Genomic DNA, 57671 nt, shown 5'->3' with positions numbered 1-57671 from the left:
GGGTGTTCCAGTAGCGGTTAAATACCTTTCGACTCATGTGGTCCATGACGCGGCCCTGCCATTTGCCGCTGGAAGTGGAGACTTCGGCATCGGTTGAGGTATAGCCAAAGCGCATGATGGTCCATTCGCCCGCCGGTACCTGCCATTCAAGTATGCCCTGCGCATTCATTTTAGCGGTCAGGTTCTGCATCTGGCCCAGCGTGGCATGTTCTTCGCCCGCCGTGGCCGGAATATCGTTCAGCAGGAACCGCGTATCAGGGGCAGAACCGCCCAGTTCAACAGTTCCCGACTTGGCGGTCAGGTCTTTGATAGCGGTTGGTTTGGTGGGTTTAGCCGGAAAGGCCAGAACGGCAATGTCGCGGTAAAACGGATCTTTGTGCAGTTTGGGTTGTGGCAGGGTCTCGCGGTAAGTCATTGGCCCTTTCACGGTCACCTCCGACCACGTCACCTGCTTGGCCGCCTCTTCGGGCGTGATGTCCGGCCCGCCGAGGTTCCATCCGCTCTGGATACTCATGCTCAGCACCAATCCCAGCCGGTTAGCTTCTTTAACGGCATGCAGGTACAGGTCGCGCCAGGCGGGACTACCAAACAACGGCCCTTCCGGTACCTGGGCGTTCCCGCGTTGTTCGGCACCACCCGCATCAAAAATACAGGCTCCGCTGAAGCCCTTGGCTTTCATCGCTTCCAGGTCGCGGGTGATAACCTCTTTGGTGACGTTGCCATTGAGCCACCACCACCAGCACCGGATGCCGTACTGGGACGATGGGCGCAGAAACTGTTGCTCAGACAAACCAGCCGGGGCGGCCATCGGGGCAGTCACCATAGTGGCAGTGTCAGCTGGCCGGTTGAGCGGGACGGGGCCTGTAAACGCGAAAAGAGAGAAAACGATGAGCGGGAGAAGGCGCATAAGGGACTATGATTCGTATGATTCCTGTGATGACTATGATTGACAGGATTGCTATGATTCCTGTGATGACTATGATTGACAGGATTGCTATGATTCCTGTGATGACTATGATTGACAGGATTGCTATGATTCCTGTGATGACTATGATTGACAGGATTGCTATGATTCCTGTGATGACTATGATTGACAGGATTGCTATGATTCCTGTGATGACTATGATTGACAGGATTGCTATGATTCCTGTGATGACTATGATTGACAGGATTGCTATGATTCCTGTGATGACTATGATTGACAGGATTGCTATGATTCCTGTGATGACTATGATTGACAGGATTGCTATGATTCCTGTGATGACTATGATTGACAGGATTGCTATGATTCCTGTGATGACTATGATTGACAGGATTGCTATGATTCCTGTGATGACTATGATTGACAGGATTGCTATGATTCCTGTGATGACTATGATTGACAGGATTGCTATGATTCCTGTGATGACTATGATTGACAGGATTGCTATGATTCCTGTGATGACTATGATTGACAGGATTGCTATGATTCCTGTGATGACTATGATTGACAGGATTACTATGATTCGATTGGTCGCTGTGATGATTATGATTGACAGGATTTCGGGATTAAACAGAAAAATGATTGACACGACACCCCTAAAGGTAATCATGCCAATCATTCTGTCGCTATATCATCGCTGAGAAATCATTTCGGAATGAGCTGCATTTCGCGGAGCGGGTAAGGCAGCGTGAGGCTGATGGTCTGGTAGGCGGTGTTGATTACGTATGACTTGGCCGCCTTTTCACGGGCAGCATGGGCGGTCATCACTTCTACCGCTTTTCCGGTTCGGAGCAGGTCGAACCAGCGGTGGTTTTCAAAGGCCAGCTCAACCTGACGCTCTTTGGCTACGGCCTGCCGGAAAGCCTCCTGACTGGCCACCTGGCCCGCTGTTTTATCGGTCAGACCAGCGCGGCGGCGTACCTGATTCAGGTAAGTAAATGCCTCGCCACCGGCCGAATAACCGATTTCATTCAGGCACTCCGCCAGCGAAAGCAGGACGTCAGCATACCGGTATACCGGAAAGTTGCTGCCCGTCTGATACCGGATCGAATGTACACTCTGGTATTTCCTGACGTAAGGTACGACCTTGTTGGTGGCTGGGTCGGTGAAGTCAAGGCCGATGGAGGCCGCTTTGCGCTGGTCGTTAGCTTCGTAGGCATCGAGCATATCCTGCGTCGGCATGTTCCAGCCCGCAGCCGCACCGCTGGCCACACCCAGGGCCGCTACCTTAGATCCTGAATTCCACGGTGCAAACGTGTAAATAAAGTTGCTGAACTCGGCGTTGGATCCTTCGATATACTGAATTTCGAAGAGTGACTCCGGTCCGTTTTCTTTCGCAATATTGAAGTTATCGGCATAACTGGCATTCAGCTGATACTTGCCCGACTGCACAATAACCTGTAGTTCTTTGGCCGCTTCGGAAAAGTTTTTCTGGGTCATGTATATCTCGGCCAGCAGCATCCGCGCGCTGCCTTTGGTCGCCCGTCCCTTGTCGGTGTTTGCCGTGTAGCTGTCCGGCAGGTTGGTGATCGCCGTCTTCGCATCATTCAGTATCGTCGGATAAATCTCGCCTGGTGCTTTAGGCTGCGCGATGGCAAAGGCTGCATCGGTTGAGGTGACTTCATCGAAGACCGCCGGTACGTTGCCATACAACCGGATCAGATTAAAATAGTAGAACGCCCGCAGAAAACTGGCCTCGCCAATGACCTGGGTTTTGGTAGCGGCATCAATCTGCGCGTTCTGGATCCGGCCCAGAATAACGTTGCAGCGGGCAATACCACTGTAACTCCGGTTGAAGAAATCGGCTACGGTTGAGTTGGTGTTGATTTCGCGGAATTCGTCCAGCTCTTCCAGCGGGAAACCAGAACGGTCACCGGTATTGTACTGGTACGATGTATTGTCGGAACGCATTTCGGCCAGGGCCCAGAACGAACCGCCGGGGCCGGCGTTTGTCCCGCTATACAGAAACTGCAACGGGGCATAGGCTCCGTTGGTCGCCTGAATAAACTGGTCTTTGGTCTGGAAAAAATTACCCGCACTCTGATACGTTTGCGGACTCACGGTCAGGAAATCGCTGTTACAACCCATCAGGGAGAGTAAGGCGGCAACAACTAAAGTATATCGTTTCATGAAAGGGTTGTCGGTTAGAATTGGAAGTTAGCGCCGAGGGTGTAGGTGACAGGTACAGGGTAGCCGGTGTAGTTGACGCCCGGAGCCAGCGAGTTATTCCCCTGGAAGTTCAGCTCCGGCCAGCCGCCTTTGTAAGGTGTAAACAGCAGCGGGTTCTGGGCGCTGGTGTAAATACGGGCCGAGAACTTCCACGGCGTTTTCAGGTTGTAGCCGAGTGTGATGTTGCGCACCGCAATAAACGAGGCATCCTTCACCCACAGCGAGTTAACCTCCCGCGACCACGACGTGCTGCCGTTGGTGGTCGGAATTTCGCCGTTACCCGGCTGTTCCGGTGACCGCCAGCGGTCTTTTACCGACGCTTCGACGTTAAACACGCCGTCGATGTTGGTCGTAAAGCGCTTATAAACATCCATGATTTTGGCACCCTGCACGCCGCTGATCAGAATTGACAGATCGAAATCGCGGTATTTCAGGCGGTTAGTCAGGCCCCAGATGAATGTCGGATACGGGCTTCCGATGATGGTCCGGTCGTTGGCGTCGACCTTGCCGTCTTTGTTGGTGTCGGCATACTTTACTGAGCCAACCACCTGTCCGCCGTATTTCGGGATGCCATCCAGCTCCGTCTGGGTATTTACAATGCCCTGAAAGACATAGCCATAGAACATACCCATCGGTTGGCCAACAACGGTAATGTTGGTGCTAACATCTCCTGAAATCAGCTGAGCTTTACCGCCGATGTCGAGTACTTTATTCCGGTTCGCCGAAATGTTAAAGTCGGTATCCCACTTCAGCCGGCCCGTCGTATTGTGGCTGTTGACCGAAAACTCAACCCCTTTGTTCTGGACATTGCCCAGGTTGGTGATGGCACTGGAGAAGCCCGATGCCACCGGAATATCCAGCGATTGCAGCATGCTTTCGGTGTGTCGCTGGTAATATTCGGCCGACACATAGATGCGGCCGGCCAGAATAGAGGCGTCAAACCCTACATCAAACTGGCGTGAACGCTCCCAGCCCAGCTGGTTGTTGGCCAGTGAGCCAAGCAGAAAACCGCTGGCCAGTGAACCGCCAAAATTGTAATTGTCGGTACTGATGCCGGGAATGTAGGTATAGTTGCCGATGGAGTTGTTGCCCGCCAGACCATAGCTGGCGCGTACTTTGATTTCATCAAGCCAGTTTACTTTCGGGAAGAAAGGCTCGCTTGTCAGACGCCAGCCCGCCGATACCGACGGGAAATTGGCAAAGCGGTTGTTGGGTCCGAAACGCGATGAACCGTCGCGGCGGATGGCCGCGCTCAGCAGGTAACGATCCGCAAAGTTGTAGTTCAGACGGGCCAGGTACGACAGCAGTCGCCACTCCTGATAATCAGCGCTGGCGGTGATCTGAGTCGCTGCGTTAACGGTTTGCACATTATCATTCGGGAACTGGCTGCCGTTGGTGGTCGTCGACTGAAATTTTTCTTTCTGAACCGTATAGCCGACCAGTACGTCTGCATGGTGTTTACCGAAATCGCGGTCGTAGGTCAGGGTATTTTCGTTCAGCCAGTTCAGCAGCCAGTTGGCTGTTGCCGAACCGGTGGCTGGTTGCGGCGGCGGGTTCCGGAAAGCACCCACCGTCGATGGCTTGAAAAAGTCGAACCGGGCGGTGGTGAAATCAATGTTGAACGTCGATTTCAGGTGCATGCCTTTTACCGGCGAAATGTCGATAAAGGTATTACCCAGTGTCCGGAAGGTTGACGATACGTTTTTGGTATCCATCAGAATGCTCAGCGGGTTGGCATTCACAAACAGATCCGTGGAGGTAATGTTCTGGTTATACGTGCCGTCGGCGTTGTATACCGGCGCTACGGGGCTGTTCAGTAGGCTTTGGGTCAGCAACGCGTCGTTGAAGTGACCTTCGGTGTTGGTCAGCTTGCGGTCGACAAACGATGGGTTGAGGTTCAGGCCGACATTGATGTTTCTGCGCGGCGAGCCTTCAACATTCAGGCGGGCCGAATAGCGTTTAAAGGAAGTATTTTTTACCGTACCCTGCTGGTCAAAGTAGCCCACTGAGAGGAGGGACCGAAGCGACTCGCTGCCTTTGGAGAACGTCAGGTTGTAGCTCTGCTGCGGGGCCGTACGGGTCAGAACATCATACCAGTTGGTGCCTGCGCCAAGGGCGGCAGGGTTCTGATAATCGGCCGGAATGGTGGCCGGGTCGAAGGTTTTGCCCTGGAATTTGGCCAGATCCTGACGGGCTTCTACCCGGAACTGTGCCCATTCCTGCGCATTCATCATGTCGATTTTCCCACGCCCTGGAATAACCTGCAGGCCGGTGTAGGCACTGAACTCCACTTTCGAGGCCCCGTTTTTAGCCCGTTTTGTCGTAATCAGAATAACGCCGTTCGAGCCCCGCGATCCGTAAATTGCCGTCGAGGCCGCATCTTTCAGGACCGAAATCGACTCAATGTCGTCGGGGTTTAACAGGCTCAGCGGATTCGATGAACGGCTGTAGGAGTTATTGACCGGAAAGCCATCAATGACATATAACGGGTCGTCGCCCGCACCGATTGAACCGGCTCCGCGCACGCGGATAACCACACCACCGCCGGGCGTCCCTGTTACCTGACTTACCTGTACCCCCGCAATCTGGCCCGCCAGTTTCTGATCGGCACTGGTCACCGGTAAATCCTTGATGGCTTCTGCCTTGATAGTGGCCACCGCACCGGTTACGTTCCGGCGTTCCTGATTCCCATACCCGATGACCACTACTTCGCTCAGGCTCCGGTTATCAGACTGTAACGTCACATCAATACTGCTGCGGCTACCTGCCGCCACTTCCTGACTGACGGAGCCGACAAAGCTGTATACCAGCACGACGTTGTCGTCCGGAATCACCAGCTTATACTGGCCGTTGGCGTCGGTGGTTGTGCCGCGTGAGGTACCTTTGACCACGACACTAACGCCCGGCAGTTTGTTGCCGGTCTCATCGGTCACCTGACCGGTAATGGTCCGGTCGGCCGGTGCCATGGCCGCAATGGCCTGCTGAAGCGGTTCGATGGAGGGAATCGCCGACGTTTGTGTGGATGTACCAGGCTTCAGTATTATCTGGCGGCCCTGAAGCCGGTAGCTTAACTGCAATGGCTTGAGCAACATATCCAGTACGTCGGATAAACGCTGATTACTGGCATTGACCGACACCGGCTGGTTAAGCTGTGACAGTCCCGAGCGGTAGGCAAACCGCACATCGGCCAGGCGTCCGAGCTGGTTCAGCAGGGTTTTGACGGGCTTGTTTTCGGCCTGAATCGTAATACGTTGCTCCATGATGCGCTGGGCTTCCACCGGTCGGGCGGTTGCCAGGCTTGTAAAGAGCGCGGCCAGCAGTAACTGGTAAAAAGTCAGTCTCATAAAACTACGCAACAGACGAAACGGTTGTCGACGTTTTTTCATACTTTTAAAGGTTTTTTGACTATTTGGGTTTGAAATGGACAAAAAATCCCCCTCCCTCACCAAAATGGGGTCCTTGCCAGGGGTAAACACAGGGTCAATGATGCCGGAATCATCATTGACCCCTTTTTATAACCGGTATTCAGGGGTTATACACAACACGGGTTACTGACAGCCTTTACTGTCAATAACAATCTGACCGTCGATGACTTCAAATGAAGCCCCGACCGTCTGGCAAATGACATCGAGCCGCTCCATGAGGTTTTCCTCCGCGAAGGAAATCGTCGCCCGACATCTCATTAAATCGTCTTCGTTAAAAACCAGATCAACGCCGTAGGTTTTTTCAAGCGCCAGCAGCATTTGCGCAATCGGCATATCGTCGAAAGTCTGTTCGCGGCTCGGAATGGTCGCCAGAATCGCCATGGGCCGCTCCACCAGGCTTTTATCGAGCCGGTCGCCCTTGATGTTGTAGGTCACCTGCTGGTTTGGCGTCAGTACAACGCCGCGCAGCTGACGGTCGCCGGTTTGCCGGGCCCGTTCGTAATCGTTCTGGGCATATACCGACACGCGTCCCGTCCGTACGCTGACCTGTACATCCGGCTCGTCTTCATACGCCCGCACGACAAAACTGGTGCCTAATACTTTGGTAATGGTGTGATTGGCATAAATCAGGAAAGGGCTCGCCGGATTCTTGACGACATCAAAAAAGGCTTCTCCCTGCAGATACACCGTCCGCGATGCCTTGTCGAAGCGGGCCGGATAACTGATGCTGCTGCGCGGGGCCAGCGACACGACACTGCCATCGCTCAGGAGTATGTTCAGCGTTTGGGCCGAGGTATTGGTCTTCTCAATAAGGGCATTACCGGCCTGCTCAACGCGGGCGGCATAGGTGCCGGAGACGGCGGTCTGCTGCGTATCGGTCCGATACTGCCAATAACCAAAAGCCGCCAGCAGAACAACACAGGCGGCGGCTGTCCAGCGCCACACGGGAGATGCATACCAAAGCGGCCGGACGGGTTCTTCTTCCTGCGCTGAACGGTCAAGGGCGCCGAGCATCAACCGGTTCACTTCCTGCTGAATACGGTCTTCGGTCGCATCATCGGCATAATAGTCAGACAGGTTACGGGCCAGCCTGCGGGCCTGCCTGACTACATCAGCACGGTCGGGATGCTGTAACTGCCAGGCCTCCCAGAAGGCTGTTGCCTGCGGGTCTGCCTGAAGCGCCCATCGCCGGAACGATTCATCAAGGATAAAGTCTTCGGCTTCGTATGTGCGGTAGTCGATCATGGTTTGTGGCTTTCTTCGGCCTTCTAACCCATAGTGACATCAATGCACCGGCAATACTCAGAAAAATGTGAAAAAATTTTAGGGGATAGTGCAAGTCTCTTACCAGCACATCTGTAACAGCAGCAACAGGAGGCTGGACGACCAGTGTTCGCGGAGTTCTTTCAGGGTGCGGTGGAGCAGGTTGGCCACACTCTGGCGTTCCATGCCCATGATCTGGGCAATTTCGTGGTTTTCCAGATTCTGGTAGAAGCGGAGGTACAATACTTCCTGCTGCCGTTTGGTCAGCGACGCCATCAGCCGCTGAAGCTGGGCCATCTGCCCGGCCATACTTTCGTCGTCGATGATCTGCTGCTCTACCGGCGATTCTGAAGGGGTGTTGGTATAGGTCAGTTCATCCGTACGGGTCGGGTATTGATTTGGTAGACGGCGTAATAGCTTGTATCGCAGGGATTTCAGGAGGTAAGTTTTGACGAAAACCGCATCGCCCACCTTGTCGCGGCGATCCCAGAGTTCAAGCCAGAGGTCCTGAATCGTGTCCCAGACAAGATCTGAATCGGTGGTTAGCCGGAGGCCGTAGTTATACAGGCTGCGGTAATGGAGTCTGGCCAGTTCACCCAGTGCCCGTTCATCGCCCGCCTTAAAGCGCAGCCATAATTCACCTGAGGGGTTACTGGTCGCCATTGCTCATGATAAGTTTAGAAAATAAGCACAAAGATGGATTATTCTAATGAAAAATGTTTCCTGTGCCGTCCTGCTACCGGTGAGAAAAATGGATAAAGGAACAGTGAAAAAAGAATAAGGTCGTCCCGCAACAGTAGCGGCGCGGGAGAACATAAGCGCGGTTACCGGCGCACGTCAATGAGGCCGGATTCAATAGCTGCTTTACCTGCATATAGCCTTTTAAGTCACTGAAAAAGTATATAGTATTGTGAAATATTCCTAAACAAAGACTGCACACATGATAGTTACCCGCACAATGCTGGGCCTTGGCTGCCTGAGCGTATGGCTGTTTAGCTGCCAGACCGAGAGTACACAGCAATCTAAATTAGACGTAACTTCTTTACCCAAAGCCTCTGCCGAACAAATGGAGGGGCTTGTCGAAAAATTCATCGAGGCGAAGGAAGGAGAAACGATTCAGATTCCGGAAGGCTATTTCGAACTGAATACCCAGCTGATTCTCGATAAGGTCAACAACGTGACTATTCAGGGGGCGGGCATGTACAAAACGGTGCTGTCGTTTAAGAACATCACAACGGGGGGCGAAGGCATGAAGGTTGCCGGTAATCAGATTGTTTTACAGGACTTTACGGTCATGGACGCTCCGGGCGACTGCATCAAAACCCAGCACTGCGAAGGGCTGACCTTCCGCCGGATCAACACGACCTGGACCAATCAGGACCTGAGCAAGAGCGGTACGTACGGGATTTATCCGGTACAGTGCAAAAATGTGCTGGTCGAAAAATGTGAGGTCTCGCACTCGCGGGATGCCGGTATTTATGTGGGACAGTCGGAGAATATCATTGTGCGGGATAATGTCGTTTTTGAAAACGTGGCAGGCATCGAAATCGAAAACTCCGATAATGCGGAGGTATACAATAATCTGACGGAGAACAACACGGGCGGGATTCTGATTTTTAACCTCCCCGGCTTGCCCAAACCGTTTGGGTCGCGGACAAAAGTCTACAAGAACACCATTAAGAACAATAACCACGAAAACTTTGCCGTCGCCAGTGCCGGTCAGAACGGCAATGCCATTACGATGGTACCACCCGGAAGCGGCATTATTGTGCTGGCTGGTAACGAAGTCGATATTTTCGATAACAAGCTGATTGACCATAAGACGATTGGTATCGCCATTGCCAGTTATCACATTACCGATTTGCCGATTCCGAAACATCCGGGCTGGTCGCCGTTTACTACCAATGTGTATGTGCACAACAACAGTTTTGAGCGTTCGATCAGTGTACCGGATCTGACCAAGGACATGGGTAAGCTGGTGGCGGCCAAGTGTTTTAAATCGCAGGATGTGGTCTACGACGGCATCATTGACGATAGCAAAGGCAAATCCATTGCGCAGAACCCGATGAACATCTGTGTGCAGGAAAAACAGGAAGACCTGCGGTTTACGCGCTTCGAAATTCCGGCAAGCGGTAAGCTATCGGAAATCAAAGCGCACAACGATGTCAATAAATTTAATAGCTGTACGGTAAACGTCCGGACAGCACCGCCGGCCCTATAAATGGGCGACCACATGGATCATATTAGATGGGCGATCACATGGATCATATTAGATGGGCGACCACATAGATCACATTAGATGGGCGACCACATGGGTTACATGTGTGCCTGCCGGTTAGATGGGCGATCACATGGATCATATTAGATGGGCGATCACATGGATCACATTAGATGGGCGACCACATGGATCACATTAGATGGGCGATCACATGGATCATATTAGATGGGCGACCACATGGGGTCGCCCGTACGGAATATCGGATATGAAAGGATGGATATGGCAAAAAAGAATGTATTATTGATAGCCGTGGTAGTATTCGCGGGTAGTGTGCTGCATGCCTGCTTCGTGGGAAATCAGGCGGGTAAACACCCGTCACTGCTTGATTTTACCACGTTTCCGCTGAAGAAGTTATCGGAATATGGTTTTTATGAAGGGGAGATGCGGCAGTTGACGCCCGCTGACAAGGTGCTGCCCTATGAACCTGTCGCTACGTTATTTACTGATTATGCGTTTAAAAAGCGGTTCGTCTGGATGCCTGAGGGTACCGCCGCCACCGTTGACGCCAGTCAGCCTGACGACCCGCTTCGGTTTCCGGACAAAACGATCCTGATCAAAAACTTTTATTACCCTGCTGATTTCTCAAAACCAACCGGCGAGCGGCGGATTCTGGAGACGCGGCTGCTCGTAAAAAATGATGGCGTCTGGAAAGCGTATCCGTATCGCTGGAACGATGCGCAGACGGATGCTGACTATAAGGTAACCGGCGATGCCATACCGGTAAGCTGGCAGGACGAGCAGGGCGCTGCGCATCAGATTACGTATGCGATGCCGAACAAGAATCAGTGCAAAAGCTGCCACAACCAGAAAGACGCCTTTGTCCCGATCGGTCCGAAAGTCAAGCAACTGAACCACAGCATCGCCTATGGCGATACAACCGAAAATCAACTGGAACGCTGGATGAAGGTCGGTTATCTGAAAGCAACACCGGAGGTAATTGCGGCCATTCAGCCACTTGTGGCCATGCACGACCCGAAGGCGTCACTTGATGCCCGCGCCCGTTCGTATCTGGATGTCAATTGCGGACATTGCCACAACCCCAAAGGCCCCGCCTCAACCTCGGGCTTATACCTGAACTACGAGCAGCGGGACCCGTTTCATTGGGGCGTGCTGAAATCGCCGGTAGCCGCCGGTATCGGGGCGGGGACGTTTAAGTTTGACATTAATCCGGGCCACGGAAAGGCGTCGATCATGACTTACCGGATGAATTCAGTCCATCCCGGCATCATGATGCCCGAAATCGGCCGCGTCAGCATCCATAAAGAAGGCGTCGCGCTGATTGAAGCATGGATTGACGGGCTGGAGAAAAAGTAATGGTCAATGGATAATGAATAATGAACAATGAGTAATGTACAATGATGAAGAGCCGATTACATTATCCATTACTCATTAACCATTATTCATTCTTAATGCGTAAACCAGCTGTCGGGAATAGCAGCGGGGGCGGAGCCGTTGACGCTGTATTTGAGCTTGAGGGTGAAGCCACCACCGCCTTCGATGAAATCGGCTTCGAACGGATGCATGCCCTTCGCCAGTGCGACCTGTCCGCTTTTTTCAATCGGGAAATGATTCCCGTCGTTATCAACCACCAGCCGGTTAGCAATCCGTAGCACACCGCCGTCGTCGCAGGTATAGAAAAAGCTGTAAACGCCGGTTTCGGGCACACGCAGATACCCCCGGAAACGAGTGCCGAAGCTCGGCGCCGTGACGGTTTTCGGTACGGTCAGGTTATTGATGAGATACGTGCTGTCGGCGGGCAAGTCCTTCATAAACGTGGTCGCCTTAAAGTATTTTTTCAGCAGGTCACAGGTTAAGCCTGCCTGTGTGCCGGCTGGAGTAACGGGTTGAGCATAAGCCTGCTGTTGGTAGCGCAGGGCATACACATCGCCACGGACACCCGAAGGGGTAAACGCCGCCACCTGAACCGTCTGCGGCTTATCAATCGTCAGGGCGGCGGGCAGTTCCGGTGAGGTTGCCGTTGGTGGTGTACCGTTGGTGGTGTACCGGAGTTTGTAGCTGGCAAGCGGTTTCCGGATGCTGAGTGCGGCCTTGTCGACAAAGACATTTTCTTCGGCAAAGCCGGTCAGGTCGGGGAGCCGGTAGTGAATGCCCATTTGTTCCATCCGCAGATAATGCTGTAACAACCGTTTCTGGTACGACGGATAATCTTTTTTCGCCGACCAGACCATCTCGGCCAGGGCTGTCATGCGGGGCATGCTCATGTAATCGACGCGGTTCTCCGTCGGAATGTACTCGGTCCAGATGTTTGCCTGAGCGCCCAGAAACCGGCGTGCCTGGCTGGCCGGAATATCCTGCGGGACCACCGGCAGCTTGTAGACGTTTTCGACGGACTGACTACCCGGCGGGCTGTCAAAATACAGGTGGCTGACCGGTGTCATCACGATGTTATTGCCGTTTTGGACCGCCTTTTGTGGCGCGTTTTTCACCCAGCTGCGCCAGTACATTACCGTTGATGAGGGCTTCAGACCGCCTTCCAGTGCGTCGTCCCACACCATGAGTTTCTTGCCCTTCGACTGCACAAACTGTTCAATACGGTGGACAAAATAGCTTTGCAGTTCTTCCACATTTTTCAGGTTTTCGCGCTTCATCAGTTCCAGACAGGCCGGTGTTTGTGCCCAGGTCGATTTTTCTACTTCGTCGGCCCCGATATGCACGTACTGACTTGGGAACAACGCGATTATCTCGCTCAACACGGTTTCCATGAAGGTGTATGTGGGCTCGTTGCAAGGGCAGACGGGCACCGAAAAGGTTTTGCCCCAGCCATCCTGACCGGTGCAGCTCAGAAACGGATAGGCTTTGATGGCGGCGCTCAGGTGCCCCGGCATGTCGATTTCCGGTACGATGTCGATGTGCCGGGCTGCGGCATAGGCGATCAGGTCCCGCATCTGTGCCTGCGTGTAGAAACCGCCGTATTGAGTCTGTCCGTCCTGTTGGCGGAGAAACTGTTTCGGCAAGTCAAAATCGGGGTTGGTAACCGCCCGCTTCAACACGACGGAGTCCTGGTTGTTAAACGTCCGCCATGCGCCAATTGTGGTCAGTTTAGGATAGGCGTTGATTTCCAGCCGCCATCCCTGATCATCGGTCAGGTGCAGGTGAAAGGTATTGAACTTATACAGCGCCAGCCGGTCGATAAAGGTTTTCAGGTAGTCGATGGAGTAAAAATGCCGCGAAACATCGAGGTGCATACCGCGCCACGCATAGGCGGGCTGATCCTGAATCGTAACGGCCGGCAGCGTCAGGGAGGCAAGGGGTTTCGCGGGCTGTTCAATACCAATCGGCAGCAGCTGACGAATGGTCTGAATGGCCCGGAACATACCCGCCGGCTGACCGGCTTTGAGGGTAATCTGTTGCGGCGTGATGCGTAAGGCGTACCCTTCAGCAGACGTAATGGAAGGGTCATGCTGTAACAGGATTTTTGAAGCCGATGCATTGGCTGTCAATTGTTTACCAAGGGCTGGTTGTAGCAGTTCCTGCAACTGCTGTCCTTCATTGGCAAACCGTTTGTCCTGAACAAGGAGTGCTGTGTTGGCCGTAATGGTAAACTGTCCGGTAGCCGGCACCAGCGACGACGGAAACGGAATAATCGGATAGCGTTGAGACGGGTCCTGCGCCCGTACGAGAATGGAGAGGGTACACAGGGAAATAAGGAAAAAAAATCGTTGCATCGGAAACACAGGGTAGAGACAAGGCACGCCTTATCTGTTTGCAGTACGTTGATTGTTGGCTGGCAAAATTAGCGGATAAATCACGATGGGGTATAAAAAAATGTAGAGACAAGGCATGCCTTGTCTCTACGGGGTATTATCAGAAAAACAGGTATTACAAATTCTGTTTCTTCATCTCCTTCACCGCATAATCGGCTGCGCGGGCGGAGAACGCCATGTAGGTCAGGGACGGGTTCTGTGTCGAGGTAGAGGTCATGCTGGCCCCGTCGGTGACGAATACGTTTTTACAGGCATGGAGCTGATGCCACTTGTTGAGCATCGACGTTTTAGGGTCTTTACCCATCCGGACGCCGCCCATTTCGTGAATATCAAGGCCCGGATTCCGGTGATCATCGCGGACACGGATGTTTTTGAAACCCGCCGCCGTAAACATCTCGGTCATCTGCTCCTGATAATCCTTCACCATCTTGTCGTCGTTTTCGTCGTAGTCGATGGAGATTTTGAGCTGCGGAATGCCGAACGGATCCTTCAAACCCTTGTCGAGCGCCACGTAGTTGCTTTCCTTCGGAATGGTTTCGCCCATCATGTGGGAGCCGACATACCAGCCGCCTAACTGTGGGTTCACCAGGTTTTCTTTCAGACTCACACCGTGGCCTTCCTGATTGGTCCGCGAACTGCGGCCGGCCGAGAAACCGGCGGCATACCCACGAAGGAACCGGGACGCCGGACCGCTCGTCTCCTGCTTAAATACGTTCCGGAAACGCGGAATATACGGGCTGTTCGGCCGGCGACCTTCCGTTGTCGAGTCAAGGAAACCGTCGTATTCGCCCGAGATACCACCGCGGTAGTTGTGGAAAGCCACGTATTTACCCAACACCCCACTGTCGTTGCCCAGACCATTCGGAAACCGGTTCGACGTAGAGTTCAGCAGGATCAGGTTGGAGTTCAGGGCCGCCGCGTTCACAAAGATGATGCGGGCGTAGAACTCGATCATCTGTTTGGTGTTGGCATCAATAACGCGGACACCCGTTGCCTTGCCTTTTTTCTCGTCGTAGATAATTGAATGCACAACCGAGTCCGGCCGCAAGGTCAGTTTCTTGGTTTTCATCGCCCACGGAATGGTTGAGGCGTTGCTGCTGAAATAGCCGCCGTACGGACAACCGCGTTCGCAGATAGTCCGGTGCTGGCACTGAGCACGGCCTTGCTGCATGTGGATCGGATTCGGTTTGGTAATGTGCGCCGCCCGTCCCATGATCACGTGGCGGTCCTTATACTTGCCGGCTATCTGCTGGCTGAAGTATTTTTCGACGCAGTTCCATTGATGGGCTGGCAGAAACTCGCCGTCGGGCAGGGTGGCCAGGCCATCCTTGTTGCCCGAAATACCGGCAAACTTTTCAACGTAGCTGTACCACGGAGCGATATCGGCATACCGGATCGGCCAGTCAACGGCAAAACCGTCGCGGGCCGGGCCGTCAAAGTCGAAGTCGCTCCAGCGCTGGGTCTGACGGGCCCACATCAGCGATTTTCCGCCTACCTGGTAGCCGCGTATCCAGTCAAAGGGCTTTTCCTGCACATAGGGGTGCTCGGCATCTTTAACAAAGAACTGGGTGGTGCCTTCGTAAAAGGCGTAACATTTACTAATGATCGGGTTCGCTTTTTTTACGTCCAGCGGTAACTGGTTCCGGTGCTCGAATTCCCACGGCTGCATCATCGTCGTTGGGTAGTCGGCAATGTGGCGGACATCGCGGCCCCGTTCCAGCACCAGTGTTCGTAATCCTTTTTCGGTTAATTCTTTGGCAGCCCATCCGCCGCTAATGCCGGATCCGATGACAATCGCGTCGTAGGTGGTTGCTGCTTTTACATCAATATTGAAATTTGCCATGATAACAGGGGCAATGAGAAGCTGATTAACTTATTTTTTCTCTGAAACGGCTTTAGACACAACCGGTACGCAGCCCAGATAACGGGCAGGAGCAAACTCATAATGGGTCAGGTTCGTCATGACGTACTCCGACGACATATAGCCACGGATGGTCAGCCCCTTTACCAGCGAATAAAAGCCTTTCTGCCCCCCGTCTGCTGACGTGGATAGCTTCGTGACCAGTTCATTCCGTTGCGTCGGCTGGCAGCTGACAAATGGCTTGCCGTAGCTGATTTGTGCCATTTCCTCCACAATGCCAACACCTTTTTTAAACGATTCCTGCGCCGCCGGTTCATAGCAGTCAGTAACCATACGTTCCACAAACTGATGAATACCCAGTGATTTTGCCCCCGGCGTTTTGGTCTCAGGGATAATTACCTCGACAAATTCGGCCAGTAATTCGTTCTGGGCGGTAGTGAGCAAAGCCCCGTTTGCGGGCATTGACCCTCTGGCCCAGCCATTGGCCCAGCCCGGCAGGCTGATGAGGCCACCCGCTGCCACAGCCAGGCTTTTTAATGCAGTACGTCTTTCCATGTAACAGGTAATTCAGCCACAAGTGTCTGAAAACAAAAAGTAGGTTAATTGTAATTGTGCGTACTATAAAGACGCATAAATGCTAAGAAAATTACAAAGGCTGGCGGGAACAGCCAAATAGTTGATGGCAGAACCGCCGTTGAGTATTGCTTTTTGTTGAAATTGTACAGAAAAGCATAGAAATTTTTACAGGACATTTAGGACAAACCATAGGACATAAAGCAGAACGCACCGGCATGCGCGGGCATACCGGTGCGTTCTGTAAAGGATTGTCCGGATCGGTCAGGCAGTGGCCTGCTGCTGTTCGGCGGTTTGTTTGTGCGAAACCGCCAGCATGCCCAGAAACGTAATAAGCCCGTTCAGAACAAGCCGCTCGAAGCTGAATTTATAGCCGTTAAACCATTCGGCTGAATGGTTATTGATATACAGGGTCAGCAACGGAGAAACAATGCAGATAAACGGAACAACCCTGTCTTTAACGCCCCGTTTGGTAAACAGGCCGAATGCGTAGAGACCCAGTAAAGGACCATAGGTATAGCCGGCCAGATCGAATACGGCCGTTACAACGTCCTGACTGTTCAGTTGGTTGAAGATAATAATTACCACGTAGAACAGCACCGAAAAACCGATATGTACCCAGTGCTTGATTTTAGCCCGTTCGGTTTCGGGGCGGCCTTCCACGTTCATAAAGTCGATGCAGAACGAGGTAGTTAAGGCGGTCAGGGCCGAATCAGAACTGGCATAGGTAGCGGCCGTAATGCCCAGCAGAAACGTAATACCAACAACCATCCCGAAGTGATTCAGGGCCAGTTCGGGATACAGGTTATCGGTTTTGGCCGGAATGCTGATGCCTTTCGATTCTGCATAAAGATACAGTAACGTACCAAGGCAAAGGAACAGGAGGTTAACGATGGTCAGCGTAATCGTAAACCAGAACATATTCTTCTGAGCCTCCCCGATGTTCTTACAGGTCAGGTTTTTCTGCATCAGATCCTGATCCAGCCCCGTCATCACAATGGCGATGAAGGCTCCTGAAATAAACTGCTTAAAGAAATTCCGCGGATCATTAACGTCCCAGAAAAAAATCTGTGAATACGAGCTGCCTTTTACCACGCTCACCATCTCGCCGAAACCAAAGTTCAGTTCGCTCGAAATCAGGATGATAGTCAGGATAACGGCTGTGACCAGAAACGTAGTTTGCAGGGTGTCTGTGATGATAATGGTTTTGACCCCACCCTTAAACGTATAGAGCCAGATGAGCAGAATGGTGATGGCCACCGACACTTCAAACGGAATGCCGAGGCTGTTAAAAATAGCCAGCTGGAGCACACCGGCCGCTACGTAAAGACGCACTGCCGAACCAACCGTACGGGCCAGCAGGAAAAAACCGGCCCCGGCTTTATACGACCAGAAACCAAACCGTTTTTCCAGATAGCCGTAAATCGAAATCAGGTTCATCCGGTAGTAGAGCGGCATCAGTACGGTTCCAATGACGTAATAACCAATGATATAACCCAACACAACCTGAAAATAGGAAAAGGCCTTGGTTCCCGGAAAACCGGCGACGGGAGCACCCACCGCACCCGGTACCGAAATAAAGGTAACGCCCGAAAGCGAGGTGCCGATCATGGCAAAAGCCACTAAGTACCAGGGTGACTGGCGGTTGGCCGTGAAAAACGTATTCGTGTCAGCTCCGCGCGACGTATAATACGAAACCGTGATGAGCATCCCGAAATAGGCAATCAGAATGACGAGGGCGATGGTAGCGTTCATTGAGTAAAAAGGCAACTTTTCCGGCCGGATCGGGGTTGTTTCTATAGCGTATCCATACCGCATTTACCGGGTTTCTCCCCGTATTTTAGGTGATAGACGGATCCTGCGCTACTGGATTTTGTGGCCGAATTTCAGTAAATTTGCTAAACAAATACAATTTTCTTTTACATGCAACCTTTCGAGGAAAACGACGTAGCGGTCCTGGACGAAGTCATTGAAACCGACGTTTATAACCTGGTAGTTTTTAATGACGACATTAATACATTTGATCATGTTATTGATACCCTGATCGATGTCTGTGGCCATACACCGGAACAAGCCGAGCAGTGTACGCTGATTATTCATTACAAAGGAAAGTGTACAGTGAAGAATGGTTCATGGGACGAGCTGGTCCCGATGCGGAATGAAATCTGTCGCCGGGGCATCAGTGCCGAAGTATTGTAATGATGTATTGACTGGCCGGGACGCCTTATATACCTGATACCGGCCTTCTGCTTACAGACTTTATTATCAAGCTGATATCCATTGGATTTTCCATCAAAACTAATCGAAGACGCGGTTAACGAGGTGTCTAAATTACCCGGTATTGGTAAAAAGACCGCCTTGCGCCTGGTGTTGCACCTCCTGAAGCGGGATGAAGAACAGACGCAGGCGCTGGCAGACACCCTCGTCGCCATGCGTAAGAAAACACAGTATTGCCGGAAGTGCCATAACCTGGCCGATGGCGAGCTTTGTACGATCTGCGCCAGCCATCGCCGTGACCAGGCCGTAATCTGTGTTGTTGAAGACACCCGCGACGTACTGGCCATTGAGAACACAGCGCAGTTTAAAGGACTATATCATGTATTGGGCGGAATTATTTCGCCGGTAGAGGGTATTGGGCCCAGTGATTTGCACATTGATTCGCTGCTCGAGCGTTTACAGGGGCCTGAAGGGCAGGAGGTGCGGGAAGTGATCCTGGCACTCAGTCCGACGATGGAGGGAGATACTACGGCATTCTACCTGCAGAAAAAACTAAAGCCGTATAAAATCAGGATTTCTACGATTGCCCGTGGGGTACCCATTGGCGGAGACCTCGAATATGCCGACGAAATAACCCTCGGCCGCAGTATCCTCAGCCGGATTGCCTACGAGTAACGGGAGGCGGCTTGATGCCGGATGTTTGAGACCAGATACTGGATAGTTAAGATGCTGGCTTTCCAGCATCCAGTATTCATCATCTAGTATCCGGCATCTAGTATACTTCCCCCTTCCGCCGCTTTTACCTCATAAATACTACGCTACATAGTTTTATGAGACAACCTGTATCTATATTACTCCGCTCTCTGTTTAGTATCGCCTGCCTGACAACTGCTCTTGCGCCGGGGGCTGCGGGAGCGGGTCGGGCCAATGATCCTGTTAAGACCGGCAGACACGCGGCTCCATCAGCTGACAAAGTATTCAGCAAAGCGTACATCAAATCGACAATGGTGAAGGTGACGCAGTGGCAGCTGAATAACCCGAAACACGCCCCAACCGACTGGACCAACGGCGCGTTTTATGCCGGTGTGGTAGCGGCGTACCAGACGACTAAATCACCGCTGATTCTCGATTCGCTCATGGCGCTGGGGCAACGTACCGGCTGGAAACCCGGCCGTCGCTACGACCATGCCGATGACATTGCCATCAGCCAGACCTATATTGACCTGTACCGCCTGAAAAAAGACAAGGCCATGATTCAGCCGACCATTGATACGGTACAGCGGATGCGGACAGTGCCGGGGCGGGAGGTCAGGAAAAACGGCATTATCTGGTGGTGGTGCGATGCGCTGTTTATGGCCCCGCCGACCCTGGTTAAACTAGGCGTTACCCTGAACGATCCTGCGTATTTTCAGACAAACGACCTGCTGTTCAGAGAAACGTACGAACGCCTGTATAACAAAACCGAACACCTCTATGCACGGGATGCCAATTACCTGGTCAACGCGCAGGGAGAAGGTAAAAAAGAGTCAAATGGTAAGCTTATTTTCTGGTCGCGGGGGAATGGCTGGGTCATGGGCGGTCTGGTCCGGCTGCTGAGTGAGCTGCCAAAAAATCATGCTACCCGTGATTTTTACCTGACGAATTATAAGGAAATGGCCGAAAGAGTGGTGTCGCTGCAACAGGCCGATGGCTTGTGGCGGGCCAGCCTGCTCGATCCGGAGGCGTATCCGGGGGGTGAAGGCAGTGGTTCCGGCTTTTTCTGCTATGCTTTGGCATGGGGGATTAATCAGGGTATTCTGGACAAAGCCACCTATCAGCCGGTTGTGCGTAAAGCATGGGAAGGGCTGAACACGCTGGTGTCGGCGGAAGGCCGCGTGGGGTGGGTGCAGCCGATCGGAGCCGACCCGCGCCGCAATTTCAGCGCCGAAAGCTGGGAGGTATACGGCACCGGAGCGTATCTGCTGGCTGGTTCGGAAGTGATAAAAATAAAGTGGTAAGCGGGTATTATCGTACCTTTGCGGTTCTAAAACCGTATTCGATTGCTTACTGCTCATCACCTGTACAAATCATTTAACGACACGTTTGCTGTCCGGAACGTATCGCTGGCGCTGGAAAGCGGTCAGATCATGGCCCTGGTCGGCGCCAGCGGTTCCGGCAAAAGTACCTTACTCAACCTGCTCGCCGGCCTGATGGATCCGGACGAAGGCGAGGTCCGGCTGAACGACGTGCATGTGGCCACGCCCAACGAAAAGCTGGTGCCTGGCCATCCGGATATCCGGCTCGTGCATCAGGAATACCAGCTGATGCCCAATATAACGGTGCGCGAAAACATTGCGTATGCCGTCCGCTATTATCAGAAGGCGTATCAGACTTACCGCGTTAATGAACTCCTCCGCCTGTGCCGGCTGGAGGCTGTGGCCGACCGGATACCGCGCCGGATTTCGGGCGGCGAAAAGCAGCGGACAGCCATTGCCCGCGCCATTGCCGAACCGTCGGCCGACGGGCGGACGGTGGTTTTGTTGCTGGATGAGCCCTTTAGTCACCTTGACCTGCCAAACCGGACGCATATCCGCGACTTGCTGCTGGATCTGGTCCGCGAGACAGAACCGGACGAACCGGCCTCGTTTGCGTGCCTGTTTGTAACCCACGATGCGACGGATGCGCTGGCCTTATCAGATACAGTGGGGGTGATGGAGAACGGGGAAATTATTCAGCTGGGTAGCCCGCAAGTGGTTTACGGACAGCCCCGGACCGCCTATGTCGCCCGAATGACGGGACCTGCAAACATCATTCCCGGCAAGTGGTTACCAACACTGCGGCTGCCCGCTACGACTGATCCTGAGCAGTTGGTCTGTATCCGTCCGGAAGCCATTGAGGTGAGTGCAGCAGGGGTGCCGGTTACGGTCAGAGCTGTGTTGTTTCGTGGAGGCTATACCGAATTACTGGCCGATGCCGGTGAAGGCCTGCCGCTTCAGCTATTTACGACCGATCCGGCGGTCAGCGTTGGTCAGCAACTGTTTATCGCCGTTAAACCGGAGCAGGTCCGCGAATTGCCCGTCTACCTACAGGCTTAACCAGGCCGAAACCTTAATCGCAAACGGCGTAACTGCCTTAATGGTTGGGTCGAGGCTTGACGTACGGTACGTTAACCGGTGAATGGCATCGACGCGGAACAGTTTGAAAATATTGTCGATCCCGTAGCCTACCTCAACATATGGCATGCGGGAGAAGGTCCGGAATCCCTGCACCAGATTTCCTTTTTCATCCACCGTAGGAGACAGGGTAGCGTTGGCCTGACTGAGGCCGCCATAATACACTTTAGCCGTAGCCAGTGTCCGCCATTTTAAGCGGCGGATGGCCGGAATGCGGTTGAACAGCAGTCCTTCAAAGTTGTGTTCGATCATGGCCGATACGTACTTGTCGCTCACAAACTCAAAGTAGTTCATCAGGTTAAACGCATTATCGACGCGGAACCAGGACTCGTTACCCAGCGGGATGAACAGCAGCGGATAGGGGAGTGTCGACGGAATGATGCCTGCCCCGATGCTGTATGTTGTGCGGCCCAAGACACCCAGACGCAGTGAGTGGCGGATATCAAGTGTAAACTTATGATACGGCTGCGGACTGTTGCAGAATAAACCGAAATTGTAGCGGAAGGTAATGATCGGTTTCCGGGTCGCGCCGAAGCTAAGCCGTTCATTATCGTTTTGCAGGATAATTTCATCCGGTGCAAACCGTGTTTCCCAAACCAGTTCTGTGGTGTTGTAAGTCCGCTGAATAGCCGGATCGGCCGGATCGTTGGACAGGCTCTTGAAGGCAAAGGCAAACTGCGGGTCAAACGACTGCTGGCGGAGGCCGATCATCTGGGTAAAGCCGCGGCCCATTTCCTTGCGGATATACGAAAACGTTTGTTCCTGCAAATATGGCCGGCGGATGGTGCCAAAACGGGAGTAGGCCAGAAAGAAGGAGCTTGGCCCGGCATTTTCGGCCGAAATCCCGAGGCGTTCCAGGTCGTATTTATGGGATAAACCAATGACTGTCCAGGGTTTCCGTTTTACAACAAACTCACCGCCAATGCCATATTTAAAGCGATCGTCGAGTGTGCCGTATGCCACGTAGCCAGTAAAGACCCAACGGCGGCTAAAACCGGTATTGGTTCGTAAGCCTACCCGGAAACGGCTGCCTTCAACGGAGTTAAAGGCATATGTGTAGAGCAGCGGCCCGAAATCAAGATTCGAACGGCCAAGCGGCTGATACCCGTTAAAGCCGAGTTTCAGCACCTCACCGGTAAACTTGATAAAGGGCACATTCCGGACTGAGTCAACTACCTGCATAGCCCGGTACTGTTCGGCAGACATAGTTTCGGGGCGTGCATTTTGCCAGAACTCAGCCGAGGTTTCCTTATAATTGTCAGCCAGCTCAATGGAAGGAGTGTAAAAAGAAGGCTCCTTTGGCTGATTGACAACAATGTTTTTGGCGGAGGCAAAGAAATGAACCAGGGCGCCCGGTGAGCGGGCTGTTACTTCGTCGGTATCAATGACCACCTGTGTCCGGACCGGCAGCAACGCTCCGGCGTCAGTCGATTCCCATTCCTGATCAATCCGTAATTCGTCAACAAAGTTGATATTGGCCCGCTTCCCGACCTTTGTTTCAATTTGTACTAAGCCAAGGCTCAGGGTGTCAATCCAGACGGTGCCTGTAAAGGCAAGGTCGGTTTCCCGTTTAGGCTCAAAATCGATTTCATATACCGTTGCATTGCCAACCATGGTGGTATCCATCATGTGGAAGGTATAGATGGTCTGCCAGCTCTGGCCTATGGGCGACGGAATGTCTTTCTGGAGAACGCGGACAAAATTCCGGTAGAAATTGTATTGCTGAAATGAGGCACCGGTAAACTGCGAAACCAGGCTGCCGTCTGTAATGCCCACCGCGCGCACCTGTGATTTCAGAATGCGCTCTTTGGTATAATCAGGCTGGTTGCGCTGGTAGAGTTCCGACACATTCTCCGAAATAAAGACAGGGACGGCCGGATTGCCGTTTTCGTCCGTTACCGAAGGCAGTTTGCCCAGCAGGCGGCCAACCGGTCCCGGCTTGCGATTGGGCTTACGCGGCTTACTGAATTCATTGACGTAGGCTTCAATTTTGGTGTAACTATCGTATTGATAGGCAGAAAGTTTGTCGGGGTTAAACTGATCGGTTCGGGCAACGGCCTGCCGTAGTACCCGATAGGCCGGATCGCCGCCTTTTCCATACACCTTTACTTCCTGAAGTTTAGTGGCTGCCGGCTGAAGCGTAATATCCAGTTGTTGATCCGCTACCTTTTTCAGCGCAACGGCCCTGGTCTGATAGCCAAGGCTCGCAACCAGCAGGGAGTCGCCTAACTGCTTAACTTTTAATGTATATTTTCCGTCAACATCCGACGTAGTGCCGCTTGTAGTGCCCTTGATGGAAACTGCGGTAAACGGAACGCCTTCGTTCGTCGATGCATCTGTAATTCGTCCTGAAATCGTGAAGGTGGTTTGCGCCGCTGCAGCCTGAGGCAAAAGCCCTGCCAGTACCAGCCAAAGTCCCGTCATCAATCGTATACCATTGCCCATATAATGCAGACATTTATCTGAATGTGTTAACGCACAGATGGTCAACTTGGTTTATCGAATTATTGTACTTTTCTGAGAATTAGTTGATATGTCAGCTATTTTATTGGAAAAACATACGGAGTAGCCAATAACGTAAAGACAGATCGTGGATAAACCGACCATTTCAGGTCAGTACGCTACTTTTCCCTGTTTCGTTTCAAACGTCCCTGCCCCATTAATTTTTCGCGGGTATGTTTCCAGCGTTTATGTGACCAGAGCCATTCGGCCGGGTGGGCATTGATGCTGCGTTCGAGCTGGTCGCGGTAGCGTTCCAGCAGCTCGCCGAAGGGCAGGGTTTCGTAAGGCGGTTCGGCGAGCGGGAAGAAGGTTGCCTCGTAGCAGCCGCGTCTGACGCGGACCATCTCGACGAAAACGACTGGCAGTTTAAGGCTGCGGGCCAGTTTTTCGGTACCGTTGTAAAAGGGGGTGTCCTGATGCAGAAAGCTGGTCCAGTAAGCATTTTCGGGAATATCCGGAACCTGATCGGCGACAAGGGCAATGAGGCGCTTTTCGTTCCTGCGTTTCACCATATCGCGCAGTAACTGATGCATCGGAATCGGGTTGGCCCCGAACGTAGAACGGATAGAGCGCATTAGTTTTTCGAAAAACGGACTGCTCAGCTGCTTATACACCGAGTCGGCCGGAAAACCATTGAGCAAAGCCGCCGGCGGTAACAGTTCCCAGTTGCATTGGTGGGAAGCCGTAATAATGACCGGACTGGTTTCCAGTAATTGCTTTACAACCTCCGGGTTGGTGTAACGGACGCGCTGTTGCAGCTCAGCGGAGGTAAAGGAAGGCAGTTTGATGGTTTCGACGATCAGATCGGCCAGGTTTTTATAAAAGCCTTTCTGATAAAGGAGACGCTGTTTCGGAGAAGCTCCGGGAAACGAACGCTCAATATTAGCCGCAACAACCGCCCGGCGATAGCCGATGAGGTAGTAGAGCAGGAAGTATAAAAAGTCGGCCAGACGGTATAAAATAAACAACGGTAGCCGGGAAAGCAATCGGAAAAAGAACATTCGCTGGTTACTCCTCTTTTATTTGCATAATTCTGCACAAAAGTATTTGACTGTATCGGTTTTTTCTGTTAATTGGGAACAATTACGTGTAGATTTATTGGAAAAGTACCAAACGCCGACTGAATTATCTGAACTATTGATCGAGTTGCATTACTGGCCCGGCCTTGACTTTTTTTCGGGACTGCTGACACACGATCAGACATGGATTGAAGCGCATGAGCATTACCAGAAGCAAAGCTACCGGAACCGGTGTTATGTACTGACTGCAAATAAGATCGATTGTTTGACTGTACCTGTACAAAGCCTTGCCCCTCATCAGCCCATCCGGGAGGTACAGATAGATAACAGCCAGCACTGGCAGGACCGTCACTGGCGCTGTTTACAGGCCGCCTACGGTAAAGCGCCTTTTTTTGACTACTACGGCCCCGATGTACAGGCCGTTTTCCGTAAGAACTGGACGTATCTGTTCGATCTGAATTGGGAAATACTGACAATTTGTCGGAAGTGGTTGCGTACTAAACTGCCTGTAAACCTGACAGAATGTTATGAAAAGGTCCCGGCTGCCGGTATTTTTGACGCACGCTCACGGCTCAATGCCCGTAAACGGACCGGAAACTATACCTTTTACCAGCCCAGCCCGTATGCGCAGAACTTTGGCCCTGATTTTGTACCAAACTTAAGTCTGCTGGACATAATGTTCTGCCAGGGGCCGGAAGCCAGGCGATATTTGATTTAGTGATTGAGCAAGTGAGCGAATTAGTGATTTTGACAAGAGATATACTATTAGTGATAAATCGGGCTGTTTAATTAGCTGTTCACTGATTCACTCAATCGCAATTCACTCATTTTTCTCTTGGTGAACAAACCCAAAATAAAATTCGTTAAGCTATTAACACCGCTTACGACAGGAGAGCCAAAGCGAATGGATGCAAAATTTTCAAACCGTGTAAAAGAAGTTATCTCGCTGAGTCGGGAAGAAGCTTTGCGGCTGGGGCACGACTATATTGGTACGGAGCACCTGCTGCTGGGTATGATTCGCGAAGGCGAGGGTGTAGCCGTAGGGCTGCTGAAAAAACTGGGCCTATCGCTGGATGAACTCCGGATCACCATCGAACAGGCTACCAAAGGAACCGCCACAAATAACGTCAAGAATCTGGCGAATATCCCGCTGACCCGTCAGTCGGAAAAAACGCTGAAGATTACTTATCTCGAAGCTAAAATTTTTAAGAGCCCGCTCATCGGAACGGAGCACTTATTGTTGTCAATTCTGCGCGATGAAGACAATGTTGCCACGCAGATTCTGAATAAGTACAACGTCAACTACGAAGTAATAAAGGAGATGCTCGAATATCAATCATCCGGAACCCGTCCGCATATGGGCCCCGAAACAGACGACGACGATAACGATCGTGGTATGTTCGGTGGCAGCGGTAGCTCTGGTTCGGGCAAGGATCCTAAAGGCACCGAAAAATCGCGGACGCCTGTGCTGGATAACTTTGGCCGTGACCTGACTAAACTCGCCGAGCTGGGCAAACTTGACCCGATTGTCGGCCGTGAAAAAGAAATTGAACGTGTGGCCCAGGTTCTGAGCCGCCGGAAGAAAAATAACCCGATCCTGATTGGTGAGCCGGGTGTCGGTAAAACAGCCATCGCTGAAGGACTGGCCCTGCGGATCGTTCAGAAAAAGGTTAGCCGCGTCTTGTTCGGCAAACGCGTTGTAACCCTTGATCTTGCCTCCCTGGTGGCCGGTACCAAATACCGTGGTCAGTTCGAAGAGCGGATGAAAGCCGTCATGAACGAACTGGAAAAATCACCTGAGGTTATTCTGTTCATCGATGAGTTACACACGATTGTAGGGGCAGGTGGCGCTTCGGGCTCACTGGATGCCTCCAACATGTTCAAGCCGGCGCTGGCTCGTGGCGATATTCAATGTATCGGAGCTACCACGCTGGACGAATACCGTCAGTATATCGAGAAAGACGGCGCCCTCGCCCGTCGTTTCCAGATGGTGATGGTCGATGCTACGTCGATCGACGAAACCATCGAAATCCTGAACAACATTAAGGATAAATACGAGGATCACCACCACGTAAACTATACGCCGGAAGCCATTGAGTCTGCGGTGAAACTGTCAGAACGCTATATTTCTGACCGCTTCCTGCCCGATAAGGCCATCGACGTTATGGACGAAGTAGGGGCCCGCGTACACATCAGTAACATTACCGTTCCGGAAGATATTCTGAAGCTCGAAGAGCAGATCGAGAATATCAAGAAGGAGAAAAACCAGGTTGTTAAGAGCCAGAAATACGAAGAAGCGGCTCAGCTGCGCGATAAGGAAAAACGCCTGATCGATCAGCTTGACCGTGCTAAGCAAGCCTGGGAAGAAGATACTAAGAAACGCCGGTATACCGTTACGGAAGATAACGTAGCCGAAGTGGTTGCGATGATGACCGGTATCCCGGTTACCAACGTATCAAACGACGAAGGCAAGAAGCTCGTGAAAATGGGCGACGAACTGAAAGGTCGGGTTATCGGTCAGAATGCCGCCATTGAAAAACTGGTGAAAGCCATTCAGCGGACGCGCGTTGGTCTGAAAGATCCGAAGAAACCAATCGGTTCATTCATCTTCCTCGGCCCGACAGGGGTAGGTAAAACGGAGCTGGCGAAAGTACTGGCAACGTATCTGTTCGATAAAGAAGATGCGCTGGTGCGGATCGATATGTCGGAATACATGGAGAAATTCAGTGTAAGCCGTCTGGTCGGAGCGCCTCCGGGCTATGTTGGTTACGAAGAAGGTGGCCAGCTGACCGAAAAAATCCGTCGGAAGCCATACAGCGTGGTGTTGCTCGATGAGATCGAAAAAGCACACCCTGATGTATTCAATATCCTCCTGCAGGTACTCGACGATGGTATCCTGACCGATGGTCTGGGACGCCGCGTTGACTTCCGGAATACTATCATCATCATGACATCGAACATCGGTGTACGTGACCTGAAAGACTTCGGTTCTGGTATTGGTTTCAGTACGAAGGCCAAAGTGGAAAGTCAGGACGAGATGATGAAAAACACGATTCAGAACGCATTACGCAAGGCTTTCTCGCCTGAGTTCCTGAACCGTCTGGACGATGTGATTGTGTTTAACTCGCTGCAACGCGAAGACCTGCACCGTATCATCGACCTGATGTTAGGCAAACTGCTGAACCGTGTCATCAACCTGGGGTATAAAGTAGAACTGACCGAAAAAGCGAAAGACTTCCTGTCGGAAAAAGGCTACGACCCGCAGTATGGTGCCCGTCCGCTGAACCGGGCGATTCAGAAGTACCTCGAAGACCCGGTCGCCGAGGAAATTCTGAAAGGTGACCTCAAAGAAGGCGATGTCCTCATGGCCGACTACGATGGTACCGGTGAAGCGCTCACAATTACCGTCAAAAAACCTGAAGAAGTAACGGAGTAATCAGGCTCAATATATCAACTCCCCGGGGATCTCAGATCCCCGGGGAGTTTTGTTTTTATTAGTATCCTCCCCGCAGGGTTGTTTCTGCAAAATGGGCCATAGCCTGTTGCATGAATGCCGCAAAGGCCGGTTGGGCAAGACCATCGTGTCGGGTAAAGCGCGGATCGTCGACATACAGCTGGCCTAAACCGGCATACGCTTCGGCCATGTTTTTGTTACGGCAGACAGCCTCACCCCAGAACTGCCGGATCAGGGCGTAATGTCTGGCAATAAGCGACTGCACGTCCGGACTAGCCGGTGCCTGTTGTTGTTTGGAAAACAGCGCCTTGCTTACGGCTTCCAGCTCAGCTTTCAGGCGGTTCAGGTCTGCTTGACTTAATTGGCGCAGGCTGGCTTCTGAGGCCTCAACTTCAGCGGTACCATAGGCACTGATAGCTTCCTGCCGGTATTTTTCCGCCTCTCCGGGCGGGAAGCCGGCATATAATTCTTCGTCTGTGAGCATAATTGATTCTCCTGTTAACGTTAGCATTGTTTTATCAATGGTGATCAGCAATGCCGATAATCGCTCCCGGCGTGCCTGAAGGGCGTGTTTATGCGCCTTCAGGGCCGCCAGCTGATCGAAGTCCGGATCATCGAGCAACTGGCGGATGTCAGCCAGCGAAAAGTCAAGCTCTCTGAAAAACAGGATTTGCTGTAGCCGGTAAAGTTCTTTCTCCCCATAGAGCCGGTACCGCGCCTCGGTACGGACAGACGGTTTTAACAGGCCAAGCCGGTCGTAGTAATGGAGTGTGCGCACACTCACACCCGCCAGTTTCGCCAGTTTATTTACAGAATACGAGCGCATACGTGTTTTGATCAGCATTGATGCCGTAAATGTAGGCTATGACGCAAGGTCAGAGTCAAGAGAAATTTTTGTTTTTTTGGTAAACCTGCCCGATACCGCCTAATTTTGACAAGCTAACTCAATCACCTATTTAGTGACTCTATTTTTTACCAGATACATGCGTTTGACGGGATTAGTGGCGGCTGTGCTTTTGGGTACGTTTAATGCGGCTTCATCACAAACTGTAATTGCGGATACTTCAGATCGCCGGACTCTGTACGAATTTTGTCAGGACTTTCAGCAGCTCTATGTAGAAATCCGGGAGCAGACGGTCAGTCCTGATTCGGCACGGATGCGGTTCAGCAGCATTATGCACGGTTTGCAGGCCCGTCTGCGTTCCGACGAAGATACCTTGAAACAGGATAGCGTTTCGGTCCTGAAAGCCGCTGTCGGGGCTATGGTGTTCCCGCTGCGTAATTATACCCCCAAAGCCATCGGAGGCACCCATGGCGAGGGGTACCGCGACAAAGGCTTCGACCTGTTCGATTATAAGGTGCGGGGTAGCCATCCGGCTCACGACATTTTTATCACCGACCGTAATCAGGATAGTGTTGACGACAAAACGGGCGAACGGGTAGATGTGGTGGCCATGACAGCCGGTATTGTACTGGGTATTGAAACCGGCTGGCAACCCGGCAGCGAATACCGCGGCGGAAACTGGATCTGGATTTATGACCCGGTGTTACACGGTCTGTTTTATTACGCCCATAACAAAGTGGTGGCCGTAACGCCCGGGCAGTGGGTGCGGGCGGGGCAGAAAATAAGTGAAGTAGGCCGTACCGGATTTAATGCCTATAATCCAAGGTCACCAACGCACCTGCACCTGATGTACCTCGCCATTCAGCCAAACGGCCTGCCCGTACCGCGCAACACGTATACGTGGCTGCTGACAGCTAATCTGGCTAATTAGAGAACCGGTAAATGACCCGGGGTTTTGTATATTGGAGAAGAAAAAACGAGGCCTGACACCGTGTGTCAGGCCTCGCTCTGGCTAGGTACGGTTGATCAGGCTCACACCGGCAATGAAGAACACCATACCGACCAGAAACGGTACGATGGCTTCGCCCAGATTTTTAACTCTCATGCCCAGTACGGCCTGTCCGTCTTTCAGGAAGGCAACCAGCGCAAATAAAATAACAAACGTGCCCAGAATGGTCAGAAAGGCACCAAAGAAGCGTCGGAAGTTTGCGTTATCCATTTTTTCAGTTTGACTAAGTTGTGTCAGGCCGACCGGTAATGGGCCGGCCAGCCGGGTTGGTATTTATGCATTTACCTATGTCAGGCACAAAATTAAGCCGAATTTGGGCAAAAACGGCTTTACCGGTTATCAGAATGCCCCAGACTCTTTTCAGGATTAACAATATCCCTGACTAATTGCTTTAGTTCTTTTATTTCGGGGAACCGGCCGGCCACCTTGCGGTTAAAAATTTCCTGTCCGTCGATACTGATCGTGAAGCGCCCGCTGACCTCCGATGGATGGAGCAGTACGCCGTGCACGTCGCCGGTAAACGTGGTCAATAATTCCTGCGCCATCCATGCTGACCGGAGGAGCCAGCCGCATTTCGGGCAATATTCGATAGTCACAGTTGGTTTCAAACGATTTTTGGGCGTGTTTATCGGTTGTACGATCAAATTTAGGCAGATTTGCCTTCTTTACAGAAACGACGATCATGAGTTTAGTAACAATACACCGAACGACGGCGGCCGATCCGGCCTTCATCGCGCTGATTGCCGGACTGGATGCCGATCTCCGGATCCGGTACCAACCCTATCAGGCCAAATACGACGGGTTCAATAAGGTAGACACCTCCGCCCGTGTGGTCATTGCGTACCTGGATAAACAACCGGTTGGGTGTGCGTGTTTCCGGCCCATGACCGAACGTGAGGCAGTGGAAATCAAACGGATGTTTGTCAAACCGGAGGCCAGAGGCAACGGCCTCGCCATGACCATGCTGAAGGCACTGGAAGAGTGGGCGGCCGAAGAACAGTTTACAGTAGCCCGGCTGGAAACCGGTAATAAACAGCCCGAAGCGGTAGGGTTATACCAAAAAGCGGGGTATATCCGTACTGCCAATTACCCGCCGTATGTTGGTTTTGAGACCAGCATCTGCATGGAAAAACCGTTATCCGTAATCGCATGAAACAACTCTTTGGCTTTCTGCTGCTCCTGACAGCAGCCTATGCGCGGGCCGATGTGTCTCTGCCCGCTATGCTGAACAGCAATATGGTGCTGCAACAACAGACCGACATTACGTTGTGGGGCTGGGCTAACCCTACGGAGCAAATTACAATTACGGCCGGCTGGGACAACAAACCTGTCAGCATCACCTGCGCCGAAAACGCAACGTGGCGCGTTACGCTGCATACGCCGGCGGCGGGTGGCCCGTATGAGATTACCATCAAAGGCTACAATAAAATCGTGCTGTCCAATATCCTGATCGGCGAGGTCTGGCTTTGCTCGGGACAGTCGAATATGGAGATGTCGGGCTATGGGGCAAGAGATGCCCGGGCCGAGTTACCCATGGCCTACAATCCGATGATCCGGTTCATGAAAGTCCCGAAAACAGCCGCCGATTATCCGCAGTCGACCGTTAGGGGCAGCTGGGCCGTCTGTGATTCCAACAGCCTGAAAAACTTCAGTGCCGTTGGCTTTTTCTTTGGCCGGAAGCTACAGCAAACCCTGAATGTGCCGATCGGGCTGATTGATGCAAGCTGGGGCGGATCCTACATGGAAAGCTGGGTACCGGAGCCATTAGTGATGTTATACCCTGATCTGAAGCAGTCGGCACAGGCCATCGGCAAGGCACCGTGGAGCCCGAATAAGGCCGGGGTGTTGTATAACGGCATGATTGCGCCACTGACGCAGTTCCCGATAGCAGGCGTTATCTGGTACCAGGGCGAATCGAACCGGCACGATCCCCGTGCTTATTACCACCTGACCCATGTGATGGTCGATAGCTGGCGGGGCTTGTGGCAGAAGGAATTCCCGTTTTACAGTGTGCAGATTGCGCCGTACACTTATAACGGAAAACATGAGACTGCTGCCGTGCGCGAGGCGCAGGTACGGGCCACAGATCTGCCGAAATCGGGCATTGTGATCACTACAGATCAGGTTGATAACATCAGGGACATTCATCCGGTATATAAAAAAGAAGTCGGGTTAAGGCTCGCCAACTACGCCCTGGCGGAGACATACGGCAAGGCGGTTGGGCCATACAAAAGCCCGCAATACCGCTCGATGCAGATTGCCGGAAATGTGGTACGGTTACTGTTCGATAACGTACCCGACGGGTTTATGGTGAAGGGGGCCGACATTACGGAGTTCGAAATTGCCGGTCAGGATAAGGTGTTTACCAAAGCACAGGCACGGGTTAAGGGGAATACGATCGAAGTGTCAGCCCCGTCGGTAGCCAATCCGGTAGCGGTTCGGTTTGCGTTCCGCGATGCACCGGAGCCTGTTCTGTTCAGTAAAGGGGGCCTGCCCGTCATACCGTTCCGTACGGACGACTGGGACTTATGACCGGATTTGTCTATTTACATGGCTGGCAGGCTTTGCCTGTCTGACTTTATAATTCCGTGTAAGAAATTATTATCATTTTTTGATGGAATTAGTGCTTCCTTCGTGATTTGATAAGTGTATACATATGGCAGAAACAAAAGAAGTCTGGTTACGGGGGGCTTTGCCCGATATGCCGGCGTTATTACAACCGGTAGCGCATGCCTTGTTACAGGCGCGTGAAGAAGTGAATGCGTTGATGGAAGGGGTGTCCGACGATCTGTTGTGGGAACGGCCGGCCGGTCTGGCATCGGCCGGTTTTCATTTACAGCATCTGACGGGCGTCCTTGACCGGTTGCATACTTATGCGCGAGGGGAAATGTTATCGCCGGTGCAGCTCGACGCATTGGCGCAGGAGGGTAAACCGCAGGCAACCGGCACCTCAGTGCAGGAACTGGTCCAGGCATTTAACCGGCAGGTTGACAAGGCGGTCGCCCAGCTCCGCCAGACCGACGAACAGACCCTGACCGATTTTCGTGGCGTAGGTCGTGCACAGGTCCCGTCGACTGTATTGGGTTTGCTGGTCCATTCGGCCGAACACACGATGCGGCATCTGGGGCAATTGCTGGTGACGGTAAAGGTGGTACAGGCGGCTCGTTAGCAACTGTTCTGCGTTTAAACGTGTTTTACAGGAAATACTAATGAACATGAAAAACGCAGTTAAAGGAATCATCGGGCTCTTTTTGATAACCGTTATCGGCTGCTCGCCCTACCGGATTGTGCAGAACAAAAATGACCGGTCGGCAACGTGGTCAGATTACCGGACCTTTGCCTTTATTGATACAAACCGGGTTGCCTCGGAGCCGGGAACCAACTATATGGCCGCCATGGAGCGTATTAAAAAAGAGGTGGCCGCACAGATGTTACGGAGAGGATATCAGCAGACGAACGATAATCCCGATCTGCTGGTGAATTTAGGCGCGGTCGTCAGAGAAAAGACCCAGACCCGTCAGACAACGATTCAGGAGGCACCGCTTTACGTTGGGCAGCGGCGTTATCACTGGCAAAGCCAGGAAGTGCCGGTGGGTAATTATCAGGAAGGGACATTGAATGTGCACATTGTTGACGCACACCGGAATGCATTGGTATGGGACGCGGCTATTTCGCGGGTAATCACCTCGCAGCCACTGGCCAATGACGAGTTGCAGCAGGCAGTCGGCAAATTATTTGAGAAAATGCCGAAGAGTTAACAGGCCCGACAGACACAGCAGCGCCGCTGCCGGATTTCCGGCAGCGGCGCTGCTGTAATCAGGCAATCTGCATCTTATCGCCGATGGCATAAATTCGTTTCAGGCATTCGGCGGTCAACACGGCATCTTCCAGCGCATTATGAAAGTCATCTTCCCGCTCAAGGCCAAAATGTGCGGCAATGGCGGTCAGGCTTAGCCGGTCCGGAACCCGCTGGTTATTCTTCTTCAGTACACGGAAGATAAAATAACTCAGCGTATGCAGGTCAACGAGGGTGCGGCTGTAGGGCCATTTCAGTTTTTCGAGCCGGTAAGCCTCTTTCAGAAAATTGATGTCGTTGATCACGCTTTGGCCGCAGATAATGACATTTTTCAGGTACGGCGTATTATCAGACGTTTGCTGCGTTTTGCGGATGCCAAGGTGTTCGATAATCCATTCTTCCATTTCGGGCAGAACGTCGTAGATCATCGGCGCATCCTCCAGTTCGGCCAGCGAGATATTGTGGATCTTCTCAGAATAAGACGAAAAGGCTTCTTCATTTTCGGGGTATACATTGGTCAGATACCGACCCTTTTCTACCCAGGCATCGTCGTATAAAACGGCACCAATCTGGATGATTTCATTCCAGTCCGGCTCGGGGCCGGTCATCTCAAGGTCAAGAACAAGAAAGGGCATTCGTGTTATTGGTTCAAGTTAGGTTTGCAAAAAGACTTAAAAGAAAGGCTTTTTATTTACGAACGAAGATAATTGGTAATAACGAGAATATTTGTGAAAAATAATCGGACTATTTTTCTGACAGGAAACAAATTGATGTGCCCCGGCGTTTTACTACTACAACTCGCACATAAGAAAAATCCCTTGCTGTTAACAGCAAGGGATTTTTTGTTTTACCCACTCTGTATTGACCAGACCGTACCGGTTTTAGCGGAAAAAATAATTTTTTTTTACGGCCCTAGTACATTGACAGAAAGTAGCTTACCCGTCAGTTGCCTGCTACACTGCCCGGAATTTGCCCCGGGTATTCCAACGCTTTCCCGGAAGGGAGGGTCTTTTTCTCAGATCCCGGGATTGATTTTACTTTAACAAACTCAATTTTTATGAAGCGTACATTCATGTATGGCCTGCTTGGCTTAGCGGCTTTAGTGTCTGCTTGTCAGCAGGATAATGATTCAGTCACCCCGGATAATGGTGTTGTGGTAAATTCTGATTTTAAGCAGAATATGGATAGCTGGACGGGTGATTTTACCGATTACAGTACTCAGCAGGATAGTATCATGGCCTTTAGCCTGACGCATGCCGCGTTACCGGCTCCGCTGGATACGACCAAAAAAGCGTTACGGATTAGTGGCAGTAACCGCAGCGACGATATGTTTATGTTTGTGAAGCGCAAGGTAACCGGCCTTACCGCCAACACTACCTATCAGCTTCGGTTTGATATTGAACTGGCGTCAACGTATGCCGATAACAGCATTGGCATCGGCGGTTCGCCGGGAGGCAGTGTTTACCTGAAAGCGGGTGCGTCGGCAACCGAACCGGTCAAAGTGAAAGAAAACGATTTCTATCACCTCAACCTTGACAAGGGTAATCAGGCAGAAGGCGGTAAAGACCTGATCCTGTTGGGCAATGTCGGGGCCGGAACCGACGTAACACAATACAAACTGATTCAGCGCGATAACGCCACCAAAACGTTTTCGGCCAAAACCAACGATAAAGGTGAGTTATGGGTCATTGTGGGTACAGACTCCGGATTCGAGGGAGTGACCACCTTGTATTATAACAAAATTAAGGTGACGGCAACGAAAGTAACTAATTAGAGCTGGGGGCTCTACAAGTCAGAAACGACTCAACTTCGGAAAGCTCATCCACAAAATGGTGCGTGTGGTGTCGGATGGCTTTTCGATAGTTGGGTCGCTTTCTTTTTTCAGGCATCCAGTAACTGAATGCGGTGTTGGTGCCGGCCACCTTCAAAGGGCGTATCCAGCCAGATCCGGACAATCTGAAGAGCCATTTCTTCGGAGACCATCCGTTCGCCGATAGAGATCACATTGGCGTCATTATGCAATCGGCCGAGCCGTGCCGACTCTTCGTTCCAGCACAGCGCACACCGGACACCCTTGATGCGGTTGGCCATCATGGCCTCCCCGTTTCCGGAGCCGCCGAGTACAATGCCCCGCGCAACGTCGCCCGCCGCAACGGCCTCAGCCACAGGACGTATAAATACCGGATAATCAACAGGAGCTTCGCTGTCGGTGCCCTTATCGACAACCTCATGGCCGAGATCAGTCAGCAGTTTCTTGATGGCTTCCTTATACCGGAAACCCGCGTGGTCGGATCCAATGGCTATTTTCATAAGAATAATTTCATGTTAAAAAGGCGATTTTTACGCAGAATATAACGTTTTTGCGGGCTTGGCTGTTACAAAGAAAACAAGCACAGTTTACCATGACTGCAACTACAAAACGACCACCCGCCTCGATTGTCTTTATTTTTGGCGGAAGTGGTGACCTCAACTACCGGAAATTAACACCTGCACTTTACAATTTATCGCTCGATGGATACCTGCCGGAGCAGTTTGCTGTGGTCGGTATCGGCCGTAGTAAATATAGCGATAGCTCATACCGTGACCGCTTGCTGGAAGGCATTAAGGCATTTTCGCGGCAGAAAGATGACCTTGATACAAACTGGGATGTCTTTTCAAAATCGGTTGCTTACCTGAACATGGATGGCGAAGATGCCGACGCCTACAAAAAGATTGCCGATTGGGTTAATGATAAGGAAAAAGAGTGGAAGACACAGGCGAATGTTATTTTTTATCTGGCTGTTGCGCCCCAGCTGGTTCCGGATATTGCGACTAATCTGGGCAAATTGCCCCTCTGCGGCGATACGTCGCGGGTACGGATTGTGGTCGAAAAACCGTTTGGCCACGATCTGGAAAGTGCCCGTTCGCTGAACAACCTGCTGGGCGGACTGTTTGCCGAAAAACAGATTTACCGGATTGATCATTACCTTGGCAAAGAAACCGTACAGAATATTCTGGCGCTCCGGTTTGCCAATGCCTTATTCGAACCGCTATGGAACCGCAATTATATTGACCATATTCAGATTACTGCCGCCGAAACCGTCGGGCTGGAAGGCCGGGGCGGATATTACGAAACGTCGGGGGCGCTACGGGATATGGTACAGAACCACCTCCTCCAGATTTTGTGTCTGATTGCGATGGAGGCACCGGTATCATTTGATGCTGACGAAATCCGGAACAAGAAAGTCGACGTGCTGAGTGCGATCCGCCATTTTACGCACGAAGCCGTGCGCGACAATGCCGTACGCGGACAATATGACGCGGGTGTGGTAAAGGGCAAAAAGGTAGTGGCCTACCGCGATGAAGAAGGCGTTAAACACGAATCAGCGACCGAGACGTTTGCCGCCGTGAAGTTTTTTGTCGACAACTGGCGCTGGTCGGGTGTACCGTTTTATGTCCGTACGGGTAAGTTTCTCCAACAGAAAAAGACCCAGATTACCATTGAGTTTAAGTCGGCCCCGCATTTTGCATTTCCGCAGGAGTCGGCCGATACATGGCGTCCTAACCGGTTAATTATCAGTATACAACCGGATATGGATATTCGCCTGCGCTTCCAGGCTAAACGGCCCGGGCAGTCGATGATGCTGAATCCGGTCGAGATGGTGTTTAACTACATGGATGCCTTCGACGGGCAGCAGCCGGAAGCTTACGAAACCCTGTTACTGGATGTGATGCAGGGTGATGCCACCTTGTTTATGCGGGCCGATCAGGTCGATCAGGCATGGCAGGTCGTTACCCCGATTCTGGACGTCTGGCAAAAACGCCAGCCGGTCGATTTTCCAAACTACCAGCCGGGTTCGTGGGGCCCCGAAGATGCAGAAGCGTTGATCGCGCAGGATGGACACCATTGGGTAAATGTAAAGGTCTAGAACAGGATGATCATTAAAACAAAAACGGACGAACTGGCCACCCGCGTGGCAGACTGGCTGATTGGCTATGCCAACGAGGTCATTCAGCGGCAGGGGCGGTTTGCCATCGCGCTGTCGGGGGGGAGTACGCCGAAAACGCTGCATATGCTGCTGGCGGCTGAGCCGTACCGCTCACAAACCGACTGGTCGAAATGGCAGGTATTCTGGGGTGACGAACGGGCCGTTCCCTTTGCCGATGAGCGGAATAACGCCCGGATGGCCTACGATACGTTGCTGAACCATGTGCCCGTGCCGGAAGAGCATATCCACGTGATGCGGACCGACCTGGAGCCGCTGGAAGCGGCCCGTGAGTATGCCTACACCCTGCATTCGCTGTTCGACGGACAGCCTGCCACCTTTGATCTGGTGTTGCTCGGCATGGGCGACGACGGCCATACGCTGTCACTCTTTCCGGGGCAGGATGTAGTCCATGAGCAGGATGCCTGGACAAGTGCGTTCTGGCTGGCGAGTCAGCGTATGTACCGGATTACACTGACCGCACCGGTCGTCAATCAGGCTGCCTGCGTGGCTTTTCTGGTGGCCGGAGCCGGCAAGGCCGAAACACTGAAAGCGGTTCTGGAAGGCCCATACCTGCCGGATCAGTACCCCTCGCAGGTCATAAAACCAACCGATGGCCAGCTGATCTGGTTTATCGACGAGGCGGCAGGGGCTTTACTCTAAGCCAGTAAATCAACCCCAATCTATAGGGATTGACCAGGAAAATTTTGAATTACCGGCCAGGATATTGCCCTGTGCTTTACCTTTGCAGCGAAATTTACGAGAGTGAACGGGCGATGGATGTGTCACAAAATCGCTCATTCACTCATTCACTCTTTCGCTCTTTAACTATACTATGGAATTTCGCATTGAAAAAGACACGATGGGCAAGGTGCAGGTACCGGCTCACGTTTATTGGGGAGCCCAGACCCAGCGGTCCATCGAAAACTTTAAAATTGCGCAGGACATCAATAAAATGCCCCGCGAAATTGTCCGTGCGTTTGCTTATCTGAAAAAGGCAGCGGCGCTGACGAACTTCGACGCGGGCGTATTGCCGAAAGAAAAATGCGATCTGATTGGTCAGGTCTGCGACGAAATTCTGGACGGTAAACTCGACGACCAGTTTCCGCTGGTGGTCTGGCAGACAGGTTCGGGTACGCAGTCGAATATGAACGTGAATGAAGTGGTTGCCTACCGCGGTCACGTTATTCAGGGCGGCGAACTGGCAGATGAGAAGAAGTTTCTGCATCCGAACGACGACGTGAATAAATCGCAGTCATCGAACGATACGTTCCCGACAGCGATGCACATTGCAGCCTACAAAATTCTGATCGAAGTAACGATTCCCGGGATTGAAAAGCTCCGGAACACGCTGCATGCCAAGGCTGTGGAGTTTAAAAACGTTGTAAAAATCGGCCGGACCCACTTCATGGACGCCACGCCGCTGACACTGGGGCAGGAGTTTTCGGGTTATGTTTCACAACTGGACCATGGTCTGCGGGCTATTAAAAACACGCTGGCTCACCTGTCGGAACTGGCTCTTGGCGGTACGGCTGTTGGTACCGGTATCAACACCCCGCCGAACTATTCAGAGAATGTCGCTAAACACATTGCTGCGCTGACCGGCCTGCCATTTGTAACGGCGGAGAATAAATTCGAAGCCCTGGCTGCCCACGACGCCATTGTGGAAGCCCATGGTGCCTTGAAAACCGTAGCGGCCAGCCTGATGAAAATCGGGAACGATATCCGGATGCTGTCGTCGGGACCACGGGCCGGCATCGGCGAAATCTTTATTCCGGACAACGAACCGGGTTCGTCAATCATGCCGGGTAAGGTGAACCCGACTCAGTGTGAGGCAATGACGATGGTAGCGGCTCAGGTAATGGGCAACGACGTGGCGATCAACTTTGGTGGAGCCATGGGTCACTTCGAACTGAACGTGTTCAAGCCGGTAATGATTTACAACTTCCTGCACTCGGCCCGCCTGATCGGCGATGTGTGCGTGTCGTTCAACGATAAGTGTGCGGAAGGCATCCGTCCGATTGAAGAAAACATTACGAAGCACGTAAACAACTCGCTGATGCTGGTTACGGCGCTGAACACAAAAATCGGCTATTACAAAGCCGCTGAAATTGCTCAGACTGCTCACCGCGACGGATCGACGCTGAAAGAAACCGCTATCAGACTGGGTTACCTGACGGCCGAAGAGTTCGATCAGTGGGTGATTCCGGGCGATATGGTGGGTGAGATTAACGTCTAGTTTCGGGACAACGGTATTTCAGAATTGGCACGAGCGGAGGGTTCCCCTCCGCTCGTGCCAATTCTTTTTTGGGCGATCCTTATCGTCTGTATACGGCAAACCGGCCATCGGTATAGGTGCGGCGGAAATCGCCGAGCTTTGTTGTTTTTTCGTCGGGTACGAAGTCTGCCCGGTCATATTTATAATCAACCAGCATAAAGCGGAGGTTTTCGGCTTTGGCCCATGCGGCGAGGCGTTCCTTGTTGCGTTCTGACTCGTTAAACTGAAACAGGAAACTTTCGTAAGCAATCAGCTTGTCATAACGCGCATAGTCGTTGAAAAAAAACGTAAGCGGGACCAGACCGTGGGCATGAGCCGGAATCTGAGTACGGAGTGAGGCGTAGGCTTCGGGGAGATACGGCTTTGAGAAATTCTTGTAAATGATCTCCACAATTCCATAAAGCCCGATGATAAAGTAAGCCGCCAGTACAACATATAACCCCCGGTTCCGGAACGGATTCAGCCGGTACAGTTCATAGAGTAGTATAAACATGAACGGCATAAACAGAAGGGTATAAAAACCGGAGTTCTTTTTGGTAATCAGCCAGAAACTAATAGTCAGAGCGAGAAAGTAAACGGAAAGCTTCGGCGGTAACGTCCGGATCAACTTCCGTTGGGTGTACCCGACAAAAAGGAGAACCAGTGAAAGCGCCAGAACCTCAAGCGGCTGGAAAAACATTTTCGGATAGGTGAAAAAAACCAGTAGCTTTGGCCAGAGACCGAACGCATTTTGGGTCGCCGGATCATGGAGGAACTGATAAAGCCAGGTAGGAAGACCGCTGTTGGCACTAAATATATCGATAAAATAACACAGGCTGACCAGACCGGTACTGATGCTGAAAAGGAAGGCTGATTTATAGTCGCGCTGATACAATAACAGGGCCAGTCCCGCAAAACTGTAAATGGTGCCGTTGAGGTGGGTCAGAAACGCCAGACCGGCGAGAATGCCGGCCAGAATAGTCCGTAAGGATTTGGTTTGGGCGCCATTCAGGCAAAGAAAGGAGCCGAAACCCAGAGCGGCCAGCATCATTTCTGGCCGGTTTTCAAAGCTCATCCGGATCAGCAGGCGGTTCGAGAAAATCAGGATCAGGATGGCGAGCAGGTAAAATGACTGCCATGACTGCTCCCGTTTATAGACATACGAACCGATCTCCGCCACCATGATCAGGAAGAAAATCAGGCCGCTTAGCTGAACGGCAACAAGGTTGTTGCCGAACAAAGACATCAGAACCGCGCCTACGCACAGAAATAATTTGTGACTGACCAGCAGTTGTGTATCCCAGCCCAGAACGCCGGTAAAAAAGTTGGACCGAACGATACCCGTCTGGTTTAGCCAGTACGATTGTTCGGCAAACCAGGCATCGTCACCCGATGGATTCCGGAACACATAAGTTGCTATAGCCAGGCAGACCAGGAGTAGCAGGCCCACTGTAAGCTTATCTGATGAGAGGTTGAATGGATTTTTCAAACAGGTAGATAATAAGATTTAACTGGCCGGAAGGCGAGAAGGTATTGTTTAGCTGGTTATGGATTTTGTCTCAAATATAATGTAAAACTTTAATGGTTGTATTAGTTACATCATAGCCTGTTTTTATTTAAACTTCTGGATGGTTATAAAAAAAACGTCCGACGAAAATGGCCGGACGTTTAAGAATAGGAATATAGAATTAGCTTACTCTTTGTCTAAAGTAACAACGCCGTTGATTACCGACATACCGTTCCGGGTGTCGATGGAGTACACACGGCTGGTTTGGCGGACATTAGCCTGCGTCGCGATGACCTCGGCCAGTTGGTAGCTGCGGCCATTGGCAACAAAAACGTAGTCTCCTTTGGTCAGGGAGCCCATCGCCTTGCGTCCGGCAGCTGTCAGGATCGGGTGATTAGCAGTTGCTTCGAGGGTAACCAGCGTATGGGCAGTATGGGCGGTTGCCAGCATGCTTTCAACAGGGCGGATAACTACCTGACTGATGGCAAATGAACCGTAATGGGTTGTAACCTTCGCCACGGTTTGTGTACCGAAACCGGCAATTTCGTCGCCGGGCAGAATAGCGTCCATCCGCTTTTCAAGGCCATTCGCGAGTGACACGTACGTATCGGCCGGGAAGCAGAACTCGTTATGGTCTTTTTCTCCGGCTTTTTCCCCCTCTGCCTTGGTGCCGCCCGAAAATTCACGCGACAAGGCAAAGGCCAGGCATACGGCGAAACCGTCAGCCTGTTTTGCACCGTCTTTCAGGTCGTCGATATACTGCCCCCAGATGGCTTTGTCGGCCAGCGTGTTCGGAATGCAAACCAGCAGTGGTTTCGGACTTTTTGACCACGTAAAAACGGCCAGTGTCCCTACCGACTTCATGTCTTCGGCGCCAAAGAGGCTGTAGAGATACACCTTACGTTCGAGCCCGTCGCTGAATTTGAAGGTATACGGCGGTTTCTCATCGTTGCGGTCGAACACCAGACCGCCCGATTTGAAATACGAATCTTTCTCAATGTTTTTAAAGGTGGCTGCTTTCGCGGCGGTAAATTCGGCGGTTGTAATACCGCGTTTTTCTTCCTGAGCCCATGCCGTGACGTGCATCAGCAGGGCGAGACTTACGTAAAGGAGTTTTTTCATGGTATTATTGTTTGCTAGCTGTCTGACTAACGCGTTTGTGTAATTGCCCGACTACCATCCGGGCAGATTCGAGTGCACCGGCCATCCATGCCGTCAGGTAGCTGACGTGTTCGCCGGCAAAGTAAATGTCGTCATCGGGCTGGGTCAGGGCTTTGTAATGGCGGTTCCGTGCTTCGGTTGACCAGTTGGCCCAGCCGCCCTGATTGTACTGTATTTTTTGCCAGGCCAGCGAAAACGATGACGCAAACTCCTGTTTGTATTGCGGGTGAATTTTGCCGCCTTGTTCCAGTGCCAGGGCTTCCCGCTCTTTCAGGGACATATTGCCGAGCTTAACGGCTTTCTCATTGAAGTTGTAATAGCCCCAGAGCACGCCGCCTTTACCCATAATATCCTGCGACGGGTAAATAATCTGGTTGATATCCATGTTGGTTTTCGACAACCCGCCATAGATGTAGTCGTCTTCTTCCCAGAAGCGGCGTTTGAACGACAGACCGATTTTACCGGTATTAACATACGGTACAAAGTCGGCTGCCCGCTGAACCGCAGGGGAGAAGTCGGACTGCATTTTGCGCAGTACCGGCAGCGGAATGGCACAAATGGCATAGTCGCCGGTCAGCTCTTTTTTGGCACCGGTTTTCTTGTCGGTATACACCACCCGGACGCCCGGCTGCGTTTTCCGGATTTCGGAAATTTCGGCCCCGTACAGGATTTTACCCGTCAGGTGTTTCTCAAAGGCTTTCGGAATTTCGTCCATACCACCCGGAGGTTGCAGCATGGGCGGTTGCTGATAGAGGGTATATTCGCCGTAATTGGAGAGCGAAGGATGGAAAATTCCCGACCGGATATAATCGAGCAGGCGATGGGCGTCGCTGAATTCTCCCGGTTTATCGCCGGCTCCCTGCGGCGTTTTAAAGCCGCGTCGCTCGGTTGTTTTATAGAGTAAATCCGGACTCAGATCCCCTTCCATGCGCAGAAAGCCGATGAGCTGTTCCACATCGTCTTTGGTCATGGCACTGTCGAGCGATTGCTGGTTGGCCACTTTGGCAAGCAGTTCGGCGGTGAAACCGCGCAGGTCATTGTGGAACTCCCGTTGCCGGATGGCCCGGTTAGCGAGCGGGCCGCTACCTTCCATGTAAAGGTAGGCCGATTCATTTACGTTCAGAAACGGAACGAGCTTAACACCCAGTTCGCGGCAATAGTGCAGGGTCAGCGCATGGGTATGCGGAATCCGGCCGGCACCGGCATTGAAAAACAAGCCCTGATCATACTGACAGGTCTGCGCCGTGCCGCCGATTTCGGTTTCGGTGGTTCCTTTCCGGACGGTCCATACGCGGCCCCCTACCCGTGGCCGGGCTTCGAGGATGGTACATTGGTAGCCCAGTTTGCCCAGCTCATACGCTGAGCACAAGCCCGCTAAACCACCACCTAAGATTAATACTTTTTTGCCGGTTACTGTCCGCTCAAGAGCAAACGCGTTGGCGGGGGCTTCCGGAATCATGCCCAGACCCATAAGGCCGAGCGAACCCAGACCGGAACGTTCAAGAAAATCACGCCTGGTTAACATACAAAATCAAATGTGTTGGAAGGTAAACAAAGGGCCAGGCGAGGCCAAACATGGAGATAAAGATAGCGAAATTCATGATTGAGTGATTGAGCGAATGAGTGAATTGCGATGTTTTATCGCTCATTCACTCATTCGCTCAATCACTCAATGGATTTAGCTTACCACTTTCTGGAAAGCTCCTGCGAAGGCTTTCATCTGGTCGAGCGTGCCGATGCTTACCCGACACCAGTGCTGGTTGTCGAATTCCCAGCGGCGGACGCTGACGCCTTCTTCCATCATCTTCGCCATGAAAGGTTGACTCTTCATGCGAAGCGGGAATAAAACAAAGTTTGTTGATGAAGGTAGCCAACTGTAGTCGGCTTGTTTTAAGAAGTCATACAAAAACTTCTTCGATTCATTTGTTTTCTGAAGTGCAAAATTCTGAAACTCGGTGTCTGCTAAGCTCGCAAGAGCTGCTGCTGCCGACGGTGTAGAGATGGAAAAACCACCTGAGCAGTATTTCCGGAGTTCTTTAATCATCGCTGGCTGAGCAATGGCGTAGCCTACGCGGAGGCCGGCAAAGGCATGCAGCTTTGACATAGTACGAAGCACGATGACGTTTTGTCCTTTACGGATGCAGTCGACCATGCTGTCGGTTTTCGGGTTAGGCGCATAGTCAATGTAGGCTTCGTCAACCAGAACCGGTGCTTTGGGCGACATGCTTTCACAGAACGAACGGAGTTGTTCGGCGGGTAACATGACACCGGTCGGGTTGTTTGGGTTACAGATATACACCAGACTTGTCTGCGACGACACGCGGGGTGCCATGGCGTTCAGGTCGTATTGGTAGTCTTTCGTTAAGGCCACTTTATCGAGCTGCATCCCGCTGCTGTCGCTTTTGTCATCGCGGCTGGAGATGTAGCAGGGGTCAGCCATCAGGATTTTTCCTTTCGGAGCAGCCATCATTACACTGGCCGACAGCAGTTCAGACGATCCGGCACCCAACAGAATGTGTTCTTCCGAAACACCGGCTTGTTGGGCAATCATCTTCCGTAGTTCCATCACAACCGGACCTGCGTAGAGAAAGGATGTATCAACCGACTTAATCAACGCTTCTTTGGCCTTAGCAGACGGGCCCCATGGGTTTTCGTTGGCCGAAAGACGTGCTTTCAGTTGCGGAGCGGCCGCCAGGGCCGCTTCAAAAGCCAGTTCGCGTTCGCGGTCAGCATATACGGTGCCGTACGGACCGGTGAGTGCCGTGGCATAGGCTTCGTTAACAAATGCAGGCAGAGCCATCGTACCGGCTGATGCTAAAAGACCGGATTTCAACCACTGACGACGAGATAAAGAATTTGACATAACTACGCTTGTGTTAGGTTGCGGTTAATGATTTGTAATTCGGATCGTTTAAAGTCAGAGATAAATCGTCTTGCCTGGTTTATCTTGAAGCATGCCTGCAATCAATTGTTGCTGCTGCGATACAAAAGTAATAAAGTTCAATTTATATGTTGCATAGAGAAGTTTAAATTTTCGGTATTTTTTTTGAAAAATGTGTTAAATGAAGAAATATTGGTTGAAAAATAGCCTGTATACTGCAAAAAATGTCAGATATTTATAAATATAGGTTTTTGTATATTTGGTCAGGATATTCTTTTTGAGAATTGTGTATACTTGTGATTTAGAATAAAAATTGGTTAAAATGTAGAAATACTTTAATAATGAACTGAATAATGGGATTTATAAAAAATATTATGCCTTAAAAGTTGATTAATGCTTTCGGATTATATAAGTTAGCTGACGTAATTAGAAAAAATACAATTTAACGTTGCTCTGAAGAATCCTTTTGGCCGCACTTGAAGGGTTTTATAAAAGCCAGCCAACGACACGAAAACGCTGTTCGTGTATATAAGCGATTGGTTAGTAATGTATTCTCAAAACAGAAGTATTGAATTACGCATCCGGCAGGATGATACGATAAGGAGAGTTACCTCTCTTGCCTGGTCACGCTTGCCCGATTGTCGCCGGGAATGGGGGACATATGCGGCCTGTTCTTCGGCCCCGTCGCAATCGGGTTAAGCGTGCTTTAACGATGAAAACAAATGACTGAGTGGTAAACTGAAAACGGGGTTCTGATTAACATACGGTAAAATCATGTATCTATCGATCGTACCATGGCGTTTAAACGATGATTATCATAGAATAATAGCTTAGAAGACAATCTGATAACAAACAGAACCCCAATAACGAAACGAGGCACGGCTCCTAAGCCATGCCTCGTTTGTATTACCGGAGTACCACAACCGGCCTTCCTGGCTGGTGGCATCCGGTATCCAGCATCTAACAGTCGTACTACCCGTATCCGGTATCAAGAAAGCATCCTCCTAATTAAAAATTTTCTCCAGGCATTTTACCGTAATCAGGTACGTAGGCTTAACGCCGATGGTGCCCAGACTGCCCGAGGCGAGCGTAGCGCCGGTGATGAGCGGGTTGTCAGACGCATAGTATGCGTACCGTACCTTAACGTTGGCCGAAATACTTTTCCGGATTTTCGCCTGTGCCTGAATCGCTTTCTGGTAGTGGGCGCCTTCCATTTCGAGTCCGATAGCCTGCCACGAAGCGTTTTTGAAATAGCTCAGGACATCCTTATTCTGCAATGAGGTACCCAGAACGGTAATCATGGCTCCTTCGAATGCATCAATGCCGTACTGCTCAAAGTCGGCTTTGGTAAAGTCATTGTCCAGCGGATAGTTGTCGGCTGTACCTTCGAAAATATGCGAAGTCGGGATCATCAGATCGCCTTTGTCGCCGGTCAGGATGCCGGCTTTGCCCATGATCGAAATCGACGCCACATTCAGGGGGAACGACTCGCCGTTTCGTTTGAACGGCTTGAGGAGTTCGTCCATTGTTTCAAAGGCCTGTTCGCCGAAGGCATAATCCATCACCAGCAGCAGTGGCTTTTCGGTGGCGATAATAGCCGGATTGTGCACAATGTCGGGCGATAGCTTCGGGATCTCGATTTGGGCAGTATCAATCAACTGAACCAGCAAACTGGTACCGGCCTGATCTTCGAGTACATGCAACCCGTGCTCGCGGGCGTAGCTGAACACCCGATGCCCCAGCGTCCGCTGCGATGGCTGGCTGAGGGTCAGGGCGAGGTCATAGATGTTGTCCCACGAAAGGCTGTCGGCCAGTGCGGCCGGTGCATACAGGCTATTGACGACACTATGCGGGTTGGCACTGATGATATGAATCGGACGGTCCTGTAAGCCCTGGGCCCAGATGTATTCCTTGATACGGGTAGCCCAGCGTTCGCCGTAGAGGTGTTGACCGATGCGTTCGCGCAGCATCAGCGTAAAGTTGATCTCACGGTCAATGCCTTCGTTTGCTTCCCGGATCGACGTGTTGCCAAGGCCGTACACAATCTGAAAAAGACCGGTGTTGGTGCCCGCCGTTTCCTCAAAGCGTTGATAAGCCTGCTGCGTTTCTTCGAACGTGCGGCCCAGAATAGAGCTCAGGTACGTCAGGGCCAGTTCGCGTTCGTCTTCGGCCACCTTTCCGCCCGATTTAACAATAGCTTCGAGTTTTTCCCATTCCCGTTGTTTACTGCCACGGCCTTCGAAGGCGTTGCGCCGGATTTTGTCGGCCTCCATGTACATAAACGTCAGGTGGGTCAGGATATCGTAAATTTCGCTGCGGCCGTTGGTCACTTCAATCACCATTTGCTCCTGATCAATACGATAGCAGTTACGGCGGCGTTTGGCCGGAATCAGAACCGGAAAATGGGAATGCTCATAGCCTTCTTTCGACGCCAGGGTAATGATCCGGCATGATTCGATGCCCTTCGGCAGGCGGTCCATCACATAAACAAGGCCGTCGAGTTCGACGCGCTGCGGGTCGTTGACGGAGCCGTAAATTTCGGGACTGAGTGTCAGCAGGGCCCGCCGCATTTCTTCGGCCGATACGCCTGAGGGTTTATAAAAACCACGGTTAAATAATTGACGCATCGAGATGTATAATCGTTCGATGGCGGTGCGCGATGCCTGCGCGCGCGTGAGAGGCGGAGACTGATGCATGAGTGGGTAATGACTTCGTGATGGGCGAAAGATACGGCGATTCTTCCTGATTTACGATGGGGGGCAGATTATCAAACCGTAATCTCCGGTTGCAGACCGTTGCCTCAGGCGGGGAAAAACTTTCGGGGAGCGGGGAGCGGCTGTCAACTTTTTGCCCGAACTTCGCGGCATGAGTAATGTGCGGAAAACCATATGGATGGGGTTAGCCGGCTGGCTGTTGATGGGGCCGGTTATGGCGCAGTCGCTGACACCGGTTCTTGCGCCGCCGGAGCCTGCGGGTATCCGGAAAGGCCGGTTTATCGGTGTTGTGGCTGGTACTGCTGTCTTCTACGGTCTTACCTTACTGATGCTGAAAAAGCAGTGGTACAAGAAAAGTGTCCCGTTTCATACCTTCAACGACAACCGGGAATGGTTGCAGATGGATAAGGTCGGGCATTCGGCAACGGCCTACCTGATGAGCCGGGGCGGCTACGAGCTTTTTCGCTGGAGCGGGGTCAACGAACGGGCTTCTATTCTGACGGGTGGCTTGCTGGCGCTCCTGTTTCAGTCGACGCTGGAAGTCTACGACGGTTATTCGGAAGGCTGGGGGTTTTCGAAGGGCGATATGATTGCCAATGCGGCCGGAACCGCCTTGTTTGTCGGGCAACAGTATGCGTGGGGCGAGCAGAAAGTGAACCTGAAATACGGCTGGCGCAAAAGCATCTATGCGCAATACCGCCCGAACCTGCTGGGCAAAACGACTGGTGTGCAACTGCTGAAAGATTACAATGCCCAGCAATACTGGTTGTCGATGAATGTGGCATCGGTGTTGCCGGTGGGCCCGCAGTTCCCGCGCTGGCTTAACCTTGCCGTTGGCTACAGCGGGAGCGGGATGATCGGCGGTCACGAAAATCCACGGGTACTGGATGCGGCGGGCAAGGAACTGCATTTTGAGCGCTACCGGCAGTTTTTTCTCTCGCCGGACGCCGATTTTTCGCGTATCCGGACCCTGAACCCCTCGTGGCAGCGGTTTATCGGTACCGCCCAGTTTATGAAAATCGCGGCCCCTTCGCTGGAATACAACCGCCTCAACGGCTTACGGTTTCACCCGTTGCTGGTCGGGAAGGAGTAAAATGACTTTGGAATAATTGCTACGTCAAATACTAAGTTGGAGTCAAACACCGGAAAAAGTTGTTATATTCAGAGAATAAATTCCATAGTTTATGAGGATGCTGATAGTTAATGATCAGGATTTTGAAAAGGCCATAAAGGTTTTGGCTGATAACGGAATTGATACAGAGGCAATCAATGAACCGTCAATTCCATTAATAAGGAAAAGTAATGCAACGCCGGACGATTCGCCCGCTTCTTTTGGGGGTATCTGGGAGAATGATGATCGTACCTTTCAATCCATCAGAGTAAAGGCATGGCCCGGAAGGAGATGATTCTCTGCGATTCAAATGTCCTGTTTGATTATTTCCGGGGTGTTCCTAATATGATTCAGGAGTTAGATGCAATAGGTTTTTCCCGTTTATACCTGAGTGTAATTTCGGAAGCAGAGATGTATGTAGGAATGAAGCAAAGTGAAAAACGGAAAACTATAGAGACAATCAATAAGTTTAATGTCATCGGCCTTGATGGAGATATATCGCGTCAACTACTTCACCTGACGTGGGAACACTACACCAGACGTCCGGGGATTGCGGACATGATCATTGCCGCAACTGCGTTAACATATCCTGTTCACTTATTTACGTTTAATAAGAAGGATTTCAATTTTATAGATGGAATATCGTTTTACCGCCCAAGGTTCAAACATCAATACGGTACACAGTAAACGAACCGTTGATGATCAACAGGCATTATAAAGATAAGCTGCCTGATACCAGAATGCTTTTGCGAACCATCATAATGTAATTTTAGTATGCTTGATAATCCCTTAGTACAGCCGTTCCGGACCCCGCACGAAACGGCTCCTTTTGACCAGATAAAAAACGAACATTTTCTGCCGGCCCTGCATGAAGCGCTGGCCGAAGGACGTAACGAAATAGAGGCGATTACGGGTAATCCGGATGCTCCGACGTTTGAGAATACCGTTGTGGCACTCGAACATTCGGGCTTTCTGCTGAATCGGGTAGCCTCGGTGCTGTTTAACCTGAATGCAGCTGAAACCAGTGCAGAAATTCAGGAAATTGTCCGGACCGCTTCTCCGCTGCTGAGTGAGTATGGCAACGACGTAACGCTGAATGAAGCCCTGTTTGCCCGGATTAAGGCGGTTTGGGACAAACGCGATACCCTGAACCTTGATCCCGAGAGTAGCATGTTGCTCGAAAAGGCATACAAGCGGTTTGCCCGCAACGGTGCCAATCTGGATGCGGCGGACAAGGAGCGTTTGCGGGAAATTGATAAGGAACTATCCCGGTTGTCGCTGCAGTTCGGCGAAAACGTCCTGAACGAAACCAACGAGTATAAGATGGTCGTGACAGACGAAAACGACCTGGCCGGTTTGCCGGACTTTGCCCGCGAGGGGGCCAAAGCGCTGGCCACGGCAAAAGGTGTTGACGGATGGCTATTTACGCTTCAGATGCCAAGCTACATACCGTTTATGCAGTATGCCGACAACCGCGAATTGCGTAAAAAACTGTTTGTCGACTACAACAGCCGTGGTGGCCGGGGCAATAAAAACGATAATCAGGCAATCATTCAGCAAACGGTGGCGCTGCGCCACGAACGGGCCAACCTGCTGGGTTACAAGACCCACGCCGATTTTGTGCTGGAAGAGAGCATGGCCGGTTCGAGTGATAAGGTAGAGGCGTTTCTGAATGAGCTGGTGGAGTATGCCAGACCGGCCGCCGAAGCCCAGCTGGCCGAACTGAATGCCTATGCAAAAGCCAACGGCTTTACCGGCGAGAGCGTTCAGCAGTGGGATTATGCCTATTACAGTGAAAAGCTGAAAAAGGAAAAATACGAGCTGGACGATGAAACACTGAAGCCGTATTTTGAGCTGGATAATGTACTGGAAGGCGTGTTTCTGGTGGCGAACAAGCTGTATGGTTTGACCTTTACCGAAAATAAAGAGATACCGGTGTATCACCCTGAGGTGAAGGCCTATGAGGTATTCGATGCCGATGGTAGCTTTCTGTCGGTATTTTACGGCGATTATTTCCCGCGTGAGGGTAAACGCGCCGGTGCCTGGATGAACGACCTCCAGGGACAGAAAATTGTCGACGGTGTAAACATCCGGCCGCACATTGTCAATGTCTGCAACTTCAGCCGCCCGACGGAGACTAAACCCTCGCTGCTGACATTCATGGAGGTGACAACCTTGTTCCATGAGTTCGGACATGCGCTGCACGGTATGCTGGCCAACGGGCAATATGAAAGCCTGAGCGGAACCAACGTGCCGCGTGACTTCGTAGAGCTGCCGTCGCAGGTAATGGAAAACTGGTGTTATGAGCCCGAAGCGCTTAAACTGTTTGCCAGACATTACCAGACCGGCGAGGTAATCCCGAATGAACTGATTGACAAAATTAAAGCCAGCCAGAATTTCATGGCCGGCATGGCGAACCTGCGTCAGCTGCGTTTCGGCCTGACAGACATGTACTGGCACAACCAGCCGCCAACGGGCGAATCTGTTGCGGAGGTCGAAGGCCGGATTGATGCCCTGGTGCAGTTATTGCCGCGGGTGGAAGGGGTTGCGTTCAGCCCGTCGTTCTCACACATTTTTGCCGGCGGCTATTCGGCTGGTTATTACAGCTATAAGTGGTCGGAGGTACTCGACGCCGATGCCTTCGACGCTTTTATGGAAAACGGCGGTATTCAAAACAAAGCGGTAGCCGACAGCTTCCGGAAATATGTACTCGAAAAGGGCGGCAGCGAAAAGCCAATGGACCTGTACAAGAAATTCCGGGGCCGCGAACCGTCGCCGAAAGCCATGCTCCGCCGGAGCGGATTGCTGGCGTAAACGAATTTTACCACATAGCCTCACCGGATTCATAAGCAGAAAGCTATGGTTTCTATGTGGCTATGTGGTGTTTTTTTGTATAAGTGCTTAATTATTAAGCCACTGCTTAAAGCCTTCGGCCCGTTCGCGGCTCACATAAATTTCTTCATCGGCAGGGCGGTTTTTGAGCCACAGCCGGAGCCGGCCGTTGAAGTAGGGTTCGATGCGCTCAATAGCCGACAGGTGGCAGATATACTTGCGGCTGATGCGGTAAAACAGCTTCGGATCAAGTTTCGGGGCCAGTTCGTCCAGCGTTTCGTCGATGACGTACTTCCGCGACTGGCTGGTGACCAGAAAAATGACCTTATCGTCGGCATAGGCGTAGAGGACATCGCTCGTATCTACCACATCAAAGCGGCCGTTCTGCCTGATCAGAAACCGGTTTTTGTACTGAATCGGTTTTATGCCATAGGTCTCCAGCATGTTGATCAGACTGTCAGACATGGCGCCCCGCTGCCGTTGCCGGAACTTATCAATTGCGGTTTTTAGTTCGTCTAATTCGATGGGTTTCAGCAGGTAATCCACGCTGTTGACTTTGAACGCCTTTAAGGCGTATTCGTCGTAGGCCGTCGTAAAAATTACCGGGGTATCAACGGCAACCTGCTGGAAAATCTCGAAGCTCAGGCCGTCGGCCAGTTGAATATCCATCAGGAGTAAATCGGGCTTAAGGGCCATGTTGTCCGGTAGTTGTTCCCACCATCTGACCGCTCCCCGCACGGTATCTATCTGGCCAACCACGCGCAGGTCAGGGGCTGCTTCCTTGAGCAAAGATTCGATGCGTTTTACGGCAAGTGGTTCATCTTCAATAATCAATACGTTCATAGTAGTGGCAGTTTTACCATAAAAGCAGTGTCTGTCTGACTGATGCTGACTGGTCGGTCGGCAGCCAGCCGGGCGTAGCGGTCCTGCAGGTTCTTCAGGCCGATGCCTGTTGAGTCAGTCCCCAGTTTGCCTTTGGGTTGATAGTTATTGGTAATGATCAGGTACGCTTCCTCAGCGCTAACCTGGATGTGCAACGGCCGCTCCCGTGAGCATTCGTTGTGTTTCAGGGCATTTTCCAGCAAGGTTAGCAGGCCCTGGGTGACAATGCGTTTTGGTTTATCGGCATCCGGCAGATCGAAGTCATACGAAAAGTTGTCGCCAAACCGCATCTGATTGATAAACAGGTATGATTCGGCAACTTTGAGCTCAGTGGCCAGTTCGACCGTATTCTGATCAGCGTGTTGCAGGCTATACCGGAATACTTTCGACAACCGCTCCACAAACTGCACCGATTTGGCCGGATCTTCAGGAATGAGCGCACTCAGGATATTTAGTGAATTGAACAGGAAATGCGGATTTACCTGATTTTTCAGCGACTCAAACTCGGCTTTCAGTACAGCTTGTTTCAGCCCTTCTTCCATCAGCAACAGGCTTTTCCAGCGCTGCACAAACGATCGGAGCGAGTAAATGGCCGTTACCCCCGCCGCAATGACGCTGAACAGCCCGATGTTATAGACATAGTCGATTGCCGTCAGGTGCACCCCGATCAGCCACTCAAAGGTGATGGTCGCAAAGGAGCCGATCAGCGCTGCCAGAAAAACGCTGGAAGAAACCATATTGGCAATGATCTGCTTAGGCGTCAGGCGTTCGGCCGAGCGGGTGATCAGGTAATTGATCGACAACGCCAGCGACCGGTAAATGATCACGGCCGACAGTAAAACCAGACCAATGATTTGCAGCCGTGTTGGAAGCGGCAGCGGGGTTTCGATCAGCAGCAGAAAGGTAATGACTCCGGCGGCGGGGATGACAAGCTTCGCGAATCGGCGCATAGGTTCCGGAATTAAACGCGGCTTACTGAACTGGCCCCTGCCGATTTGACATGCATCATCGGCTCACCCTGATACTGTACCCGGCTGGCACCCGCCAGCTCGGCCGTTAGTTGCCGGCTGACTTTTACCCGTGCCGAACAGGCTCCGGCGAGTTCAAGGCTGGCAATTTCGGCGGCATAATGCAGCGCATGGAGTGAAGACGCCCCGGTGATTTCGGCGTTCAGGTGTTGCCCCGCTCCCTGTAAGGTAAGGCGCGACGCCCCGGTAATTTCCGTGCTCAAAAAGCCGACCGTTCCTTCAAACGAGACGTTGGAGGCGCCGGTGATGTTCATATCCAGCGAGGCCAGATCCGTAAAGCCATTGACCTGCACCACATTCGCGCCTGAGATTTCCAGATGCCGCAGCGTAGGGGTAGTGATGGTGATAAACAGTGATTTATGGTGCCCCCATGCCTTCAGGAAAAAGCGATTGCCAATCTTGAGGGTCTGACCATATTGCCGGACACGCAGCCACGACAAGGCTTTGCGGCTGCCCCGTAGTTTAAGGGTGGTATCGTTGCTGGCCAGCACCAGCACATGCAATGCCCCGGACAGATCAATGGTATCGAACGGGCTGATCGTGACCGTTTCGCTGTTTTCTTCCTCCGAGGCCGTGTCGATCTGCCACCAGATTGTGGCAATGAGTGTAAGCAGCCCGACGGAGACAATGACGATCTGAAAGTACTGGTTGGCAGGGTTGGTCGACATCAGTTCCATACTGAGGATCGAACCGGCGATTGCGTTCATGCTTGTTGTTCGTTTTGGTTATACAAAGATGGCAGCTAACCAACCGAACCACAATCGGGAAACGACGAAGTGTAGAAAATTGCTGACGAGCAGCGGGCAGAGAGCGACGGGGGAAACAATAACGCCCCCGTCTGAAACGGGGGCGTTTGATCAGGCTTCGAGAAGGGCACAGCCGTAAGCCGGTAACCTGAGTATACCGTCGGCCAGTGATGTGCCCTCTATTGTTTGGAAAATAATCGTATTGAGTTCGGCTTCGGTCGGCGAAAAAACTACGTCAATCGCTTTTCCGGTCAGATTCTGCACCACCAGCAGACGCTGCCCGTTTGAGCAGCGGATAAACGACACGATGCCATCCTGCCGGATGCCTGCGTGTTCGAGCCGGCTCAGGTTGTCGTTCAGTACCGGATGCTGATTCCGGAAATGAATAAACCGCCGGTAGTGGTGATAGAGCGAATTCGGGTCTTTCTTTTGCCGGGTCAGCGGCCGCACCGTCCGGCTCGTTGAGTAGCGGGCTTTCCGCCAGCGGGCCCGTTGGCGGTCGTTTTTCCCGATGTCCCAGATAAAGGGTTCCCGGATGTATTCGTCAGGCTTGGGCCCGAGCATCCCGATTTCCTCGCCATAATACATGTATGGGTTGCCCGGCAAGGTCATGAGCAGGTTGGCCCCGACTTTCAGGTGGTCAATATTACCGTTCAGCGAAGAACCAATCCGTTCCTGATCGTGGTTCGACAGAATCAGGGCGTCGATAAACTGCGGATTGACGTTGCTGAATGCGGCATGTACATCGTTGAGGTACGGAATGATGGATTCGGTATCTGCCTCGTTGCGGATGATTTCGACCAGTGCCAGCTGAAGGTCAAAGTTGAAATTGGCATGCAGCCCCCGGAAATAGGGCGCAATCCGTTCGGGACGGGTCCATACTTCGCCAATCAGGTATACATCCGGTTTTACCGATTCCATTTCCTGCCGGAACTCTTCCCAGAACGCGTGGTTCTTGGGTTCTTCCCAGTCCGGGTAGATATGGCGGGCCGCATCAAGCCGGAATCCGTCGACCCCGATTTCGCCCAGCCAGTATTTTCCTGCTTTATAGATTTCGCGCCGGACGTTCGGGTTGTCGTAATTCAGATCGGGCATCCCGCTCCAGAACAGGGCATAGTACCGCTCGTCATAGGCCGATTTCGGCACTTTGTGCCACGGATTTTTCTCCTGCGAGTCGGCCGTAATTTCGCGGGTGGCAATGTTCAGGTCTTTGATTTGCTTCGGCGTCATCCAGACATACCAATCCCAATACGGATTATCGGGACCTTTACAGGCTTCCAGAAACCACGGGTGCTGCCGGCTTGTGTGATTAATCACAAAATCCATGATTACCTTTATGCCCCGGCGATGGGCCTCCTGTACCAATCGTTTGAAATCCTCCAGGGTGCCGTATTCGGGATCAATGCCGTAATAATCGACCACATCGTATTTATGATACGATGGTGACGGGTTTACCGGCATCAGCCAGATAGCCGCTACGCCCAGGTCTTTCAGGTAATCGAGGTTGGCCGTTACGCCATTCAGGTCGCCAATGGAGTCGCCGTTAGAGTCGGCAAAGGCACGGACAAAAATCTCATAGTGAACGCCGGTATGGCCCATTCTGGCCGCCGTAACGGATACATTACTGGTTGTCATAGGTGTTTTCTGAACTTATTTCGCTAAAACCGCCATGCCATACGCGCCTAACTGCAGCGCACCATTGACGACGTTGGCCGAATTTGTCCGAAATAACACCTTTTTGTATGATTTAGTTGTAGAAGAGAATGGAATGGTCTTCATTTCGCCGGTCAGATTCTGAATCACAACCAGATTCCCTTGCTGATGCGGCCGGATAAATGACAGAATGCCATCCTGATCAATTCCGGATTCTTCCAGATTGACCGGCGTCACCTGTACCAGTGCCGGCTGGCTTTTCCGGAAGGCAATCAGCTTTTTATAGTGATTGTACAGTGAGTTCGGATCGGCCTGCTGAACGCTCAGCGGCCGTACGGTCTGATCGGTCGAGAAGCGGGGTTTTTCCCAGGTTGGCCGGCTTTTGTCAGTGGCCTGAGCCGTCCACAGGAATGGTTCACGGAGGAATTCATCCGGTTTTTCGCCCAGCATCCCGATTTCTTCGCCGTAGTACAGATAGGGTTCGCCCGGCAGGGTGAGCAGCAGGTTAGCGGCCGCCTTCATCTTGTTGATGTCGCCGCCGATCACCGTTCCGATCCGCGTTCCGTCGTGGTTACTCAGAATCGGGGCGTCGATAAAGTTCGGGTTAGCCGCCGCATACGTTTTGTAATCACTGATCAGCTTTTTAACGAAACCGTGTTCGTTGC

At 51.9% G+C, this 57671-nt stretch carries 47 protein-coding genes (2 of these 47 only partly in view); 21 read left to right on the top strand and 26 right to left on the bottom strand.

Annotated elements, in window-relative coordinates; all coding sequences use genetic code 11:
• Positions 1–907, bottom strand: partial view of a glycosyl hydrolase gene (locus BLX24_RS10640; RefSeq protein ID WP_229201758.1) — the 5' end (the start) only. Its footprint begins 2003 nt before the window's first position; only the first 907 of its 2910 coding nucleotides appear in the window; it begins with the start codon at positions 905–907; its stop codon lies off the left edge, out of view.
• Between the two features lie 8 nt (positions 908–915).
• On the opposite strand from BLX24_RS10640, the gene BLX24_RS10635 reads away from it, so the two are divergent.
• A complete protein-coding gene (locus tag BLX24_RS10635) occupies positions 916–1623 on the top strand; it encodes a hypothetical protein (RefSeq protein WP_071503096.1) in 708 nt (235 codons plus the stop codon).
• Between the two features lie 4 nt (positions 1624–1627).
• Here the strand turns inward: BLX24_RS10635 and BLX24_RS10630 are convergent, their stop codons facing one another.
• The 4 genes from BLX24_RS10630 to BLX24_RS10615 form a co-directional block, all read right to left on the bottom strand.
• Positions 1628–3112, bottom strand: a complete 1485-nt coding sequence (locus BLX24_RS10630; RefSeq protein WP_083421905.1) for a RagB/SusD family nutrient uptake outer membrane protein — start codon at positions 3110–3112, stop codon at positions 1628–1630.
• A 14-nt stretch (positions 3113–3126) separates the two neighbouring features.
• Positions 3127–6537 carry a TonB-dependent receptor gene (locus tag BLX24_RS10625; RefSeq protein ID WP_071503094.1) on the bottom strand — a complete coding sequence of 1137 codons (3411 nt, stop codon included), beginning with the start codon at positions 6535–6537 and terminating at the stop codon, positions 3127–3129.
• A 162-nt stretch (positions 6538–6699) separates the two neighbouring features.
• Complete coding sequence (locus BLX24_RS10620) at positions 6700–7821, bottom strand: FecR family protein (protein ID WP_071503093.1); 1122 nt, start codon at positions 7819–7821, stop codon at positions 6700–6702.
• Between the two features lie 99 nt (positions 7822–7920).
• Positions 7921–8502, bottom strand: a complete 582-nt coding sequence (locus BLX24_RS10615; RefSeq protein WP_071503092.1) for an RNA polymerase sigma factor — start codon at positions 8500–8502, stop codon at positions 7921–7923.
• Between the two features lie 277 nt (positions 8503–8779).
• Here BLX24_RS10615 and BLX24_RS10610 point away from each other — a divergent pair, with 277 nt between their 5' ends.
• Positions 8780–10060 carry a parallel beta-helix domain-containing protein gene (locus tag BLX24_RS10610; protein ID WP_071503091.1) on the top strand — a complete coding sequence of 427 codons (1281 nt, stop codon included), beginning with the start codon at positions 8780–8782 and terminating at the stop codon, positions 10058–10060.
• 276 nt (positions 10061–10336) lie between these two features.
• The gene (locus BLX24_RS10605; RefSeq protein WP_071503224.1) at positions 10337–11431 is read left to right on the top strand and encodes an SO2930 family diheme c-type cytochrome; all 1095 of its coding nucleotides are present in this window, start codon (positions 10337–10339) and stop codon (positions 11429–11431) included.
• 92 nt (positions 11432–11523) lie between these two features.
• Here BLX24_RS10605 and BLX24_RS10600 read toward each other — a convergent pair whose 3' ends face one another.
• The 4 genes from BLX24_RS10600 to BLX24_RS10585 form a co-directional block, all read right to left on the bottom strand.
• Positions 11524–13803 (bottom strand): family 20 glycosylhydrolase, encoded by a 2280-nt coding sequence (locus BLX24_RS10600; protein WP_071503090.1) that lies wholly within the window; start codon positions 13801–13803, stop codon positions 11524–11526.
• Between the two features lie 154 nt (positions 13804–13957).
• Complete coding sequence (locus tag BLX24_RS10595) at positions 13958–15685, bottom strand: GMC oxidoreductase (protein ID WP_071503089.1); 1728 nt, start codon at positions 15683–15685, stop codon at positions 13958–13960.
• Positions 15686–15715: 30 nt separating this feature from the next.
• Positions 15716–16258, bottom strand: coding sequence for a gluconate 2-dehydrogenase subunit 3 family protein (locus tag BLX24_RS10590; RefSeq protein WP_229201757.1), 543 nt, complete (start codon positions 16256–16258; stop codon positions 15716–15718).
• A gap of 282 nt (positions 16259–16540) precedes the next feature.
• On the bottom strand, positions 16541–18031 hold the full coding sequence (locus BLX24_RS10585; protein ID WP_071503222.1) for a sodium:solute symporter: 1491 nt from the start codon (positions 18029–18031) through the stop codon (positions 16541–16543).
• A gap of 168 nt (positions 18032–18199) precedes the next feature.
• Between BLX24_RS10585 and BLX24_RS10580 the strand changes: the two genes are divergently transcribed.
• The 4 genes from BLX24_RS10580 to BLX24_RS10565 all read left to right on the top strand — a co-directional run bounded on the left by BLX24_RS10580 (position 18200) and on the right by BLX24_RS10565 (position 21567).
• The gene (locus tag BLX24_RS10580) at positions 18200–18475 is read left to right on the top strand and encodes an ATP-dependent Clp protease adaptor ClpS (protein WP_071503088.1); all 276 of its coding nucleotides are present in this window, start codon (positions 18200–18202) and stop codon (positions 18473–18475) included.
• 81 nt (positions 18476–18556) lie between these two features.
• Positions 18557–19168 carry a recombination mediator RecR gene (gene recR, locus BLX24_RS10575; protein WP_071503087.1) on the top strand — a complete coding sequence of 204 codons (612 nt, stop codon included), beginning with the start codon at positions 18557–18559 and terminating at the stop codon, positions 19166–19168.
• Between the two features lie 155 nt (positions 19169–19323).
• Positions 19324–20490, top strand: a complete 1167-nt coding sequence (locus BLX24_RS10570; RefSeq protein ID WP_083421904.1) for a glycoside hydrolase family 88/105 protein — start codon at positions 19324–19326, stop codon at positions 20488–20490.
• Positions 20491–20532: 42 nt separating this feature from the next.
• Positions 20533–21567, top strand: a complete 1035-nt coding sequence (locus tag BLX24_RS10565; protein ID WP_071503085.1) for an ABC transporter ATP-binding protein — start codon at positions 20533–20535, stop codon at positions 21565–21567.
• On the opposite strand, the gene BLX24_RS10560 is transcribed toward BLX24_RS10565, so the two are convergent.
• Positions 21556–24069, bottom strand: a complete 2514-nt coding sequence (locus BLX24_RS10560) for a DUF5686 and carboxypeptidase-like regulatory domain-containing protein (protein WP_229201756.1) — start codon at positions 24067–24069, stop codon at positions 21556–21558. The two genes, BLX24_RS10565 and BLX24_RS10560, sit on opposite strands and share 12 nt — an antisense overlap.
• Positions 24070–24266: 197 nt before the next feature.
• Complete coding sequence (locus BLX24_RS10555; protein WP_071503083.1) at positions 24267–25148, bottom strand: lysophospholipid acyltransferase family protein; 882 nt, start codon at positions 25146–25148, stop codon at positions 24267–24269.
• Between the two features lie 136 nt (positions 25149–25284).
• On the opposite strand from BLX24_RS10555, the gene BLX24_RS10550 reads away from it, so the two are divergent.
• Positions 25285–25884, top strand: a complete 600-nt coding sequence (locus tag BLX24_RS10550; RefSeq protein WP_229201755.1) for a WbqC family protein — start codon at positions 25285–25287, stop codon at positions 25882–25884.
• A 186-nt stretch (positions 25885–26070) separates the two neighbouring features.
• Positions 26071–28602, top strand: coding sequence for an ATP-dependent Clp protease ATP-binding subunit (locus BLX24_RS10545; protein ID WP_071503082.1), 2532 nt, complete (start codon positions 26071–26073; stop codon positions 28600–28602).
• A 58-nt stretch (positions 28603–28660) separates the two neighbouring features.
• Here the strand turns inward: BLX24_RS10545 and BLX24_RS10540 are convergent, their stop codons facing one another.
• Entirely contained in the window at positions 28661–29446 is a 786-nt protein-coding gene (locus BLX24_RS10540; RefSeq protein ID WP_071503220.1) for a MerR family transcriptional regulator, read from the bottom strand.
• 157 nt (positions 29447–29603) lie between these two features.
• Here BLX24_RS10540 and BLX24_RS10535 point away from each other — a divergent pair, with 157 nt between their 5' ends.
• Positions 29604–30395 carry a M23 family metallopeptidase gene (locus tag BLX24_RS10535; RefSeq protein ID WP_177225818.1) on the top strand — a complete coding sequence of 264 codons (792 nt, stop codon included), beginning with the start codon at positions 29604–29606 and terminating at the stop codon, positions 30393–30395.
• A gap of 81 nt (positions 30396–30476) precedes the next feature.
• Here the strand turns inward: BLX24_RS10535 and BLX24_RS10530 are convergent, their stop codons facing one another.
• Together BLX24_RS10530 and BLX24_RS10525 are read right to left on the bottom strand one after the other, a co-directional pair.
• Positions 30477–30683, bottom strand: coding sequence for a hypothetical protein (locus BLX24_RS10530; RefSeq protein WP_071503080.1), 207 nt, complete (start codon positions 30681–30683; stop codon positions 30477–30479).
• A 119-nt stretch (positions 30684–30802) separates the two neighbouring features.
• A complete protein-coding gene (locus tag BLX24_RS10525; protein ID WP_083421903.1) occupies positions 30803–31081 on the bottom strand; it encodes an Rdx family protein in 279 nt (92 codons plus the stop codon).
• Positions 31082–31155: 74 nt separating this feature from the next.
• On the opposite strand from BLX24_RS10525, the gene BLX24_RS10520 reads away from it, so the two are divergent.
• The 4 genes from BLX24_RS10520 (at position 31156) to BLX24_RS10505 (ending at position 34231) form a co-directional block, all read left to right on the top strand.
• Positions 31156–31626 carry a GNAT family N-acetyltransferase gene (locus tag BLX24_RS10520; protein ID WP_071503078.1) on the top strand — a complete coding sequence of 157 codons (471 nt, stop codon included), beginning with the start codon at positions 31156–31158 and terminating at the stop codon, positions 31624–31626.
• Positions 31623–33005 (top strand): sialate O-acetylesterase, encoded by a 1383-nt coding sequence (locus tag BLX24_RS10515; RefSeq protein WP_071503077.1) that lies wholly within the window; start codon positions 31623–31625, stop codon positions 33003–33005. The genes BLX24_RS10520 and BLX24_RS10515 overlap by 4 nt, the downstream gene beginning before the upstream one ends.
• A gap of 124 nt (positions 33006–33129) precedes the next feature.
• Positions 33130–33642, top strand: a complete 513-nt coding sequence (locus BLX24_RS10510; protein WP_071503076.1) for a DinB family protein — start codon at positions 33130–33132, stop codon at positions 33640–33642.
• Between the two features lie 46 nt (positions 33643–33688).
• On the top strand, positions 33689–34231 hold the full coding sequence (locus BLX24_RS10505; RefSeq protein ID WP_071503219.1) for a DUF4136 domain-containing protein: 543 nt from the start codon (positions 33689–33691) through the stop codon (positions 34229–34231).
• A gap of 58 nt (positions 34232–34289) precedes the next feature.
• On the opposite strand, the gene BLX24_RS10500 is transcribed toward BLX24_RS10505, so the two are convergent.
• On the bottom strand, positions 34290–34904 hold the full coding sequence (locus tag BLX24_RS10500; protein ID WP_071503075.1) for a 3'-5' exonuclease: 615 nt from the start codon (positions 34902–34904) through the stop codon (positions 34290–34292).
• Between the two features lie 422 nt (positions 34905–35326).
• Between BLX24_RS10500 and BLX24_RS10495 the strand changes: the two genes are divergently transcribed.
• A complete protein-coding gene (locus BLX24_RS10495) occupies positions 35327–36043 on the top strand; it encodes a hypothetical protein (RefSeq protein WP_071503074.1) in 717 nt (238 codons plus the stop codon).
• 107 nt (positions 36044–36150) lie between these two features.
• Here the strand turns inward: BLX24_RS10495 and rpiB are convergent, their stop codons facing one another.
• Positions 36151–36579 (bottom strand): ribose 5-phosphate isomerase B, encoded by a 429-nt coding sequence (rpiB, locus tag BLX24_RS10490; protein WP_071503073.1) that lies wholly within the window; start codon positions 36577–36579, stop codon positions 36151–36153.
• A 92-nt stretch (positions 36580–36671) separates the two neighbouring features.
• Here rpiB and zwf point away from each other — a divergent pair, with 92 nt between their 5' ends.
• The 3 genes from zwf to fumC all read left to right on the top strand — a co-directional run bounded on the left by zwf (position 36672) and on the right by fumC (position 40473).
• On the top strand, positions 36672–38177 hold the full coding sequence (zwf, locus tag BLX24_RS10485; protein WP_071503072.1) for a glucose-6-phosphate dehydrogenase: 1506 nt from the start codon (positions 36672–36674) through the stop codon (positions 38175–38177).
• Positions 38178–38183: 6 nt separating this feature from the next.
• Positions 38184–38897, top strand: coding sequence for a 6-phosphogluconolactonase (gene pgl / locus BLX24_RS10480; RefSeq protein WP_071503071.1), 714 nt, complete (start codon positions 38184–38186; stop codon positions 38895–38897).
• Between the two features lie 172 nt (positions 38898–39069).
• Positions 39070–40473: a class II fumarate hydratase gene (gene fumC / locus BLX24_RS10475; RefSeq protein WP_071503070.1), complete on the top strand. Its 1404-nt coding sequence runs from the start codon at positions 39070–39072 to the stop codon at positions 40471–40473.
• A gap of 79 nt (positions 40474–40552) precedes the next feature.
• Here the strand turns inward: fumC and BLX24_RS10470 are convergent, their stop codons facing one another.
• From BLX24_RS10470 to BLX24_RS10450, 5 genes are all read right to left on the bottom strand, one after another.
• Positions 40553–41941: a glycosyltransferase family protein gene (locus tag BLX24_RS10470; protein ID WP_071503069.1), complete on the bottom strand. Its 1389-nt coding sequence runs from the start codon at positions 41939–41941 to the stop codon at positions 40553–40555.
• 243 nt (positions 41942–42184) lie between these two features.
• Positions 42185–43120 carry a Hint domain-containing protein gene (locus tag BLX24_RS10465; protein ID WP_071503068.1) on the bottom strand — a complete coding sequence of 312 codons (936 nt, stop codon included), beginning with the start codon at positions 43118–43120 and terminating at the stop codon, positions 42185–42187.
• A gap of 4 nt (positions 43121–43124) precedes the next feature.
• Positions 43125–44684 (bottom strand): flavin monoamine oxidase family protein, encoded by a 1560-nt coding sequence (locus tag BLX24_RS10460; RefSeq protein WP_071503067.1) that lies wholly within the window; start codon positions 44682–44684, stop codon positions 43125–43127.
• A 153-nt stretch (positions 44685–44837) separates the two neighbouring features.
• Positions 44838–45959 (bottom strand): pyridoxal phosphate-dependent aminotransferase, encoded by a 1122-nt coding sequence (locus BLX24_RS10455; RefSeq protein WP_177225817.1) that lies wholly within the window; start codon positions 45957–45959, stop codon positions 44838–44840.
• Between the two features lie 1085 nt (positions 45960–47044).
• A complete protein-coding gene (locus BLX24_RS10450; RefSeq protein ID WP_071503065.1) occupies positions 47045–48736 on the bottom strand; it encodes a DUF6909 family protein in 1692 nt (563 codons plus the stop codon).
• 151 nt (positions 48737–48887) lie between these two features.
• Between BLX24_RS10450 and BLX24_RS10445 the strand changes: the two genes are divergently transcribed.
• The 3 genes from BLX24_RS10445 (at position 48888) to BLX24_RS10430 (ending at position 52679) form a co-directional block, all read left to right on the top strand.
• The gene (locus BLX24_RS10445) at positions 48888–49847 is read left to right on the top strand and encodes a DUF2279 domain-containing protein (protein ID WP_374755001.1); all 960 of its coding nucleotides are present in this window, start codon (positions 48888–48890) and stop codon (positions 49845–49847) included.
• A 294-nt stretch (positions 49848–50141) separates the two neighbouring features.
• A complete protein-coding gene (locus tag BLX24_RS10435; protein ID WP_071503063.1) occupies positions 50142–50552 on the top strand; it encodes a type II toxin-antitoxin system VapC family toxin in 411 nt (136 codons plus the stop codon).
• 87 nt (positions 50553–50639) lie between these two features.
• A complete protein-coding gene (locus BLX24_RS10430; RefSeq protein ID WP_071503062.1) occupies positions 50640–52679 on the top strand; it encodes a M3 family metallopeptidase in 2040 nt (679 codons plus the stop codon).
• Positions 52680–52766: 87 nt separating this feature from the next.
• Here BLX24_RS10430 and BLX24_RS10425 read toward each other — a convergent pair whose 3' ends face one another.
• The 5 genes from BLX24_RS10425 to BLX24_RS10405 all read right to left on the bottom strand — a co-directional run.
• Positions 52767–53540 carry a LytR/AlgR family response regulator transcription factor gene (locus tag BLX24_RS10425; RefSeq protein ID WP_071503061.1) on the bottom strand — a complete coding sequence of 258 codons (774 nt, stop codon included), beginning with the start codon at positions 53538–53540 and terminating at the stop codon, positions 52767–52769.
• The gene (locus BLX24_RS10420) at positions 53537–54529 is read right to left on the bottom strand and encodes a sensor histidine kinase (RefSeq protein WP_071503060.1); all 993 of its coding nucleotides are present in this window, start codon (positions 54527–54529) and stop codon (positions 53537–53539) included. The genes BLX24_RS10425 and BLX24_RS10420 overlap by 4 nt, the downstream gene beginning before the upstream one ends.
• Before the next feature lie 11 nt (positions 54530–54540).
• Positions 54541–55314: a GIN domain-containing protein gene (locus tag BLX24_RS10415; protein ID WP_071503059.1), complete on the bottom strand. Its 774-nt coding sequence runs from the start codon at positions 55312–55314 to the stop codon at positions 54541–54543.
• Positions 55315–55464: 150 nt separating this feature from the next.
• Complete coding sequence (locus BLX24_RS10410) at positions 55465–56988, bottom strand: alpha-amylase family glycosyl hydrolase (protein ID WP_071503058.1); 1524 nt, start codon at positions 56986–56988, stop codon at positions 55465–55467.
• 15 nt (positions 56989–57003) lie between these two features.
• Positions 57004–57671, bottom strand: the 3' portion of a protein-coding gene (locus BLX24_RS10405) for an alpha-amylase family glycosyl hydrolase (protein ID WP_083421901.1). It continues 880 nt past the right edge of the window; only the last 668 of its 1548 coding nucleotides appear in the window; its start codon lies off the right edge, out of view; the stop codon is at positions 57004–57006.

The sequence above is a fragment of the Arsenicibacter rosenii genome (genome assembly GCF_001870735.1).
In the GTDB taxonomy this organism is placed as follows: Bacteria; Bacteroidota; Bacteroidia; order Cytophagales; family Spirosomataceae; genus Arsenicibacter; species Arsenicibacter rosenii.
Note: the sequence above shows the minus strand (reverse complement) of the source record. Positions and strands in the feature narration are given on the sequence as shown.

Excerpts from the sequence above, each read along its gene's own strand:
- BLX24_RS10635 (WP_071503096.1), top strand. The coding sequence starts at position 916 with ATGATTCGTATGATTCCTGTGATGACTATGATTGACAGGATTGCTATG.
- BLX24_RS10630 (WP_083421905.1), bottom strand. The coding sequence starts at position 3,112 with ATGAAACGATATACTTTAGTTGTTGCCGCCTTACTCTCCCTGATGGGT.
- BLX24_RS10625 (WP_071503094.1), bottom strand. The coding sequence starts at position 6,537 with ATGAAAAAACGTCGACAACCGTTTCGTCTGTTGCGTAGTTTTATGAGA.
- BLX24_RS10620 (WP_071503093.1), bottom strand. The coding sequence starts at position 7,821 with ATGATCGACTACCGCACATACGAAGCCGAAGACTTTATCCTTGATGAA.
- BLX24_RS10615 (WP_071503092.1), bottom strand. The coding sequence starts at position 8,502 with ATGGCGACCAGTAACCCCTCAGGTGAATTATGGCTGCGCTTTAAGGCG.
- BLX24_RS10610 (WP_071503091.1), top strand. The coding sequence starts at position 8,780 with ATGATAGTTACCCGCACAATGCTGGGCCTTGGCTGCCTGAGCGTATGG.
- BLX24_RS10605 (WP_071503224.1), top strand. The coding sequence starts at position 10,337 with ATGGCAAAAAAGAATGTATTATTGATAGCCGTGGTAGTATTCGCGGGT.
- BLX24_RS10600 (WP_071503090.1), bottom strand. The coding sequence starts at position 13,803 with ATGCAACGATTTTTTTTCCTTATTTCCCTGTGTACCCTCTCCATTCTC.
- BLX24_RS10595 (WP_071503089.1), bottom strand. The coding sequence starts at position 15,685 with ATGGCAAATTTCAATATTGATGTAAAAGCAGCAACCACCTACGACGCG.
- BLX24_RS10590 (WP_229201757.1), bottom strand. The coding sequence starts at position 16,258 with ATGGAAAGACGTACTGCATTAAAAAGCCTGGCTGTGGCAGCGGGTGGC.
- BLX24_RS10585 (WP_071503222.1), bottom strand. The coding sequence starts at position 18,031 with ATGAACGCTACCATCGCCCTCGTCATTCTGATTGCCTATTTCGGGATG.
- BLX24_RS10580 (WP_071503088.1), top strand. The coding sequence starts at position 18,200 with ATGCAACCTTTCGAGGAAAACGACGTAGCGGTCCTGGACGAAGTCATT.
- BLX24_RS10570 (WP_083421904.1), top strand. The coding sequence starts at position 19,324 with ATGAGACAACCTGTATCTATATTACTCCGCTCTCTGTTTAGTATCGCC.
- BLX24_RS10560 (WP_229201756.1), bottom strand. The coding sequence starts at position 24,069 with ATGACGGGACTTTGGCTGGTACTGGCAGGGCTTTTGCCTCAGGCTGCA.
- BLX24_RS10555 (WP_071503083.1), bottom strand. The coding sequence starts at position 25,148 with ATGTTCTTTTTCCGATTGCTTTCCCGGCTACCGTTGTTTATTTTATAC.
- BLX24_RS10545 (WP_071503082.1), top strand. The coding sequence starts at position 26,071 with ATGGATGCAAAATTTTCAAACCGTGTAAAAGAAGTTATCTCGCTGAGT.
- BLX24_RS10540 (WP_071503220.1), bottom strand. The coding sequence starts at position 29,446 with ATGCGCTCGTATTCTGTAAATAAACTGGCGAAACTGGCGGGTGTGAGT.
- BLX24_RS10535 (WP_177225818.1), top strand. The coding sequence starts at position 29,604 with ATGCGTTTGACGGGATTAGTGGCGGCTGTGCTTTTGGGTACGTTTAAT.
- BLX24_RS10530 (WP_071503080.1), bottom strand. The coding sequence starts at position 30,683 with ATGGATAACGCAAACTTCCGACGCTTCTTTGGTGCCTTTCTGACCATT.
- BLX24_RS10520 (WP_071503078.1), top strand. The coding sequence starts at position 31,156 with ATGAGTTTAGTAACAATACACCGAACGACGGCGGCCGATCCGGCCTTC.
- BLX24_RS10515 (WP_071503077.1), top strand. The coding sequence starts at position 31,623 with ATGAAACAACTCTTTGGCTTTCTGCTGCTCCTGACAGCAGCCTATGCG.
- BLX24_RS10510 (WP_071503076.1), top strand. The coding sequence starts at position 33,130 with ATGGCAGAAACAAAAGAAGTCTGGTTACGGGGGGCTTTGCCCGATATG.
- BLX24_RS10505 (WP_071503219.1), top strand. The coding sequence starts at position 33,689 with ATGAAAAACGCAGTTAAAGGAATCATCGGGCTCTTTTTGATAACCGTT.
- BLX24_RS10500 (WP_071503075.1), bottom strand. The coding sequence starts at position 34,904 with ATGCCCTTTCTTGTTCTTGACCTTGAGATGACCGGCCCCGAGCCGGAC.
- BLX24_RS10495 (WP_071503074.1), top strand. The coding sequence starts at position 35,327 with ATGAAGCGTACATTCATGTATGGCCTGCTTGGCTTAGCGGCTTTAGTG.
- rpiB (WP_071503073.1), bottom strand. The coding sequence starts at position 36,579 with ATGAAAATAGCCATTGGATCCGACCACGCGGGTTTCCGGTATAAGGAA.
- zwf (WP_071503072.1), top strand. The coding sequence starts at position 36,672 with ATGACTGCAACTACAAAACGACCACCCGCCTCGATTGTCTTTATTTTT.
- pgl (WP_071503071.1), top strand. The coding sequence starts at position 38,184 with ATGATCATTAAAACAAAAACGGACGAACTGGCCACCCGCGTGGCAGAC.
- fumC (WP_071503070.1), top strand. The coding sequence starts at position 39,070 with ATGGAATTTCGCATTGAAAAAGACACGATGGGCAAGGTGCAGGTACCG.
- BLX24_RS10465 (WP_071503068.1), bottom strand. The coding sequence starts at position 43,120 with ATGAAAAAACTCCTTTACGTAAGTCTCGCCCTGCTGATGCACGTCACG.
- BLX24_RS10460 (WP_071503067.1), bottom strand. The coding sequence starts at position 44,684 with ATGTTAACCAGGCGTGATTTTCTTGAACGTTCCGGTCTGGGTTCGCTC.
- BLX24_RS10455 (WP_177225817.1), bottom strand. The coding sequence starts at position 45,959 with ATGGCTCTGCCTGCATTTGTTAACGAAGCCTATGCCACGGCACTCACC.
- BLX24_RS10450 (WP_071503065.1), bottom strand. The coding sequence starts at position 48,736 with ATGCATCAGTCTCCGCCTCTCACGCGCGCGCAGGCATCGCGCACCGCC.
- BLX24_RS10435 (WP_071503063.1), top strand. The coding sequence starts at position 50,142 with ATGGCCCGGAAGGAGATGATTCTCTGCGATTCAAATGTCCTGTTTGAT.
- BLX24_RS10430 (WP_071503062.1), top strand. The coding sequence starts at position 50,640 with ATGCTTGATAATCCCTTAGTACAGCCGTTCCGGACCCCGCACGAAACG.
- BLX24_RS10425 (WP_071503061.1), bottom strand. The coding sequence starts at position 53,540 with ATGAACGTATTGATTATTGAAGATGAACCACTTGCCGTAAAACGCATC.
- BLX24_RS10420 (WP_071503060.1), bottom strand. The coding sequence starts at position 54,529 with ATGCGCCGATTCGCGAAGCTTGTCATCCCCGCCGCCGGAGTCATTACC.
- BLX24_RS10415 (WP_071503059.1), bottom strand. The coding sequence starts at position 55,314 with ATGAACGCAATCGCCGGTTCGATCCTCAGTATGGAACTGATGTCGACC.
- BLX24_RS10410 (WP_071503058.1), bottom strand. The coding sequence starts at position 56,988 with ATGACAACCAGTAATGTATCCGTTACGGCGGCCAGAATGGGCCATACC.